This window comes from Streptomyces sp. NPDC002776 (genome assembly GCF_053592195.1).
On sequence record NZ_JBSFVG010000020.1, the window covers coordinates 57,672 to 114,534 of the forward strand.

52 protein-coding genes (2 of these 52 only partly in view) are annotated in these 56,863 nt (G+C 71.9%); 32 read left to right on the forward strand and 20 right to left on the reverse strand.

The window, feature by feature from the left end; translation table 11 throughout:
* The 4 genes in view from hutU to hutI are tightly spaced (at most 41 nt apart) and all read left to right on the forward strand, a layout consistent with a single transcriptional unit that may run on beyond the window.
* On the forward strand, positions 1-582 hold the 3' portion of the coding sequence (hutU, locus tag ACWD11_RS30295) for a urocanate hydratase (protein WP_451286797.1). Its footprint begins 1,083 nt before the window's first position; only the last 582 of its 1,665 coding nucleotides appear in the window; its start codon lies beyond the left edge, outside the window; its stop codon occupies positions 580-582.
* Between the two features lie 38 nt (positions 583-620).
* Entirely contained in the window at positions 621-1,823 is a 1,203-nt protein-coding gene (locus ACWD11_RS30300) for an allantoate amidohydrolase (protein ID WP_451286853.1), read from the forward strand.
* Positions 1,820-3,154, forward strand: coding sequence for a formimidoylglutamate deiminase (locus ACWD11_RS30305; protein WP_451286798.1), 1,335 nt, complete (start codon positions 1,820-1,822; stop codon positions 3,152-3,154). Before ACWD11_RS30300 ends, ACWD11_RS30305 begins: the two co-directional genes overlap by 4 nt.
* Positions 3,155-3,195: 41 nt before the next feature.
* Complete coding sequence (gene hutI / locus ACWD11_RS30310; protein WP_389418373.1) at positions 3,196-4,404, forward strand: imidazolonepropionase; 1,209 nt, start codon at positions 3,196-3,198, stop codon at positions 4,402-4,404.
* A 106-nt stretch (positions 4,405-4,510) separates the two neighbouring features.
* Here the strand turns inward: hutI and ACWD11_RS30315 are convergent, their stop codons facing one another.
* Positions 4,511-5,416, reverse strand: coding sequence for an RNA polymerase sigma factor SigF (locus ACWD11_RS30315; RefSeq protein ID WP_389418374.1), 906 nt, complete (start codon positions 5,414-5,416; stop codon positions 4,511-4,513).
* A 240-nt stretch (positions 5,417-5,656) separates the two neighbouring features.
* On the opposite strand from ACWD11_RS30315, the gene ACWD11_RS30320 reads away from it, so the two are divergent.
* From ACWD11_RS30320 to ACWD11_RS30340, 5 genes are all read left to right on the forward strand, one after another.
* Complete coding sequence (locus ACWD11_RS30320) at positions 5,657-6,034, forward strand: STAS domain-containing protein (RefSeq protein ID WP_389418375.1); 378 nt, start codon at positions 5,657-5,659, stop codon at positions 6,032-6,034.
* A gap of 224 nt (positions 6,035-6,258) precedes the next feature.
* Positions 6,259-6,774 carry an ATP-binding protein gene (locus ACWD11_RS30325; RefSeq protein ID WP_389418376.1) on the forward strand — a complete coding sequence of 172 codons (516 nt, stop codon included), beginning with the start codon at positions 6,259-6,261 and terminating at the stop codon, positions 6,772-6,774.
* A 168-nt stretch (positions 6,775-6,942) separates the two neighbouring features.
* Complete coding sequence (locus ACWD11_RS30330; protein WP_389418377.1) at positions 6,943-7,638, forward strand: LPXTG cell wall anchor domain-containing protein; 696 nt, start codon at positions 6,943-6,945, stop codon at positions 7,636-7,638.
* 61 nt (positions 7,639-7,699) lie between these two features.
* A complete protein-coding gene (locus ACWD11_RS30335) occupies positions 7,700-8,011 on the forward strand; it encodes a hypothetical protein (RefSeq protein WP_451286801.1) in 312 nt (103 codons plus the stop codon).
* A complete protein-coding gene (locus ACWD11_RS30340; protein WP_451286803.1) occupies positions 8,008-8,955 on the forward strand; it encodes a hypothetical protein in 948 nt (315 codons plus the stop codon). Before ACWD11_RS30335 ends, ACWD11_RS30340 begins: the two co-directional genes overlap by 4 nt.
* A gap of 68 nt (positions 8,956-9,023) precedes the next feature.
* Here the strand turns inward: ACWD11_RS30340 and ACWD11_RS30345 are convergent, their stop codons facing one another.
* Entirely contained in the window at positions 9,024-10,520 is a 1,497-nt protein-coding gene (locus ACWD11_RS30345) for an oligopeptide:H+ symporter (protein ID WP_389418379.1), read from the reverse strand.
* Between the two features lie 487 nt (positions 10,521-11,007).
* Here ACWD11_RS30345 and ACWD11_RS30350 point away from each other — a divergent pair, with 487 nt between their 5' ends.
* Both ACWD11_RS30350 and ACWD11_RS30355 read left to right on the forward strand, forming a co-directional pair.
* Entirely contained in the window at positions 11,008-11,685 is a 678-nt protein-coding gene (locus ACWD11_RS30350) for a response regulator transcription factor (RefSeq protein ID WP_389418380.1), read from the forward strand.
* A gap of 50 nt (positions 11,686-11,735) precedes the next feature.
* A complete protein-coding gene (locus ACWD11_RS30355) occupies positions 11,736-13,004 on the forward strand; it encodes an ATP-binding protein (protein ID WP_389418381.1) in 1,269 nt (422 codons plus the stop codon).
* Positions 13,005-13,008: 4 nt separating this feature from the next.
* Here the strand turns inward: ACWD11_RS30355 and ACWD11_RS30360 are convergent, their stop codons facing one another.
* Positions 13,009-13,545, reverse strand: a complete 537-nt coding sequence (locus tag ACWD11_RS30360; protein WP_389418438.1) for a GtrA family protein — start codon at positions 13,543-13,545, stop codon at positions 13,009-13,011.
* 128 nt (positions 13,546-13,673) lie between these two features.
* On the opposite strand from ACWD11_RS30360, the gene ACWD11_RS30365 reads away from it, so the two are divergent.
* The 3 genes from ACWD11_RS30365 to ACWD11_RS30375 are packed head-to-tail and all read left to right on the forward strand — an operon-like array spanning position 13,674 to position 16,515.
* Positions 13,674-14,813, forward strand: coding sequence for a 5-(carboxyamino)imidazole ribonucleotide synthase (locus tag ACWD11_RS30365; protein ID WP_389418382.1), 1,140 nt, complete (start codon positions 13,674-13,676; stop codon positions 14,811-14,813).
* A complete protein-coding gene (gene purE / locus ACWD11_RS30370) occupies positions 14,810-15,331 on the forward strand; it encodes a 5-(carboxyamino)imidazole ribonucleotide mutase (protein WP_389418383.1) in 522 nt (173 codons plus the stop codon). Before ACWD11_RS30365 ends, purE begins: the two co-directional genes overlap by 4 nt.
* A 5-nt stretch (positions 15,332-15,336) precedes the next feature.
* Complete coding sequence (locus ACWD11_RS30375) at positions 15,337-16,515, forward strand: dipeptidase (RefSeq protein ID WP_451286855.1); 1,179 nt, start codon at positions 15,337-15,339, stop codon at positions 16,513-16,515.
* Here the strand turns inward: ACWD11_RS30375 and ACWD11_RS30380 are convergent.
* Positions 16,464-17,576 (reverse strand): alkene reductase, encoded by a 1,113-nt coding sequence (locus ACWD11_RS30380; RefSeq protein ID WP_451286806.1) that lies wholly within the window; start codon positions 17,574-17,576, stop codon positions 16,464-16,466. The two genes, ACWD11_RS30375 and ACWD11_RS30380, sit on opposite strands and share 52 nt — an antisense overlap.
* A gap of 50 nt (positions 17,577-17,626) precedes the next feature.
* Here ACWD11_RS30380 and ACWD11_RS30385 point away from each other — a divergent pair, with 50 nt between their 5' ends.
* Both ACWD11_RS30385 and ACWD11_RS30390 read left to right on the forward strand, forming a co-directional pair.
* Positions 17,627-18,016: a MerR family transcriptional regulator gene (locus ACWD11_RS30385; RefSeq protein ID WP_451286808.1), complete on the forward strand. Its 390-nt coding sequence runs from the start codon at positions 17,627-17,629 to the stop codon at positions 18,014-18,016.
* A gap of 515 nt (positions 18,017-18,531) precedes the next feature.
* The gene (locus tag ACWD11_RS30390; protein WP_389418387.1) at positions 18,532-19,656 is read left to right on the forward strand and encodes a dipeptidase; all 1,125 of its coding nucleotides are present in this window, start codon (positions 18,532-18,534) and stop codon (positions 19,654-19,656) included.
* Here the strand turns inward: ACWD11_RS30390 and ACWD11_RS30395 are convergent, their stop codons facing one another.
* Positions 19,657-20,052 (reverse strand): VOC family protein, encoded by a 396-nt coding sequence (locus tag ACWD11_RS30395; RefSeq protein ID WP_451286810.1) that lies wholly within the window; start codon positions 20,050-20,052, stop codon positions 19,657-19,659. It abuts the gene before it with no gap.
* Positions 20,053-20,086: 34 nt separating this feature from the next.
* Positions 20,087-20,449, reverse strand: a complete 363-nt coding sequence (locus ACWD11_RS30400) for a VOC family protein (RefSeq protein WP_451286812.1) — start codon at positions 20,447-20,449, stop codon at positions 20,087-20,089.
* Positions 20,450-20,541: 92 nt separating this feature from the next.
* Here ACWD11_RS30400 and ACWD11_RS30405 point away from each other — a divergent pair, with 92 nt between their 5' ends.
* Positions 20,542-21,042 carry a CGNR zinc finger domain-containing protein gene (locus ACWD11_RS30405; protein ID WP_389418390.1) on the forward strand — a complete coding sequence of 167 codons (501 nt, stop codon included), beginning with the start codon at positions 20,542-20,544 and terminating at the stop codon, positions 21,040-21,042.
* Between the two features lie 123 nt (positions 21,043-21,165).
* On the opposite strand, the gene ACWD11_RS30410 is transcribed toward ACWD11_RS30405, so the two are convergent.
* A complete protein-coding gene (locus tag ACWD11_RS30410) occupies positions 21,166-21,798 on the reverse strand; it encodes an NADPH-dependent F420 reductase (RefSeq protein ID WP_451286814.1) in 633 nt (210 codons plus the stop codon).
* Between the two features lie 63 nt (positions 21,799-21,861).
* On the opposite strand from ACWD11_RS30410, the gene ACWD11_RS30415 reads away from it, so the two are divergent.
* Positions 21,862-22,218, forward strand: coding sequence for a winged helix-turn-helix transcriptional regulator (locus ACWD11_RS30415; protein ID WP_451286816.1), 357 nt, complete (start codon positions 21,862-21,864; stop codon positions 22,216-22,218).
* On the opposite strand, the gene ACWD11_RS30420 is transcribed toward ACWD11_RS30415, so the two are convergent.
* Positions 22,215-23,558, reverse strand: coding sequence for a UDP-glucose dehydrogenase family protein (locus tag ACWD11_RS30420; protein ID WP_451286818.1), 1,344 nt, complete (start codon positions 23,556-23,558; stop codon positions 22,215-22,217). The genes ACWD11_RS30415 and ACWD11_RS30420 overlap by 4 nt on opposite strands.
* 190 nt (positions 23,559-23,748) lie before the next feature.
* On the opposite strand from ACWD11_RS30420, the gene ACWD11_RS30425 reads away from it, so the two are divergent.
* Entirely contained in the window at positions 23,749-24,906 is a 1,158-nt protein-coding gene (locus ACWD11_RS30425) for an acyl-CoA dehydrogenase family protein (RefSeq protein WP_389418394.1), read from the forward strand.
* Between the two features lie 64 nt (positions 24,907-24,970).
* Here the strand turns inward: ACWD11_RS30425 and ACWD11_RS30430 are convergent, their stop codons facing one another.
* Entirely contained in the window at positions 24,971-26,245 is a 1,275-nt protein-coding gene (locus tag ACWD11_RS30430; RefSeq protein WP_389418395.1) for an LCP family protein, read from the reverse strand.
* 118 nt (positions 26,246-26,363) lie between these two features.
* Here ACWD11_RS30430 and ACWD11_RS30435 point away from each other — a divergent pair, with 118 nt between their 5' ends.
* Positions 26,364-26,921: an acyl-CoA thioesterase gene (locus ACWD11_RS30435; protein WP_389418396.1), complete on the forward strand. Its 558-nt coding sequence runs from the start codon at positions 26,364-26,366 to the stop codon at positions 26,919-26,921.
* Between the two features lie 469 nt (positions 26,922-27,390).
* Here ACWD11_RS30435 and ACWD11_RS30440 read toward each other — a convergent pair whose 3' ends face one another.
* The gene (locus ACWD11_RS30440; protein WP_451286821.1) at positions 27,391-28,893 is read right to left on the reverse strand and encodes an LCP family protein; all 1,503 of its coding nucleotides are present in this window, start codon (positions 28,891-28,893) and stop codon (positions 27,391-27,393) included.
* 85 nt (positions 28,894-28,978) lie between these two features.
* Here ACWD11_RS30440 and ACWD11_RS30445 point away from each other — a divergent pair, with 85 nt between their 5' ends.
* Positions 28,979-30,010 (forward strand): glycosyltransferase family 2 protein, encoded by a 1,032-nt coding sequence (locus ACWD11_RS30445; protein WP_451286823.1) that lies wholly within the window; start codon positions 28,979-28,981, stop codon positions 30,008-30,010.
* A gap of 24 nt (positions 30,011-30,034) precedes the next feature.
* Here the strand turns inward: ACWD11_RS30445 and ACWD11_RS30450 are convergent, their stop codons facing one another.
* From ACWD11_RS30450 to ACWD11_RS30470, 5 genes are all read right to left on the reverse strand, one after another.
* Entirely contained in the window at positions 30,035-31,669 is a 1,635-nt protein-coding gene (locus ACWD11_RS30450) for an LCP family protein (protein ID WP_389418399.1), read from the reverse strand.
* A gap of 62 nt (positions 31,670-31,731) precedes the next feature.
* The gene (locus ACWD11_RS30455) at positions 31,732-33,447 is read right to left on the reverse strand and encodes an LCP family protein (protein ID WP_451286825.1); all 1,716 of its coding nucleotides are present in this window, start codon (positions 33,445-33,447) and stop codon (positions 31,732-31,734) included.
* A gap of 208 nt (positions 33,448-33,655) precedes the next feature.
* Positions 33,656-35,368, reverse strand: coding sequence for an LCP family protein (locus ACWD11_RS30460; protein WP_451286827.1), 1,713 nt, complete (start codon positions 35,366-35,368; stop codon positions 33,656-33,658).
* 244 nt (positions 35,369-35,612) lie between these two features.
* Positions 35,613-36,803 (reverse strand): LCP family protein, encoded by a 1,191-nt coding sequence (locus ACWD11_RS30465; RefSeq protein WP_451286829.1) that lies wholly within the window; start codon positions 36,801-36,803, stop codon positions 35,613-35,615.
* 130 nt (positions 36,804-36,933) lie between these two features.
* Positions 36,934-37,692, reverse strand: coding sequence for a TIGR03089 family protein (locus tag ACWD11_RS30470; RefSeq protein WP_451286831.1), 759 nt, complete (start codon positions 37,690-37,692; stop codon positions 36,934-36,936).
* 129 nt (positions 37,693-37,821) lie between these two features.
* On the opposite strand from ACWD11_RS30470, the gene ACWD11_RS30475 reads away from it, so the two are divergent.
* Entirely contained in the window at positions 37,822-39,189 is a 1,368-nt protein-coding gene (locus tag ACWD11_RS30475) for a peptidoglycan recognition protein family protein (protein ID WP_451286857.1), read from the forward strand.
* A 172-nt stretch (positions 39,190-39,361) separates the two neighbouring features.
* The gene (locus ACWD11_RS30480) at positions 39,362-40,444 is read left to right on the forward strand and encodes a mannose-1-phosphate guanylyltransferase (RefSeq protein ID WP_389418405.1); all 1,083 of its coding nucleotides are present in this window, start codon (positions 39,362-39,364) and stop codon (positions 40,442-40,444) included.
* 221 nt (positions 40,445-40,665) lie between these two features.
* Here ACWD11_RS30480 and ACWD11_RS30485 read toward each other — a convergent pair whose 3' ends face one another.
* From ACWD11_RS30485 to ACWD11_RS30500, 4 genes are all read right to left on the reverse strand, one after another.
* Complete coding sequence (locus ACWD11_RS30485) at positions 40,666-41,667, reverse strand: DNA-3-methyladenine glycosylase family protein (protein ID WP_451286833.1); 1,002 nt, start codon at positions 41,665-41,667, stop codon at positions 40,666-40,668.
* Positions 41,668-41,755: 88 nt separating this feature from the next.
* Positions 41,756-43,057 carry a coenzyme F420-0:L-glutamate ligase gene (locus ACWD11_RS30490; protein ID WP_389418407.1) on the reverse strand — a complete coding sequence of 434 codons (1,302 nt, stop codon included), beginning with the start codon at positions 43,055-43,057 and terminating at the stop codon, positions 41,756-41,758.
* Positions 43,054-44,013 carry a 2-phospho-L-lactate transferase gene (gene cofD / locus ACWD11_RS30495; RefSeq protein WP_451286835.1) on the reverse strand — a complete coding sequence of 320 codons (960 nt, stop codon included), beginning with the start codon at positions 44,011-44,013 and terminating at the stop codon, positions 43,054-43,056. Before cofD ends, ACWD11_RS30490 begins: the two co-directional genes overlap by 4 nt.
* Before the next feature lie 33 nt (positions 44,014-44,046).
* Entirely contained in the window at positions 44,047-44,535 is a 489-nt protein-coding gene (locus tag ACWD11_RS30500; protein WP_389418409.1) for a cysteine dioxygenase, read from the reverse strand.
* 657 nt (positions 44,536-45,192) lie between these two features.
* Between ACWD11_RS30500 and ACWD11_RS30505 the strand changes: the two genes are divergently transcribed.
* The 3 genes from ACWD11_RS30505 (at position 45,193) to ACWD11_RS30515 (ending at position 50,758) form a co-directional block, all read left to right on the forward strand.
* Positions 45,193-45,456 carry a WhiB family transcriptional regulator gene (locus tag ACWD11_RS30505; RefSeq protein WP_010034659.1) on the forward strand — a complete coding sequence of 88 codons (264 nt, stop codon included), beginning with the start codon at positions 45,193-45,195 and terminating at the stop codon, positions 45,454-45,456.
* A gap of 170 nt (positions 45,457-45,626) precedes the next feature.
* The gene (locus ACWD11_RS30510) at positions 45,627-49,268 is read left to right on the forward strand and encodes a glycosyltransferase (RefSeq protein ID WP_451286837.1); all 3,642 of its coding nucleotides are present in this window, start codon (positions 45,627-45,629) and stop codon (positions 49,266-49,268) included.
* Positions 49,265-50,758 (forward strand): DUF5719 family protein, encoded by a 1,494-nt coding sequence (locus ACWD11_RS30515; protein WP_451286839.1) that lies wholly within the window; start codon positions 49,265-49,267, stop codon positions 50,756-50,758. Before ACWD11_RS30510 ends, ACWD11_RS30515 begins: the two co-directional genes overlap by 4 nt.
* Positions 50,759-50,775: 17 nt before the next feature.
* Here ACWD11_RS30515 and ACWD11_RS30520 read toward each other — a convergent pair whose 3' ends face one another.
* On the reverse strand, positions 50,776-51,225 hold the full coding sequence (locus tag ACWD11_RS30520) for a metallopeptidase family protein (RefSeq protein ID WP_389418412.1): 450 nt from the start codon (positions 51,223-51,225) through the stop codon (positions 50,776-50,778).
* A 253-nt stretch (positions 51,226-51,478) separates the two neighbouring features.
* On the opposite strand from ACWD11_RS30520, the gene ACWD11_RS30525 reads away from it, so the two are divergent.
* The 6 genes from ACWD11_RS30525 to ACWD11_RS30550 form a co-directional block, all read left to right on the forward strand.
* Positions 51,479-51,946, forward strand: a complete 468-nt coding sequence (locus ACWD11_RS30525) for a DUF3499 domain-containing protein (protein WP_389418413.1) — start codon at positions 51,479-51,481, stop codon at positions 51,944-51,946.
* 110 nt (positions 51,947-52,056) lie between these two features.
* Entirely contained in the window at positions 52,057-53,421 is a 1,365-nt protein-coding gene (locus tag ACWD11_RS30530; protein ID WP_451286841.1) for a phosphomannomutase/phosphoglucomutase, read from the forward strand.
* A 124-nt stretch (positions 53,422-53,545) separates the two neighbouring features.
* The gene (locus tag ACWD11_RS30535; protein WP_086725970.1) at positions 53,546-53,716 is read left to right on the forward strand and encodes a Trm112 family protein; all 171 of its coding nucleotides are present in this window, start codon (positions 53,546-53,548) and stop codon (positions 53,714-53,716) included.
* Between the two features lie 23 nt (positions 53,717-53,739).
* On the forward strand, positions 53,740-54,873 hold the full coding sequence (locus tag ACWD11_RS30540) for an SIS domain-containing protein (RefSeq protein ID WP_451286843.1): 1,134 nt from the start codon (positions 53,740-53,742) through the stop codon (positions 54,871-54,873).
* A gap of 64 nt (positions 54,874-54,937) precedes the next feature.
* Positions 54,938-56,089 carry a mannose-6-phosphate isomerase, class I gene (gene manA, locus ACWD11_RS30545; protein ID WP_389418416.1) on the forward strand — a complete coding sequence of 384 codons (1,152 nt, stop codon included), beginning with the start codon at positions 54,938-54,940 and terminating at the stop codon, positions 56,087-56,089.
* A gap of 125 nt (positions 56,090-56,214) precedes the next feature.
* Positions 56,215-56,863, forward strand: partial view of a cation diffusion facilitator family transporter gene (locus tag ACWD11_RS30550; protein ID WP_389418417.1) — the 5' portion only. 332 nt of this gene lie beyond the right edge of the window; only the first 649 of its 981 coding nucleotides appear in the window; it begins with the start codon at positions 56,215-56,217; its stop codon lies off the right edge, out of view.

A 56,863-nucleotide genomic window follows, 5' to 3' on the forward strand; every position in this document is an offset into this window, starting at 1 on the left:
GGTGACCCGGCCGACATCGCCAAGACCGACAAGGCGATCCTGGACCTCTTCCCCGAGAACGAGTCCCTCGCCCGCTGGATCAAGATGGCCGGTGAGCGCGTCCACTTCCAGGGCCTGCCCGCGCGCATCTGCTGGCTCGGCTACGGCGAGCGGGACAAGGCCGGTGAGCGGTTCAACGACATGGTCGCGAGCGGCGAGCTGGCGGCGCCGCTCGCCATCGGCCGGGACCACCTCGACTGCGGTTCCGTCGCCTCCCCGTACCGCGAGACCGAGGCCATGCTCGACGGCTCCGACGCGATCGCCGACTGGCCCCTGCTCAACGCGATGGTCAACGTGGCCTCGGGCGCGTCCTGGGTCTCCCTCCACCACGGCGGCGGCGTCGGCATGGGCCGCTCCATCCACGCAGGCCAGGTGACGGTCGCCGACGGCACGAAGCTGGGCGGGGAGAAGATCCGGCGGGTACTGACCAACGACCCCGGCATGGGCGTCATCCGGCACGTGGACGCGGGCTACGACATCGCCGAGTCCGTGGCGGACGAGCGGGGCGTGCGGGTCCCGATGCGCGAAGGTGACCCGGCGTGAGCGGACAGACCGTACCGGGCGGCAGCTCCTTCCACTCCATGTGGCGCGAGCTGCTCCCCATCGGCCGGCACCCCGACTCCCGCGGCTATCGCCGCTACGCCTGGACCGGGGCCGACACCGAATGCCGGGCCTGGTTCCGGGCCCAGGCCGAAGCCCGGCACCTGACCTACGAGGTCGACCGGAACGGCAACCAGTGGGCCTGGCTCGGGGATCCCGCCGCCGGGGACGCCGTGGTCACCGGCTCGCACCTCGACTCCGTGCCCGACGGCGGGGCCTTCGACGGCCCCCTCGGCGTGGTCTCCGCCTTCGCCGCCCTGGACGAACTCCGCCGCCGCGACGCGCACCTGGGCAAGCCGCTCGCCGTCGTCAACTTCGGGGACGAGGAGGGCGCCCGCTTCGGGCTGGCCTGTGTCGGATCCAGGCTGGCCTCCGGACAGCTCACCGCCGCCCAGGCCCACCGGCTCACCGACGGCGACGGCGTCACCCTCCCGCGGGCCATGGAGGCCGCCGGGTACGACCCCGACGCCATCGGGCCCGACCCCGAGCGGCTGGCCCGGATCGGGGCCTTCGTCGAGCTCCATGTCGAGCAGGGCCGGGCGCTCGACCTGACCGGGGACCCGGTCGGCGTCGCCAGCGCCATCTGGCCGCACGGGCGGTGGCGGTTCGACTTCCGGGGCGAGGCCAACCACGCCGGCACCACCCGGCTGGCGGACCGGCGCGACCCCATGCTGTCGTACGCCGAGACCGTGCTCGCCGCCCGCCGGGAGGCCGAACTCGCCGGCGCCGTCGCCACCTTCGGCAAGATCTCGGTCGAGCCGAACGGCGTCAACGCCATCCCCTCCCTCGTGCGCGGCTGGCTGGACTCCCGCGCCGAGGACCAGACCACCCTCGACACCGTCGTGGGCGGCATCGAGAAGGCCGCCCGTGAGTACGCCGACGCCCACGGCATCGCCCTCGACGTCGTGCGGGAGTCCTTCACGCCCGTCGTCGAGTTCGACCACGCCCTGCGCGACGAACTCGCCCGCATCCTGGGCACGGACACCGGCCTCACCGTGCCCGTCCTCGGCACCGGCGCCGGACACGACGCCGGAATCCTGTCCGGGACCGTCCCGACCGCCATGCTGTTCGTGCGCAACCCCACCGGCGTCTCGCACTCCCCGGCCGAGTTCGCGGCCGAGGACGACTGCGTGACCGGGGTGCACGCCCTCGCCGACGTACTGGAAGGACTGGCCCGCACGTGACACGGACGTACTGGCTGGAGCACGCCTGGCTCGGCACCCATGTCGAGCCCGGCGTCGCGATCGACATCAGCGACGGGCGGATCACCGCCGTCCGCCAGGGAACCGAAACCCCGCCGCCCGGCGCCGAGATCCTCCGCGGTCTCACCCTCCCCGGTCTGGCGAACGCCCACTCGCACGCCTTCCACCGAGCCCTGCGCGGCACCGTCCAGGTCGGCTCCGGCACCTTCTGGACCTGGCGCGAGGTCATGTACGCGACGGCCGACCGGCTCACCCCCGACAGCTACCACGCCCTCGCCCGGGCCGTGTACGCCGAGATGGCGCTGGCCGGGGTGACCTCCGTCGGCGAGTTCCACTACCTCCACCACGCCCCCGGCGGCACCCCGTACGCCGACCCCAACGCCATGGGCGAGGCCCTCATCGCGGCCGCCGCCGACGCCGGTATCCGGATCACCCTCCTCGACACCGCCTACCTCTCCTCCGGCTTCGGGCAGCCGCCCGACGCCCACCAGCTCCGCTTCTGCGACGGCAGCGCGGACGCCTGGGCCGAACGCTGTTCAGTTCTCAAGGAACGGGACCACGCGCGGATCGGGGCGGCCGTCCACTCCGTACGGGCCGTCCCCGCCGACCAGTTGGCGACCGTGGCCCGGTGGGCCGAGGAGCGGCGGGCCCCGCTGCATGTGCACCTGTCCGAGCAGACCGCCGAGAACGACGCCTGCCGCGCCGCCCACGGCTGCACCCCCACCCAGCTCCTCGCCGAGCACGGCGTCCTCGGGCCCCGCACCACCGCAGTCCACAACACGCACCTGACGGACGAGGACATCGCCCTCATCGGCGGCAGCGGCACCGGCACCTGCATGTGCCCGACGACCGAGCGGGACCTCGCCGACGGCATCGGGCCGGCGGCCGCCCTGCAGCGCCAGGGCTCCCCGCTCAGCCTCGGCTCCGACAGCCACGCCGTCATCGACCTGCTCGAAGAGGCACGCGCGATGGAGCTCAACGAGCGCCTGCGCACCCGCACCCGCGGCCACTGGACCGCCGCCGCCCTGCTCCGGGCCGCCTCCGCGGACGGCCACGCGGCGCTCGGCTGGGACGAGGCCGGCGCGATCGGGACCGGCTCCCTCGCCGACCTGACGACGGTCGCGCTGGACTCGGTCAGGACAGCGGGGCCGCCGCCCGCGCTGGGAGCCGAGACAGCCGTATTCGCCGCGACGGCAGCGGACGTACGGCACACGATCGTGGGCGGGCGGCACGTCGTACGAGACGGCGCCCACGCCCTCGTACCGGATGTGCCGCAAGCCCTCGCGCGGGCCGTCGAAGCCCTCCGCGCCTGACGACCACCCACCAGGACGCCATGTCCACCCACGAGGACGCCATGAGCAGCACTGTCATCACCAACATCGCCACGCTGGTCACCAACGACCCCTCCCTCGGATGGGGGTCCCCCCGCTCGAGCAAATTCGAGAGTGGGGGAAGGTCCCCCCTCGGCCTGATCCAGGACGCGGCTGTCGTCATCGACGGCGACCGCATCGCGTGGACCGGTGAATCAAGCAAAGCACCCGCCACTGACAACCGGGTCGACGCCGGGGGCCGGGCCGTCCTCCCGGGCTTCGTGGACTCCCACTCTCACCTGGTCTTCGCGGGCGACCGCACGCAGGAGTTCAACGCGCGCATGTCAGGCCGCGGTTACACGGCCGGCGGCATCCGCACCACCGTCGCCGCCACCCGCGCCGCCTCGGACGAGGAGCTGGAGCACAACCTCACCCGCTATCTCGCCGAGGCCCTCCGCCAGGGCACGACCACGTTCGAGACCAAGTCGGGGTACGGCCTGACCACCGAGGACGAGTCCCGCGCCCTGCGCATCGCCGCCGCCCACACCGAGGAGGTCACCTACCTCGGCGCCCACATCGTCTCCCCCGACTACGCCGACGACCCGGCCGGCTATGTCGCCCTCGTCACCGGCGAGATGCTCGACGCCTGTGCGCCGTACGCCCGTTGGATCGACGTCTTCTGCGAGAAGGGCGCCTTCGACGGGGACCAGGCCCGCGCGATCCTCACCGCCGGCAAGGCCAGGGGCCTGCACCCCCGCATCCACGCCAACCAGCTCTCCTACGGCCCCGGCGTCCAGCTCGCCGTGGAGCTCGACGCGGCCAGCGCCGACCACTGCACCCATCTCACCGACGCCGACGTGGAGGCGCTGGCCGGCGGGAACACCGTCGCCACCCTGCTCCCCGGCGCCGAGTTCTCCACCCGCGCCGAGTGGCCGGACGCCCGCCGCCTCCTCGACGCGGGCGTCACCGTCGCCCTGTCCACCGACTGCAACCCTGGCTCGTCCTTCACCTCGTCGGTGCCCTTCTGCATCGCGCTGGCGGTACGGGACATGGGGATGACGCCGGACGAGGCGGTCTGGTCGGCCACGGCGGGCGGTGCCGCGGCCCTGCGCCGCACGGACGTCGGCCGCATCACGCCGGGCGCCCGCGCCGACCTCGTCCTCCTCGACGCCCCGAGCCATGTGCACCTGGCCTACCGGCCGGGCGTGCCCCTGGTCACCGGCGTGTGGCACAAGGGCGTACGCGCCCTCTGAACCACCCGCAGGCGTACCTCGGAACAGCGGGCAGGCAGCAGAAAAGCCGAGGGGCCCCGTTCCCATGGGAACCGGGCCCTCGGCAGGTACGGCACGAGGACGGCCGTCACTCCTCGACCGTCAGCCCCTTGCGCAGTTTCACCAGCGTCCGGGCCAGCAGCCGGGAGACGTGCATCTGCGAGATGCCGAGCTCCTCACCGATCTCCGACTGGGTCATGCCCGCGACGAACCGCAGGGACAGGATCGTGCGGTCCCGGGACGGGAGTCCGGCGATCAGCGGCTTCAGCGACTCGATGTACTCGATGCCTTCGAGCCCGTGGTCCTCGTAGCCGATGCGGTCGGCGAGCGCGCCCTCGGAGTCGTCCTCCTCCGGCTGGGCGTCCAGCGAGGAGGCGGTGTACGCGTTCGACGCCGCCATGCCCTCGACGACCTCTTCCTTGGTCAGACCCAGGCGCTCGGCGAGCTCGGCCACCGTCGGGGCGCGGTCGAGCTTCTGGGCGAGTTCGTCGCCCGCCTTGGCCAGGTCGAGCCGGAGTTCCTGGAGTCTGCGCGGCACCCGCACGGACCAGGAGGTGTCCCGGAAGAAGCGCTTGATCTCACCCACGATGGTAGGCATCGCGAAAGTGGGGAACTCGACTCCACGGCTGAGCTCGAAACGGTCGATCGCCTTGATCAGGCCGATGGTGCCGACCTGGATGATGTCCTCCATGGGCTCGCTGCGGGAGCGGAAGCGGGAGGCGGCGAACTTGACCAGCGCGAGGTTGAGTTCGACGAGCGTGTTGCGGACGTACGCGTACTCGTGGGTCCCTTCCTCCAGCGACTCCAGGCGCTGGAAGAGGGTCTTGGACAGGGCCCGTGCGTCCACCGGCCCCACCTCGTCGTACGGGGGTATCTCCGGCAGACCGGCGAGTAGGTCGTCCTGCTCGATGGGTTTCAGATGTTCCGTGGGGGAAGCCGACGTCGCTGCGGGGGTATGCGATGCGTCGAGCCGGGGTGACATGATGTCCTCCATCGTTCTCGGCATATGGCTGCCGATGCCAATGCGTGCACTGCGGTGTGCGGCGCCTCCAAAGCCGGCCGTGTCGGTTTTCGTGTCTCTACTAGCCCTACCCGGTTTCCTGAGGACATCGCAAGTGCGTTCTGTTGTGAAATGTCCGTTTACGGGTGGATGTTCGGGTGTCGGAGGGCGCGCGGAAGGCGTAATGTTCGAGGGCGTCAGTCAGCAGCCAGGACGTCGGGAGTGAGACACGGCATGGACCGCGGGACAGTCGGCAGCGCACAGTCTGGCCGACTTCTGGTGGAGGTGCGGGAAGAGGGCTCCAGTGCCGTCGTGACCCCCGTAGGTGAGTTGGATCACCACACCGCCGATTTGTTGCGTGAGCCACTCGAGGAGTGCCTCGCGAAGGGTTTCAGCAGGCTGGTCGTCGACTGTGCGCGGCTGGACTTCTGTGACTCGACAGGACTCAATGTGCTGCTCGGTGCCCGTCTCAAGGCGGAGGCCGCCGGGGGCGGCGTCCATCTCGCGGCGATGCAGCCGGTGGTCGCCAGAGTGTTCGAGATCACCGGGGCGGAGGCGGTTTTCACCCTCCACGACAGCCTCGAAGCCGCGCTGACCGACGAGGCCGGCTGACGGTGATGGCGCCCCCTCGCGCCGCACCCGCCGCCTCTTGTGGAACGCCACTCTCCGGACGTCACGTGATTCGTACCGAATACAGGGGTGTTTCGCCGGTCTGCTCGGGCAGGAGACACCCTGGACATGTCGCCGTCATGGCGGCGCGGGTAGTCGTCGAGCGGACCTCTGCAGTGAGTGACTCCTTCCAACGTGAACTGGTGAATCGGTGAGGTGAAGCGCTGATGAGCACCACCCGGCCCTACTCGCCGGGCGACCGCGGCCCCGAGCCCAGCGGCGCTTCCGGGGCGTCCGACGGGGGCGCGCCCGTGCCGTCCGAACCGGTGACGGGCCCGCAGGTCCGCAGCCTCGACCTCGTCGGGCAGAGCGGAGTCGTGCCGCTCGCCCGTGACTTCACCCGGCAGGCGCTGTACGCGTGGGGCTGGCTGCCGGCCGACGGGGCCGACCAGCGGGCCGCGGCGGAGGATGTGCTGCTGGTCGTCTCCGAGCTGGTCACCAACGCCTGCCTGCATGCCGAGGGGCCGGAACAGCTCCGGATCAGCTGCGACAACAAGGTCATCCGGCTGGAGGTCTCCGACGGGGGCGCGGGCCAGCCGGCGCCCCGCACCCCGCACCGCGCCAGCCGTCCCGGCGGCCACGGCATGTTCATCGTGCAGCGGCTCTGCCTGGACTGGGGGGTCGTACGGGCCCCGGGAGCCACCGGCAAGACGGTCTGGGCGGAGCTGGGAGCTCCCGCCTAGGCGTTACCCCGGGTTATCCGCTGGCCATCGCCTCCACCGCATCCTTCTTCCGTGCGCGCCGGATCGTCACAACTCCGGCGCGCATCGTGTCTTCCCTCCTCTCGGCCCCGGGCGTACCTTGACGGCCGATCTGATGTGCCGTCAGGAATCGAGAGGGAGCGGGATACCGTGTCGTACCGGAAACGAAGCGCCGCACTCGCGTCCGCCGCGGCCCTGGCCGGCTCGGCGGTGCTGATGGCCGCCCCCGCCGCCCGGGCCGAGGTCGTCGACGTCAACTACCAGTGCAAGACGCCGATCGGTGACAAGAGCGCCGTCTCGCCCATCGACATCAAGAGCGCCGAGAGCGGCGACGGCTACAAGATCACCATGTCCTGGCGGAAGGGAGTCTCCTCCAGCCCGGTCGAGCTGGGCAAGGGGGCGATGAACCCCAGCGCCACCATCGAGCTGGGCGGCGCCGAGAGCGGCACCGTGAGGGTGACGGGACCGGCGAACCAGGAGGCCGTTCCGGCCAACACCCCCATCAAGATCAGCGACCTGACCGGCACCTACACGCCGAAGAAGTCCGGCGAGGTCACCTTCACCCCGGGGGTGCTCACCATCGAGGCGCTCGGCACGACGACCACGTGCACCCCGTCGAACGGCCCCGGCCCCGCGCTGACGCTCGACGTGACGGCGGCGGGCGGCGGTGCCGACACCGGCTCCCCGGAGAACGGCTCCCCGGAGAACGGCTCCGGCTCCGAACTCCCGCAGACCGGCCCCGAGGACTCGGCCGTCGCCCTCGGCACCCTCGGCGGCACCGTGCTCCTCACGGGCGCGGCGGGCGCCCTGTGGCTGACCCGGCGCCACCGGACGGTACGGCGCTGAAGTCCACGTACGACGGTGTGACGGTGCGGCGCTGAACCCCTCGTATCGCCTGGAGCCGCCCATGTCGCCGACCGCCCGGGTCCTGACCCCCGCCCCGCTGCTCCCGCCGGTGTCCGCCCCGCCCACGGCCGCCGCCGGGGGGCACGCCCGGGGTGGTCCCGCGGGGCACGGTGGCAGTCCTGCGGCGGAGCGGTCGCCGGTGGCGGACGGCCGGAGTTACGCACGCGGCCCCGACGGCCGGACCCGCTCGGTCGCCCTGGCGCGCGCGGTGGCGACCGCAGCCCTCTTCCTCGTACGACGTCACCGGCGCCGTAGCGAGGGTGTGGCCGAACCGCCCTGCGCGGACACCGAGTTGACGGGAGAGGTGCGGTGAACGGCAAGGTGCGGATCCCGGCGCTGCTCGTCCTGCTGCTGGTGCTGTCGGCGGTGCCCGTCTCGGCCGCTGATCCACCCACCGTGAGACTCTCCGACTCCCAGGCGGGCGCCGGGGGTTCGGTCACCGTCACCGGGGAGGGCTGGCGGCCCCGGGCGCTGCTGATGATCCTGATCTGCGGGCAGTCGGCGCCCTCGACGGGGGTGACCGGGGGCACCGATTCCTGTGCCAACGCGGATGGCCGGGCCGTGACGACCGACGCCGAGGGCCGGTTCAGCCGGAAGGTGCCGGTGGCCGAGCCGCCGGTGCCGTGTCCGTGCGTGGTGCACGTCGCCACGGTCGAGGGCGCGCGGGCCGAGGCCGACGCCGCCTTCCAAGTGGCCGGGCACGCGGTCGAACCACTGCCCGCGGACGCGTCCGGCGGACGCCTCGCCGTCCTCACCGACACCCGCCTCGACGGCTCCGGCTCCCTGCTGACCTGGTTCGGCGCCGCGCCCTCCCGCACGCTCGTGTTCACGGTCGGCAATGTCGGCACCTCGGCCGTGCGGGACCCGGTCTTCCAAGTCGGCACCTCCCACGGAGTGTTCGCCCCGGAGTGGCAGGAGCAGCGGTGGCGCGGCACGATCCGCCCCGGCGGCAAGGCGCGCGTCGAGCTGCCCGTGGAACTGGCCGCCGGGGCGCACGGCGGCTACACCGTCTCGCTGAAGTACGGCGGCAAGGTCATGGCCGAACAGCCCTGGGACGTGGGCCGCCCCTGGGGTGTGACCCTGTTCTGGGTCCTGGTCTGCCTGGTCGTGCCGGCCGCGCTGTTCCGCGCCGGCATGGCCGCCGTGGACCGGCTACGGCCCCGCCCGCACCGCCGCCGCCACGGGCTGCGCCTGCCGGGGCTGAAACCGCGCCGGCAGGCCAGGCACGCGATGTCCCCCACCGGTCCCCGTACCTGAAGGGGGCAAAGCAAAGGGGCCGCCGCGACCCAGCTGGGTCGCGGCGGCCCCGAGCGCCGCGGGCACCGTCAGTGCACGCCGCCCATGAGCTCCTTGACCCTCTTGCGGTACATCCACACCGCCACACCGGCGGCGACCGCGAGGGTCGCCTCCAGAGCGACGACGCCCGTCTTGTTCAGGTCGACCCCTGCGATGGACAGCAGCCCCGTCGTGGCGTCACCGGCGGTGACCGCGAGGAACCACACGCCCATCATCTGCGAGGCGTACTTCGCCGGCGCCATCTTCGTCGTCACCGACAGACCCACCGGGGACACCAGCAGCTCACCGACGGTCTGCACGAAGTAGATCGCCACCAGCCACATCGCGGCCGCCTTGTGACCGCCCCCGGCGATCGACAGCGGGGCGAGGAACAGGAAGAAGGACGCGCCGACCAGGACCAGACCCGAGGCGAACTTCACGACCGTGCTCGGCTCCTTGCCGCGCCGGTTCAGCGCGAGCCAGAACCAGGCGAAGACCGGCGCCAGCGCCATGATCAGGACCGGGTTGACCGACTGGTACCAGGAGACCGGGAACTCCCAGCCGAGCACGCTGTTCTCGGCAGAATTCTTGGCGAAGATCGACAGGGTCGAGCCGCCCTGGTCGTAGATCATCCAGAAGACGGCCGCGGCGACGAAGAACCAGATGTACGCGGACATCGACTTCTGCTCGGTGCGGTCCAGGTCCTTGTCGCGCTTTATGCGGACCAGGACCATCGTCGGGATGATCACGCCGAGGAGGGTCAGCGGGACCAGGATCCAGTTCAGCGTGTAGCTGCCGGAGAAGCCGACGACGGCGTAGAAGACCACGGCGATACCGGCCCAGATCGCGGCCTTGCGCAGCGTGGAGGACTTCTCCGCGGCGGACAGCGGCGTCGGGACGACGCTGGAGCGCTCCGCGAGGTGGCGGCTGCCGATCAGGAACTGGGCGAGGCCGAGCGCCATGCCGAGCGCGGCGAGCGCGAAGCCCAGGTGCCAGTTCACGCTCTCGCCGATGGTGCCGATGATCAGCGGCGCGGCGAAGGCACCCAGGTTGATGCCCATGTAGAACACGGTGAAGCCACCGTCGCGGCGCGGGTCGTCCGGGCCGTCGTAGAGGTGGCCGACCATCGTGGAGATGTTGGCCTTGAGCAGACCGGAGCCGATGGCGACCAGGCCCAGACCGGCGAAGAAGGTGCCCGAGGAGGGCAGGGCCAGCGTGAGGTGGCCCAGCATGATCACCGCACCGGCGACCGCGACGGTCTTGCGCGGACCCCAGACCCGGTCGCCGAACCAGCCGCCGGGCATGGCCAGCAGGTACACGAGCGACACGTACACGGAGTAGATCGCGGTGGCGGTGGCCGCGTCGAGGTGGAGACCACCCGGCGCCACGAGGTACAGCGGGAGCAGAGCCCTCATGCCGTAGTAGGAGAACCGCTCCCACATCTCGGTCATGAAGAGAGTGGCCAGTCCGCGGGGGTGGCCGAAGAAGGTCTTCTCGGAACCGGGGGTGCCCGGGGTGACCGAGTCCTTCGTCAGGCTGGACGCCATGGTCGTTCCTTGCTGGTCGGGACGCGCGGGGAGAGCGTTGCGCGCCCGGTGGGGGGGCGGCCGGCACCGGCGAGGCGGGCCGTCCACCCCCACGCCCAGGGGAGTCCGCTCCGGGTCACGGAGCGACGGACGCCGACCACCGGGATCCACGCCCCGTCCTTGGGGCCCGGCCACAGGTCATTCCTTCGGGCTGGTGGAAACCAGCCCGCACACAGAAGAGACCCTCAGCGACGAATGCTCGCCCAAGGGCCCCGCGATGCTACAGGCGTTCAATCACCATACGTCAGGACAGTGCCGGAAATGGAAGGACTTGAGACGCGGATCACAGGTGTCGACGGAACCGTGCACACCCTTTCGAAGGTCATTACCAGGATCGCACCTCGGACGTACTGGTCCAGACCAAGGTAAGAGCCGGGTAGGCGCGAGGTGAGAATCACTCCTGACCATCACGCCCCGGCTCTTGTCATGGGCGGACTACCATCTGCTCATGACCCGTGTACTGCTCGCCGAGGACGACGCGTCCATCTCGGAGCCGCTGGCCCGCGCACTGCGCCGGGAAGGGTACGAGGTCGAGGTGCGTGAGGACGGACCCTCGGCGCTCGACGCCGGGATGCAGGGCGGTGTCGACCTGGTCGTGCTGGACCTCGGGCTGCCCGGCATGGACGGCCTGGAGGTGGCGCGCCGGCTGCGGGCCGAGGGCCACAGCGTCCCGATTCTCATCCTGACCGCGCGCGCCGACGAGGTGGACACGGTCGTCGGGCTCGACGCGGGCGCCGACGACTACGTCACCAAGCCCTTCCGCCTCGCCGAGCTGCTCGCCCGGGTCCGGGCGCTGCTGCGGCGCGGCGCCGCGGAGCCCCAGCAGCCGCCGGCGACCCACGGCGTGCGGATCGACGTCGAGTCGCACCGCGCCTGGATGGGCGAGGAGGAGCTGCAGCTCACGGCCAAGGAGTTCGACCTGCTGCGGGTCCTGGTCCGGGACGCGGGCCGGGTGGTCACGCGCGACCAGCTGATGCGCGAGGTCTGGGACACCACGTGGTGGTCGTCCACCAAGACGCTCGACATGCACATCTCCTGGCTGCGCAAGAAGCTCGGCGACGACGCGGCGAACCCCCGCTACATCGCGACCGTGCGGGGTGTGGGTTTCCGCTTCGAGAAGAGCTGAGCGCCGAGTGGAGAACCGAGCGGAGAACAGTGAGTAGGTAGTACGGGTCCATGCGCCGCCGTCTGATCCAGTCCACCCTCGCCGTGGTGCTCGTGGTGATCGCCGTGTTCGGGGTCTCCCTCGTCATCGTGGAGACCCGCACCATCAGCAGCACCGCCCAGGAGCGGGTGGACTCCGAGGCGGTGCGGCTCGCGTCCATCGTGGACAGCAGACTCCTCGCGACCGGGGCGGTCACCGCGGACATGCTGCGCGACCAGGTCCCGAAGGACCGGTACGCCGTCATCCGGGTGCCCGGCGAGCGGCCCATCACGATCGGCACCAAGCCGGCCGGCGACCTCATCAGCGCCACCCGCCTCGGCGAGGAGGGCGAGACGGTCACCGTCGGGGAGCCCCGCTCGGCCGTCACCAAGGAGGTCGGGCGGACGCTGCTGATCATCGGCGCGGTGGCGCTGCTGGCGGTCATCGCGGCGGTGCTGCTCGCGCTGCGCCAGGCCAACCGCCTCGCGTCCCCGCTCACCGACCTCGCCGAGACCGCCGAACGCCTCGGCTCCGGCGACCCGCGGCCCCGGCACAAGCGCTACGGCGTCCAGGAGCTGGACCGGGTCGCGGACGTGCTGGACGCGAGCGCCGAGCGGATCGCGCGCATGCTGACGGCGGAACGCCGGCTCGCCGCGGACGCCTCGCACCAGCTGCGCACGCCCCTGACGGCCCTGTCGATGCGGCTGGAGGAGATCACCCTCACCGACGACCCGGAGACGGTGAAGGAGGAGGCCATGATCGCGCTGACCCAGGTGGAACGCCTGACGGACGTGGTCGAACGGCTCCTGACGAACTCCCGCGATCCGCGCACCGGCTCCGCCGTCACCTTCGACCTCGACGAGGTCATCCAGCAGCAGCTGGCGGAGTGGCGCCCGGCGTACCGCAGCGCGGGCCGGGCGATCGTGAGCTCGGGCAAGCAGCACCTGCACGCGGTCGGCACCCCGGGGGCGGTGGCCCAGGTGCTGGCGGCCCTGATCGAGAACTCCCTGATGCACGGGGGCGGCACGGTGGCCCTGCGCACCCGCGTCACCGGCAACCAGGCGGTCATCGAGGTGACGGACGAGGGCCCCGGCGTCCCCGCGGACCTCGGCGCCCGCATCTTCGAGCGCGCGATCAGCGGCCGTAACTCCACGGGCATCGGCCTGGCGGTCGCCAGGGACCTGGCGGAAGCGGACGGCGGCCGGCTGGAGATGCTGCAGGCGTCCCCGCCGGTCTTCGGCCTGTTCCTGTCGCGGAACCCGTCCCAGCCGACGGGGGACGCGACACCCACGGTCCGCTAAGGCGTCACGGTCGCCGGCCCGCCGCCTGGGGGGCCCGGCCCTGGCGCGGGCCCGGCGGCGGGGTCGGCGCCGCCGCCTCCAGGAACGATTCCGCGCTCGCCACCGCATCCCGGGCCGGCAGCGCGCGGAACACCCAGGTGCGGTACGACCAGAAGCGGAAGAGCGTCGCGATGCCGATGCCGACGAACTTGAAGATGTTGCTCTGCAGCGGGCTGTCCCAGTGGAAGCCGTAGGTGGCGACGAACAGGATGCCGTTCTCGATGACCAGGCCCACCCCGCTGAACAGCAGGAACAGGGTCATTTCCTTGGTGCGGCCGGTCTTGTCGCGGTCCCGGTAGGTGAAGTAGCGGAAGCCCACGTAGTTGAAGGCGATGGCCACCACCGTCGCGATGACACTGGCCCGCACGACCGGCAGGTCCGTCACGTGCCGCACCAGGTTGAAGACACCGAGGTTGACGAGCAGCCCCGCGCCGCCCACGGCGCCGAACTTCACGGCCTCGTGCACATAGCGTCGTACCAGCTCGGAGGAACCACGTCCCATGGAGTGAAAGCCCCCGTCGGTCGGTTTCGTCAACCAAGCCATGCTAACCACCCCTCCGCGCGATTGCCTGCGGGCCGGAACACAGGTGCGGAATCCGGCCGCCCCGGAGTGGCCGATACCCTAGGGGTGTGACGTTCCCGGTAGTCGGCATGGTCGGCGGTGGCCAGCTCGCTCGTATGACACACGAGGCAGGCATCCCGCTGGGCATCAGGTTCAAGCTCCTCAGTGACACCCCGCAGGATTCCGCGGCCCAGGTGGTGAGTGAAGTCGTCCTCGGCGACTATCGCGACCTGGACACGCTGCGTGACTTCGCGCGCGGGTGCGATGTGATCACCTTCGATCACGAACATGTACCCACCGAGCACCTCAGGGCTCTGGAGGCGGACGGCATCCCCGTGCGCCCGGGCCCCGACGCGCTGGTGCACGCCCAGGACAAGGGGGTGATGCGCGCGAAGCTGGACGCGATCGGCGTGCCGTGCCCACGGCACCGCATCGTCGCCGATCCGCAGGACGTGGCGGCCTTCGCGGCGGAGGGCGACGGGTTCCCGGTCGTCCTGAAGACCGTCCGTGGTGGCTACGACGGCAAGGGTGTGTGGGTGGTCGACAGCGTGGCGGAGGCCGAGGCCCCCTTCAAGGCCGGCGTCCCCGTCCTCGCCGAGGAGAAGGTCGACTTCGTCCGCGAGCTCGCCGCCAACGTCGTACGGTCGCCGCACGGCCAGGCCGTCGCCTACCCGGTGGTGGAGTCGCGGCAGGTGGACGGCGTCTGCGACACCGTCATCGCGCCCGCTCCCGACCTCGACGAGAACCTCGCGCTCAAGGCCGAGGAGATGGCGCTGAGCATCGCCAAGGAGCTGGGCGTCGTCGGCCACCTCGCGGTCGAGCTGTTCCAGACCCGCGACGGCCGCATCCTCGTCAACGAACTCGCGATGCGCCCGCACAACTCCGGCCACTGGTCGATGGACGGCGCGATCACGTCCCAGTTCGCCAACCACGTCCGCGCGGTCCTCGACCTTCCTCTCGGCGACCCGCGTCCGCGTGCCCGCTGGACGGTGATGGTCAACGTCCTCGGCGGCGACTACCCGGACATGTACTCCGCGTATCTGCACTGCATGGCCCGCGACCCCCAGCTCAAGATCCACATGTACGGCAAGGACGTGAAGCCCGGCCGCAAGGTCGGCCACGTCAACACCTACGGCGACGACCTGGACGACGTGCTGGAGCGCGCCCGTCACGCTGCCGGCTATCTGAGAGGCACGATCACCGAATGAGCCCGGTTGTAGGCATCGTCATGGGGTCGGACAGCGACTGGCCGGTCATGGAGGCCGCCGCGCAGGCGCTCGCCGAGTTCGAGATCGAGTACGAGGTCGATGTCGTCTCCGCCCACCGCATGCCGCGCGAGATGGTCGCGTACGGCGAGCAGGCCGCCGACCGCGGCCTGAAGGTGATCATCGCCGGGGCGGGCGGCGCGGCCCATCTGCCCGGCATGCTCGCCTCCGTGACCCCGCTGCCGGTGATCGGCGTGCCGGTGCCGCTGAAGTACCTGGACGGCATGGACAGCCTGCTGTCCATCGTGCAGATGCCGGCCGGGGTCCCCGTCGCCACCGTCTCGGTCGCCGGTGCCCGCAACGCCGGTCTGCTCGCCGCCCGGATCCTCGCCGCCCACGACGAGGAACTGCTCGGCCGGATGCGGGAGTTCCAGCAGGAGCTGAACGACCAGGCCACCGAGAAGGGCAAGCGCCTGCGCACCAAGGTCGAGGGGTCCAACGGCTTCGGTTTCGGGAAGTGACGGCGGTGGGCTCCCTGGCGGCGGCCCGGGAACTGCTGCGGGAGTTCCCCGTGGTGGACGGGCACAACGACCTGCCCTGGGCGCTGCGCGAGCAGGTCCGTTACGACCTCGACGCCCGTGACATCGCCGCCGACCAGAGCGGCCGGCTCCACACCGACCTCGGCCGCCTGCGCGCGGGCGGGGTCGGGGCGCAGTACTGGTCGGTGTACGTCCGCTCGGACCTGCCGGATCCGGTCACCGCGACGCTGGAGCAGATCGACTGCGTACGGCGGCTGATCGACCGGTACCCGTCCGACCTGCGGGCCGCGCTGACCGCCGCCGACCTGGAGGCGGCGCGGCGGGAGGGCCGTATCGCCTCGCTGATGGGCGCGGAGGGCGGGCACTCCATCGCCAACTCCCTCGGCACCCTGCGCGGCCTGTACGCCCTCGGCGTGCGCTATCTGACGCTCACCCACAACGACAACGTGGACTGGGCGGACTCCGCGACCGACGAGCCAGGCGTCGGCGGCCTGTCGGCCTTCGGCCGCGAGGTCGTACGGGAGATGAACCGCGAGGGCATGCTCGTCGACCTCTCCCACGTGGCCGCCACGACGATGCGGGACGCGCTGGACGCCACCTCGGCGCCGGTGATCTTCTCGCACTCCTCGGCGCGGGCGGTGTGCGACCACCCCCGCAACATCCCGGACGACGTCCTGGAGCGGCTGTCCGCCAACGGCGGGGTGGCCATGGTCACGTTCGTGCCGAAGTTCGTGCTGCAGGCGGCGGTCGACTGGACGGCCGCGGCGGACGAGAACCTGCGCGAGCACGGCTTCCACCACCTCTCCGGCACCGCCGAGGCGATGCAGGTGCACCGCGCCTTCGAGGAGCGCCATCCGCGTCCCGTCGCCACGGTCGCGACGGTGGCGGACCACCTCGACCACATGCGCGAGGTCGCGGGCATCGATCACCTCGGCATCGGCGGCGACTACGACGGCACGCCCTTCACCCCGGACGGCCTGAGCGATGTCTCCGGCTACCCGAACCTGCTCGCGGAGCTGATCGACCGCGGCTGGTCCACCGCCGACCTGGCCAAGCTGACCTGGCGCAATTCCGTACGGGTGCTGGGCGCGGCCGAGGACGTGGCGCGGGAGCTTCAGGCGACGCGCGCGCCCTCCCACGCCACCATCGAGGCGCTGGACGCCTGAGCGTCGAGGGCGGGGTAGTCGGTGTAGCCGGTCGCCCCGCCCACGTACATGAGGTACCGGTCGCGGATCTCGTTCAGCGGCGCCCCGAGCCGCAGCCGGGTCACCAGGTCCGGGTTGGCGAGGAAGGGGCGCCCGAGCGCGACCAGGTCGGCCCCGGCGTCCAGCAGCCGCCGGGCGGCGGTGTCCACGGCCCGCGTGGTGAGGTCCGGCAGCACCGGGTTGGCGATGAGGGTGCCCGGCCAGGAGGCGCGGGTCCGCCGGAACAGGGGCGCCTCGGGGTCGGCGTGGACGAGGTGCAGATAGGCCAGGCCGAGGGGGCGCAGGGCCGCGACGAGCGCCGGGTAGAGCCGCTCGGTGTCGCCCTCCTCGATGCCGTTGACGGTGAGGCCGAGGGAGAGGCGTACGCCCACCCGCTCCGGGCCGATCGCGGCCGCCACCGCCGCCACGACCTCCACCGTGAACCGGGTGCGGTCCTCGCCGTAGGCGTCCGTGCGGCGGTTGGTGTTGGCGGCGAGGAACTGGTGCAGCAGATAGCCGTTCGCGGAGTGCACCTCGACGCCCTCGAAGCCCGCCTCGACCGCCCGGCGGGCGGCGGTGGCGAAGTCGGCGACCGTGGCGCGGATGTCGTCGGCCGTCATCTCCCTCGGGACGACGGTCGGCCGGTGCCCGTCCGGGGTGAAGATCGTGTCCGGGAGCGGGACGGGGGAGGGCGCGAGCGGGGTGTGGCCGCTGGTCGCCGGGTGGCCGATCCGGCCGCCGTGCTGGATCTGCAGGAACATCCGCCCGCCGGCCTCCCGCACGGCGTCGGTGACGCGCCGCCAGCCCGCCACGTGCCCGGGGGTGTGGATCGCGGTGATGTTCGGGTACGTCCGGCCGACCGCGTTCGGGGTGGCGGCCTCGGCGATGATCAGGCCGGCGGTGGCGCGCTGGGCGTAGTACTCGGCCATCAGGTCGGTCGGGGTGCCGTCGTCGGCGGCCCGGTTGCGGGTCATGGGCGCCATCACCAGACGGTTGGCGAGGGGGAGTCGGCCAAGAGCTGCGGGTTCCAGGAAGTTCGTCATGCCCGTACCGTAGAACCTGACATCCGTGTCAGGTTCAAGGTGAGGTGAGCATGCGGATCGGTGCACTGGCCCGGCGCACCGGGGTGAGCGAGCGGTCGTTGCGCTACTACGAGACCCAGGGGCTGCTGAGGGCCGACCGCACGCCGGGCGGGCACCGCGACTATCCGGAGGCGGCCGTCGACCGGGTCATCCGGATCCAGGAGCTGTTCGCGGCCGGACTGCACAGCAGCCGGATCGCCCAGCTGCTGCCCTGCATGCGCGACACCGACGGCGGCCCCTCGGCCGTGGCCACGCCCAAGCTGGTGCACGACCTGACGGAGGAGCGGGAGCGGATCGACCGGATGATCGCGGATCTGGTGCGCTCCCGGGAGACCCTGGACGAGGTGATCGCGGCTGCGCAGGGGGTTGCAGCGGGGGACTCCGAGGTCCGGGTGGGGTGAGCGGCGCGTCGGGGCGGCGCTGACTGGCGGATCCCCGAGTGTCCGGGTCCGGCGGGTGGGGGATCTGGGCGGGGAGCGGGGGCGGATCGGCCGGTGATCGCTGGTCTGGTGCGGTCCCGGGGGTGCTGGACGGGGTGATCGCGGCTGCGCGGGGTTGGAGTGGGGGACTGCAGGGTCCGGGTGGGGTGAGCGGCGGGTCGGGGGGGTGCTGACTGGCGGATCCCCGAGTGTCCGGGTCCGGCGGGTGGGGGATCTGGGCGGGGTGCGGGGGCGGATCGGCCGGTGATTGCTGGTCTGGTGCGGTCCCGGGGGGCGCTGGACGAGGTGATCGTGGCTGCCCAGGGGGGAAGGGGGGATCCGAAGCCCGGGCCAGGGTGGTTGAACCGGTGGATGGGAAGACCCGGGCCCGGGTCGCTGGACCGGCGGACCCCCGAACGCCCCGTTCACCAGGAAGGGGCCCGTGCCGCGTGCGACGGTGGCCGTACAGCGATCGCCTCGCACGTACGGAGCCCGCCATGGCCGATCTCCAGGACGACCTGCACACCGCCGCCGAGGCAGGCGCGCTCGACGATCTGCCCCTGGCCGACCCCTTCCCGGACGAGCCGCCCCTCCCGCTCGACGACGATCCGGACGCCGGGCCCCTGGAGCGCGCCCACGCCCTGCTCGCCGCGCACCCCGTCGCCGACGGCTACAGCGGGCTGCCCTGGGCGCTGCGCCATCTGCCCTGGTACGACCTGGAGGACGGCGAGAGCGCCGTCGACACCGATGTGCCGCGGCTGCGGCAGGGCCATGTCGCGGCGCTGTTCTGCTCGCTGCACCTCCCGGAGGGGCTGGCCGCGGACCGGGCCGTCGCCGCGACCCTGGAGCAGCTGGACCTGGTGCGCACGGTGATCGCCGCCCACCCCGAAGGACTACGGCTCGCCCGCACCGCCGGCCAGGTCATCGACGCCCACAACTGCGGGCGCGCGGCGGTGCTGCTCGGCCCCGCCACGGCCGCCGCGCTCGACGACTCCCTGGCCATCCTGCGGGTGCTGCACAGCCTGGGGCTGCGCGTGCTCACGCTGACCGGCACCTCCTGGGCCAGCGACGCCGGGCTGACGCGCTTCGGCGAGGAGGTGATCCGCGAGATGAACCGGCTCGGCGTCCTCGCCGACCTCTCCGGCGCCTCCGAGGAGACCCTCCACCGCGTGCTGGCCTCCTCCAAGGCACCGGTGCTGTGCACCCGCTCCGCGGCCCGCGCACTGCGTCCGCACCCGGCCAACCTCCCCGACGACCTGCTCACGGAACTGGGCGCCGCGAAAGGGCTGTGCATGGTGCCGCTGACCGCCGAGCAGACCGGCCCCTCGGTCCGGGACGTCGCCGACCACCTCGACCATGTCCGCGCGGTCGCGGGCCCGGAGTGCGTGGGCCTGTCCGGCACGTACGACGCCGGCACCGCCCATCCGCAGGACCTCGCCGACGCCTCCTGCTACCCGCACCTCGTCGCCGAGCTGCTCCGCAGGGGCTGGACGCAAACCGACCTGGCCCTGCTCACCTGGGCCAACGTCCAGCGCGTCCTGCGCACCGCCGAATCCGCCGCCCGATCGGCCCAGCAGCGCCGCGACCCGTCGACGGCACAGATCGCGGAACTGGACGCCTAGCTACTGCCCCGCCGGGATCCGGCACAGGCAGAACGGATGCCCGGCCGGGTCGGCGTACACCCGGAAGTCCTTCTTCTCGAAGTCCTCCCGGTCCAGCACCCGCGCGCCCAGCGCCAGCACCGTCTCCTCGGCCGCGTCCACCTCTTCCCAGGTGCTCCCGGCGTCGAAGTCGACGTGGAACTGCTGGGAGTTGCCGTCGGCCCGCGGCCACTCCGGCGGGGTGTGGCCGAGCGCCCGCTGGAAGGCGAGCCGGGGCCCGCCCGGGACCTGGAGGACGACCCAGTCGTCGTCCTCCGCCCGGGGCGTGCCGCCGCCGATCCGGGCATAGAAGTCCGCGAGCGCGTGCGGGTCGGGACAGTCGATGACGACGGAACGGAAACGTGCCACGGGTGTCACGGGAGGCCCTCCTGTCTCAGCGGACGCGCAGATGTCATCCGGCGCAGAGGCAGAACGGGTGCCCCGCCGGATCCGCGTAAACCCGGAAGGTCCGGCTGCGGTCCTCCGCGTCCAGCGGCTTGGCGCCGAGCTCCAGGACGTCCTTCTCGGCGGTGTCCAGGTCCTCCACCTTGAGGTCGAGATGGAGCTGCTGGGAGTTCAGGTCGGCGCGCGGCCACTGCGGCGGTACGAAGCCGGGGGCGGCCTGGAAGGCGAGCTGCTGCCCGCCGGGCAGCTTGAGGTCCACCCACTCGCCCTGCTCCTCGATGGTGCCGCCGAGGACACCGGCGTAGAACTCGGCGAGGGCGTGCGGGTCGGGACAGTCCAGGACGACGACGTCCAGGGTGGCGAGAGCCATGACTTCCTCCGCGATCTCGTGGTTACTGGCAAAGGCGCGTATGCGGTAACGCCGTTACTGCATGCTGCCCCATTGGAGGTAACGTCGCAACCATGAATACGCGCTCGCCCGCCCCCGGAGGTCTGGAACTGGTCCAGGCCCTGGTCAACACGCTGGACCTGGAGTCGGGGGCCGACGCGCTGGACACGCCGGACGGCCGGGCGGGCCTGGGGCTGCGGGAGGACGAGGTGCCGGCCGCCCGGGAGCTGCGCGAGTCGCTGCGGGCGACCCTCCTGGCCCACGCCGGGCACCCCCCGCACCGCGCGGTGACCCCTCTGACGGACCTGCTCTCCCGGGCCCCGCTCCGGCTGACGGTGGACACCGGCGACGGCTCGGCCACCCTCACGCCCCCGGACGCCCACTCCCTGGTCTCCCGGGTCGCCGCGGCCGTAGCGGAGTCCCTGGTGGCGGGCACCTGGACCCGCCTGAAGGCCTGCGAGGCCGCCGACTGCCACTGGGCGTACTACGACCGCAGCCCCGCCGGACGCGGCCGCTGGTGCTCGATGCAGGTGTGCGGGGCACGGGCGAAGATGCGCCGGTACCGCGCCAAGTAGCGTGACAGGAGGGCCCGTTGAGTACTCCTGGGCCTCTGGGCCCTCAGGTGCGGCAGAATGCGGACAGACGCCGTTTCGGCCGACTGAGCCTCGGCCGAAGCGGCGTCGCCCGACCTCCGGCGGTTAGATTCCGGCGTACCGCAGGGGCGGTGCGATGGCCTGGGCGTCCGCTCCCTCGCCGACCCACAGCCCGATCAGGAAGGCCGCCGTCGCCTCCAGCAGGGCCGCCCGGTCCAGGCCGCCGCCGTGCACGGGCTCACAGCCGAGGTCGCGGACCAGGCGCCGTACGGACTCCAGGGCCGCCCCCTCGTCGCCGCAGAGCGGGACGGCGAGGGGGCGGCCGTCGAAGACGGGCGGGGTCAGCCGCCAGACGCTCTCGTGGCAGAGGTTGAACGCCTTGACGACGTGCGCTCCGGGCGCCGCGGCGGCGATCCGCTCGGCGGCCGAGGGCCCGCCCGCGGTCAGCAGCCGGAAGCCGGGACCCACCGGGTTGGTGCAGTCGACCAGCGTCCGGCCCGCGAGGTCGCCGGCCAGCGCCGACACCACGGGGACCGCCGCCGCGTACGGCACCGCCGCCAGCACCACGTCCCGGCGGGCGGCCTCACCCGGACGTCCCGCGCGGGCGCCGATCCGGGCCGCGAGCGCCGCCGTACGGCCCTCGTCCCGTCCGCCCACCAGGACGTCGTGCCCGGCCCGCGCCCACTGCCCCCCGAGTCCTTCGGCCATGGCGCCCGCGCCGATGATCCCGATCCTCATATGTCCTCCCGAGTCGTCGCCCGGGCAAGGACATTAGGCAGCCGCTCAGGCACCATTCGGTAAGTGACCGCCGACCAGAGCTTTCTCGCCGACTGCCGGGCCCGCCTCGCCTTCGACCTGCTCGCCCACACCTGGAACGCCGTGGTGATCTGGGCGCTCCGTCAGGGCCCCGAGCGGCCGGGCGCGCTGCGCGAGCGCATTGGGGGCATCAGCCCCAAGGTGCTCACCGAGACCCTGCGCCGACTGGAGTTCAACGGCCTGGTCCACCGCCGGGCCCGTCCCGGCTCCCCGCCGCACGTCGAGTACGGCCTCACCGACCTCGGCCACACCCTGCTCCCCGCCATCGAGGCGTTCGGTGCCTGGGCCTTCGCCCACGGCGACGAGGTGATGGCCGCCCAGGAACGGGCGGAGAGCGCCTAGGCGGTCGGGCGGCCCATCGCCCGGTAGGTCCAGCCGGCCGCCCGCCACACCGTCGGGTCCAGGGCGTTGCGGCCGTCCAGGATGACCCGGGCCGCCGCCACCTCGCCCAGCGCCGCCGGATCCAGCTCGCGGAACTCGCGCCACTCCGTCAGATGCAGCACGACATCGGCGCCGCGCACCGCCTCCACCGCGGAGTCGGCGTAGCCGAGGGTCGGGAAGAGGCTGCGGGCGTTGGTCATGCCCTTGGGGTCGTAGACCGTGACCTGGCCGCCCTGGAGGTGGATCTGCCCCGCCACGTTCAGCGCGGGCGAGTCCCGTACGTCGTCGGAGTCCGGCTTGAAGGTCGCGCCGAGCACCGCGACCCGCTTGCCGAGGAAGGACCCGCCGCCCAGCACCTGCCGGGTCAGGTCCACCATCTGGCCGCGCTGGCGCATGTTGATCGAGTCGATCTCGCGCAGGAAGGTCAGCGCCTGGTCGGCGCCCAGCTCACCGGCGCGCGCCATGAACGCCCGGATGTCCTTCGGCAGACAGCCGCCGCCGAAGCCGATCCCGGCCCGCAGGAACTTCCTGCCGATCCGGTCGTCGTGCCCGATGGCCTCGGCGAGCTTGGCGACATCGCCGCCGGACGCCTCGCACATCTCCGCCATCGCGTTGATGAAGGAGATCTTCGTGGCCAGGAAGGAGTTCGCCGAGGTCTTCACCAGCTCGGCGGTCGGGAAGTCGGTGACGACGAAGGGGGAGCCGTCGGCGACCGGCGTCGCATACACCTCGCGCAGCAGCTTCTCGGCCCGCTCGCTGCGCACGCCGACCACGATCCGGTCCGGGTGCAGGGTGTCGCTGACGGCGAAGCCCTCGCGCAGGAACTCCGGGTTCCAGGCCAGCTCCGCGTCCGGACCGGCCGGCGCGTGCTCGGCGAGGTAGGCGGCGAGCCGGTCCGCGGAACCCACCGGCACCGTCGACTTGCCGACGACCAGCGCCGAGCCCTTGAGGTGCGGGGCGAGCGAGGCGAAGGCGGCGTCGACGTAACTCATGTCGCACGCGTACTCGCCGTGCCGCTGCGGAGTGTTCACACACACGAAGTGCACATCGCCGAACGCGCCGATCTCCGCCCAGTCCATGGTGAACCGCAGCCGCCCGCTGGAGCCCTCGATCCCGGCCACGTGCTTGCGCAGCAGCTCCTCGAGGCCCGGCTCGAACATCGGGACCTCGCCGCGCTGGAGCTTCTCGATCTTCTCGGGCGCGACATCGAGACCCAGGACCTCGAAACCGAGCTCGGCCATGGCTGCGGCGTGGGTGGCGCCCAGGTAGCCGGTGCCGATCACGGTGATCTTGAGGGCCATGGGGACTCCCTTGACTGGTACGGCGGCGGTGCGCGCCCGAGCATAGTCGGGGCGTGGGACCTCTCCCCACCGGGCACTTTTCCCCCTGTCGCCAAGCTCACGTAACACCCGCGGGGGCGGACCCCTAAAATTGGGGTTACTTAACGGTAATTAGCGCCAGCATCACAGCGTCTTTGGAGCGTGAGAGACCTTGGCCGGATCGGCTGACTTCGACCTGTACCGCCCGTCCGAGGAGCACGACATGCTCCGCGACGCCATCCGCTCCCTGGCCGAGGCGAAGATCTCGCCGTACGCCGCCGCGGTGGACGAGGAAGCCCGCTTCCCGCAGGAGGCCCACGACGCGCTCGTCGCGAACGACCTGCACGCCGTGCACGTGCCCGAGGAGTACGGCGGTGCCGGCGCCGACGCGCTCGCCACGGTCATCGTGATCGAGGAGGTGGCCCGCGTCTGCGCGTCCTCCTCGCTGATCCCGGCGGTGAACAAGCTGGGCTCGCTCCCGGTGATCCTCTCCGGCTCCGAGGACCTGAAGAAGAAGTACATGGCGCCGCTCGCCAAGGGCGAGGGCATGTTCTCGTACTGCCTCTCCGAGCCGGACGCCGGATCCGACGCGGCCGGCATGAAGACCAAGGCGGTCCGCGACGGCGACAGCTACGTCCTCAACGGCGTGAAGCGCTGGATCACCAACGCCGGCGTCTCCGAGTTCTACACGGTGATGGCGGTGACCGACCCGTCGAAGCGCTCCAAGGGCATCAGCGCCTTCGTCGTCGAGAAGTCGGACGAGGGCGTCTCCTTCGGCGCCCCGGAGAAGAAGCTCGGCATCAAGGGCTCCCCGACCCGCGAGGTCTACCTCGACAACGTCCGCATCCCCGCCGACCGCATGATCGGCGAGGAGGGCACGGGCTTCGCGACCGCGATGAAGACCCTGGACCACACCCGCATCACGATCGCCGCGCAGGCCCTCGGCATCGCCCAGGGCGCCCTCGACTACGCCAAGGGCTACGTCCAGGAGCGCAAGCAGTTCGGCAAGCCGATCGCCGACTTCCAGGGCATCCAGTTCATGCTCGCCGACATGGCCATGAAGATCTCGGCCGCCCGCGCCCTGACCTACCAGGCCGCCGCCGCCTCCGAGCGCGGCGACGCCGACCTCACCTACCTGGGCGCGGCCGCCAAGTGCTTCGCCTCGGACGTGGCGATGGAGGTCAGCACGGACGCCGTCCAGCTCCTCGGCGGCTACGGCTACACCCGGGACTACCCGGTCGAGCGCATGATGCGCGACGCCAAGATCACCCAGATTTACGAGGGCACGAACCAGGTCCAGCGCATCGTCATGGCGCGCAACCTGCCGTAAGTACAAGGCGGTCGGCCCCCGGTGCGCGTGAGCCGCCGGGGGCCTCGCTGTGTGAGCGGTGGTCTCAGTTCCCGGAGACGGTGACCTTCTCGTCGTTGTTCAACTGCTCCACCAGGGTCTTCACCTTCGCCTTGTCCCAGACGAGGCTGCCGCCCGAGGAGCCGGAGATCGGCATGTTCATCGACGTGCCCTCGCCGCCGGTGACGCCCTTCATCGCCCAGAACATCGACGCCAGGTCGAACAGGCCCATGTCCTTGTCGACGATCAGGGTGTCCAGACCGGCACTCATCGTCGGGTACAGCTTGAAGGGGTTCAGCACGGTGCCCGGGGTCGCGGCCTGGTTGGCGAGGGCCGCGAGGAACTTCTGCTGGTTCTTGGTGCGGTCCAGGTCGGAGCCGGCCAGCGCGTACCGGGTGCGGACGAAGGCGAGCGCCTCCTCGCCGTTCAGGGTCTGCTTGCCCTCCTCCAGGTCGGCCCCGGACTTGGAGTCCTTGATGCCGCCCTTGGGGATGTCCATCTCCACGCCGCCGACCGCGTCCACGATGTTGGCGAAGCCCGCGAAGCCGATCTCGACGTAGTGGTCGATGTGCAGGCCGGTGTTGAACTCCACCGTCCGCACCAGCAGCTCGGGGCCGTCCTCCGCGTAGGCGGCGTTCAGCTTCACGTGCCGGCCCGTGCCGGGGTAGGTCTTGCCGGACTCCGAGCCCACGAAGGTGGGGATCTCCACGGCCGAGTCACGCGGCAGCGAGATCAGCGTCGCGCCGTTGCTGCCGGTGTGCAGGATCATCATCGAGTCCGTGCGCTTGCCCTCGGCGGACCCGGTGTGCAGCTTCTTCTTCTCCTCGGCGGACATGCCCGCGCGGCTGTCGGAGCCGACGATCAGGTAGTTCGTGCCCTCGCCCGCCTCCGGCCGGTCGATGACCTTGGACAGGTCGACCTCGCGGTTGAGCTTGGAGTCGGCCCAGAAGTAGGTGCCGACGGTGGTGACCACGAGCACGGTGACGACGGTGATCGCGGTCCACTTGAACCGGCGCCGCCAGTCCGGCGCGGGCCGGGGCTCGCGCATGCCGCCACCGCCCCCGCCGCCGGGGGGCGAGCCGTAGACCTGTCCGGTGTTGTAGCCGCTGTCGTAGCCGTCATGGCCCTGGCCGTCGACGTACGACGGCTGGGACGGCACGCCGTACGGCGGTGCCGCCTGGCCCCCGCCGGACGGTGCCGCCGAGCCGCGGCGGACCTGCCGCATGACGCGCGCGCCATCCGGCCGTGCGCTTGCACTGCCGTGTCCGTAGCCGCCGCTGCCGCGGTTCTCGTCGGACCATCCCTCGGGCCAGTTGTTCATGCGCCCCAGTGTGCAGGGAACGGCTGTGTGACTGACAGGGTCGGTGGAAAATAGGGGCCCGGCTGTTGCGAACCCAACACAAAGTCCGCGTTCTGCCGCTCGGCATAAGGTGGAGGCCATGACAGACCAGGTCTCCACCGCGGAATCGGACGCTCCGGATATCCCGGGCAAGCCGACGTCCGCGTCGCGCACCACGCTGAGCCACATCATGACCCACAGCGACACCAACCTCCTGGGCACCGTGCACGGCGGGGTGATCATGAAGCTGGTCGACGACGCCGCGGGCGCCGTCGCCGGCCGGCACAGCGGAGGGCCCGCGGTGACGGCGTCCATGGACGAGATGGCGTTCCTGGAGCCGGTCCGGGTGGGCGACCTGGTCCATGTGAAGGCGCAGGTCAACTGGACGGGCAAGACGTCGATGGAAGTGGGCGTACGGGTCCTCGCGGAGCGCTGGAACGAATCCGCCCCGCCCACCCAGGTCGGCTCGGCGTACCTGGTCTTCGCGGCGGTGGACGCCGACGGCAAGCCGCGCCGGGTTCCCCCGGTGGTCCCGGAATCGGAGCGGGACAAGCGCCGCTACCAGGAGGCCCAGATCCGCCGCACCCACCGCCTGGCCCGGCGCAGGGCCATCATGGACCTCCGCGAGAAGAGGGCGGCGGAGGGCATCGAGGACTGACGTCTCCGCCCCCGCGGCGGCGGACATCGAGAAGTGACGGCCTCGCCCCGCGGCGGCGGACATGGGGACTGACGTCTCCGCCCCCGCGGCGGCGGACATCGGGACTGACGTCTCCGCCCCGCGGCGGCGGACATCGAGAAGTGACGGCTTCGCCCCGCGGTGGCGGTCATCGGGACCGATTTCCTCGACCCCGGTGGCGGTCATCGGGACCGACTTCCTCGCCCCCGGTGGCGGTCATCGAGACTGACCTCCTCGCCCCGCGGCGGCCGGGAGTCACTTGCGGAGCCCGCCGGCCGGGAGTCACTTGCGGAGCCCGTCGGCCGGGAGTCACTTGCGGAGCCCGCCGGCCGGGAGTCACTTGCGGAGCCCGCCGGCCGGGAGGCCACTTGCGGAGCCCCCCGGCCGGGAGGCCACTTGCGGAGACTTGCCGGCCGGGGAGTCGCCTGTGGACCACCCCCCGACCGGCAGGTCACTTGCAGACCACCTCGTCGCCCCGCACCACCCCGGACTCGCCCTGCGCCGGGTCCACCGCCCGCACCTTCCGTACCCGCTCGAAGTCCGTCCCGGCGATCACCTTCAGCGTCGGTCCGAGCCCCTTCACCGCCCGCAGTTCACTGCCGGGCAGGGCCGCCGCCAGCGACTTCGCCGAGCGGTCCCAGCCCGGGTCGTAGGCCACCACCGTCCGCTTCACCGTCCGCTGCGCCGCGTTCACCGGCGCCCGGCTCGTCCGGAACCCCGTGGCCGCCAGCGCCGAGTCCACCCGCTTGCCCAGCCCCTCCGTCGCCGTCCCGTTCTCCACCTGCACCTGGATCTGCTGCGGGGCCACGTCCACCATCAGCGCCTCGCTCCGCTGCCGGTGCTCGGTGAGCGGCTTGTCCTCGCGCAGGGCCGCGAACAGCCGGGACGACTTCGCGGGGTCCCACTTCAGCGTCGATCCGACGCCCTTCACCTCGTACCCCATCTGCCCGATCGGCACGGTGGTGAACTCCGACGACGAGGGCGAGAAGTTCCGCATCGCCCGCCCCAGGGCCAGCAGCTCATTCGTCCCGAAGCCCTTGTCGGCGCGCACCGACCCGAGCACGGCCCGCGTCACATCCCGGAACTTCATCGGGTTCAGCAAGATCCCCGACGACGTCGCCCGTTCCACCAGCGCCGCCAGGAAGCGCTGCTGCCGCTGCATCCGCCCGAGGTCCGACGCCCCGTCGACATGCCGGGCGCGGACGTACTGCAGCGCCTCCCCGCCGGTCAGCGCATGAGTGCCGGCCGGCAGGTCCAGTCCGGTGTAGGAGTCCTTCAGCGGCTCGGCCGTGCACACCTTCACCCCGCCGAGCACATCGACCGTCTTCATGAAGCTGGTGAAGTCGACCTCCAGATAGTGGTCGATCTTCACCCGGGTCATCGCCTCGACCGTGCGCACCGTCAGCTGCGGCCCGCCCTCCGCGTACGCGGCGTTCAGCTTCAGCGGATGCCCGTGATGACGCTCCCCGGTCGTCGCGTCGACATGCGCCGGCGTCATCGCGTACGAGTCCCGCGGCAGGCTCACCACACTCGCCCGCTCCCGGTCCGCCGAGATGTGCACGATCATGATCGTGTCGGTGCAGTGGCAGGGCGCCCCGCCGAGCCGGTACTTGCGCCGCTGCGCCTCGGAGATCCGGTCCCGTCCGTCGGTGCCGACCAGCAGCACGTTCATCCCGTGCCCGGCCTGCGGCCGGTTCTTCATGTCCTTGAAGGGGTCCACCCGCGCGATGTCCGCGTCCAGGCTGGTCATCACCGCGTGCCCGATCCCGGCGGACGCCAGCACCACCACGGACAGCGTGGTCACCGCCCGCATGGCCCAGCGCGGTTTCCCGCGCCGGGCGGGCGGCTGCGGCGGCCGGCGCCGGGGAGGACGGGGAGAACGGGTTGCGGGGGATGCGGGCACGGCGACACCTCCGCGAAGGCCGTACAGCGGGGACGTGGGATCCGTGAGCACCGTAGGCCCATACGATCTGCGGCCCGGTGCACCGCCCCGGGCGGGGCGCACCGGTGTCCCCCGTTCGCGGTAACGTGAGGCCCCTATGAACGCCATGCCCGACGTGCAGCTCCCCGCCGTGTCCGTGATCATGCCCGTCCTCAACGAGGAGCGGCATCTGCGCGGAGCCGTCCAAGCGATCCTCGCGCAGGAGTACGCCGGCGAGATGGAGGTCGTGATCGCCCTCGGTCCGTCCACGGACCGCACGGACGAGATCGCCGCCCAGCTCGTCCGGGAGGACCCTCGCGTCCACACCGTCCCGAACCCGACCGGCCGTACGCCCGCCGCCCTCAACGCCGCGATCAAGGCCTCCCGCCATCCGATCGTCGTCCGCGTCGACGGCCACGGCATGCTCTCGCCGGGCTACATCGAGACCGCCGTCCGGCTCCTGGCGGAGACCGGCGCGCAGAACGTCGGCGGCATCATGCACGCCGAGGGCGAGAACGACTGGGAGCACGCGGTCGCCGCCGCGATGACCTCGCGGATCGGGGTCGGCAACGCCGCCTTCCACACCGGCGGCGAGGCCCAGGCGGCCGAGACCGTCTACCTCGGCGTCTTCCGCCGCGAGGCCCTGGAGCAGCAGGGCGGGTACAACGAGGAGTTCATCCGCGCCCAGGACTGGGAGCTGAACTTCCGGATCCGCGAGGCCGGCGGGCTGATCTGGTTCTCGCCCGAGCTGAAGGTCTCGTACCGCCCGAGGCCGAGCGTGAAGGCACTCGCCAAGCAGTACAAGGACTACGGCCGCTGGCGGCACGTCGTCGCCCGCTACCACGAGGGCTCCATCAACCTGCGCTACCTCGCCCCGCCGGCCGCGGTGTGCGCCATCGTGGCCGGGCTGGTCGTGGGCGCCGCGCTGCACCCGCTCGGCTTCGTGATCCCCGGCGGCTATCTCGCGGCGATCGTCCTCGGGTCCATTCCCGCGGGCAAGGGGCTGCCGCTGAAGGCGCGGCTGCAGATCCCGGTGGCCCTCGCCACCATGCACATGTCCTGGGGCTGGGGCTTCCTGACCAGCCCGCGCTCCCTGGCCCGCAAGGTCATCGCCTCCCGGCGCCCCGCCGTGCTCAGCACCAGCAACTGAGCACGGCAGCCAGCTGAACCCGGCCTAGAACGTGAAGGCCGGGTTCACGTGCATACAAGCCCCTTCGTCGGCGCCGTTGAGGGCCTTGTCGGCGTCGGGCATCTTGTCGTCCCTCTCGGGCGCCTTGTACGCCGTACCCTCGCGCCAGTCGCCGCCCACGACGAGCGTCACCCCCGTGACCTCCGTGGAGCGCTTCACCGAACTCAGCGGAATTCCCAGGGACTTGGCGACCCGCTGGGCGTCGCCCTCCAGCTCCGCGCTCGGGTAGCGGACGAGCGTACGGTCCTCGCTCAGGAGCTTCGACTGATCGGCGACCGCCTGCGTGAAGCCCTCCTCCTGGAGCAGCCCGGTCACCGTGTTCGCACGCCCGCCGACCGCGCCCAGGGTGTCGCTGCCGGTGCCGTTCTGGACCTGCACGGCGATCTCGCCGTCGGGCGCGGCCGGGTCGTCCGAGAGCTTCTCCTCGGTCTTCGCCTTCTTCTTGCCCTTGCCGTCCAGTGCGATGTCCTCGCGCACCAGCCGGAACAGCTGCTCGGCGTCCTCGGTGGGCTCCACCTGCGCGCCCACGTACCGGTTCGGCATCGTGGCCATGGTGATGCGCTCCGGCTTCACCTTCCGCAGCTCGTTGCTGAGCTCGAAGAGCTTCTTCACGTCGTCGAGACCGGGGTCGACCGTGAGCGCGTCGGTGGCCTCCTCGGCCAGCCTGCGCAGCTTCAGCGGGCTGCTGAGGGTGGCGTTCTCGCGCAGCTGCCGGACCATCGAGCTCATGTACATGTGCTGGGCCTTGGCCCGGGCGAGGTCGCTGCCGTCCTCGAAGCCGTAACGGGTGCGCAGCCACTGCAGGGCCTGCTCGCCCTTGATCGGGTGGGTGCCCTCCTCCAGCTTCAGCCCGGACCCGTGGCCCTCGCTGTCGCGCGAGTGGATGTTGGCGTCCACGCACACCGGGACGCCGCCGACGGCGTCCGCCATCGACACCACGCCCGCGAAGTCGACCATGATGAAGTGGTCGATGTGGATGCCGGTGAGCTCCTGCCAGGTGGCCACCGTGCAGCCCGGGCCGCCGTTGCGCAGGCTCAGGTTCGTCGTCACCCGGCCGTTGCTCGCCGGGTACTCCTCGTCGTCGTCCGGGTCGGTGCACTTCGGTATCCGGACGAGGGTGTCGCGCGGCATGCTGATGACCGACATGTTGGTGCGGTCGGCCGACAGGTGCAGCAGCATCTGCACGTCCGCGCGCGGCGGCGTGCCGAAGGTCTCCCGCGCGCCGCCGAGCTTCTGGTTCTCCTTGGTGTCCCGCGCGTCCGAGCCGATGAGCAGGATGTTCAGCGGGGTCTGCCCGGCGGCGTTCGGCGTCGGCTCGGCGACCTTGTTGTCCCCCAGGTTCAGGTCGTCGTGCTTGATGTTGCCGTTCAGGTGCCGGTAGTAGAGATACCCGGCCCCGGCGGTACCGACGATGAGCGCCGCGAGCACGGTCGCGGACCACTTCACGGCCCGCCGCCCACGCGCCTCCCGCGCTCTGCGGCGGCCGCCCCGGCCCTCCCCGCCGTCGGCCACCCGGGCGCCGCCCCCCGCGGCACCCGGAGCGGCCTCGCGCACACTGCTCTGCGTCACTTCCCCGTCCTCCCCACCCATACCGATCGAACCGCCCCACCCCTGCGCCATGGAACGGGCCCGCCGTACGTCCTGTCAGACGTTCGGCAGGCCCGTCAGGTCGCCTCAGTGGCTCAACCGGAGCACTGGACCTTGTCCGCCGTCGACTTCTCCACGTCCGGCGTCTTCACCGAGGAGGAGTCGAGCGGCACGCCCGCTCCCTTGAAGTCCTTGCCCAGGATCAAGGTCATCGTCGGCAAGCCCTGGGCGTTGAGCTCGCTCTCGCCGGGCTTCAGCGCGGACCCGGACAGACCCATGATGTCCGCCAGCCGGCGAGCCTGATCTGCCTGGTCAGGAGCGTACTCGAGAGTCGTCTTCGGCTGTTCTACGCCCGCGTTGCCCGCGTTCTCGGACTTGTCGACGCCCGCCTGCGTCTGGAGCCAGGCGAGCTGCGCCTGCGCGCTGCCGGAGGCCGCGCCGCCGTTGAGGATGCGCACCCGCACCTCGGAGGCGTCGGCCTTGGGGCCCTTCAGGCGGGCGGCCACAGCGGCGGCTTCCTTCTTCTTCTCTGCCTTGACCTCGGTGAACGACACGTCGTTCTTGATCATGTCGAAGACCTGGGGCGCCGTCGCCTCGTTGAGGACGACCGTCGCCTTCACCGCCTCGGCCGGGTTGTCCTTGACCGGGACGGTGGCGAAGGTGATGTTCTTCGGCGGTACCTTCTTCAGCTCCAGGGCGATGTCCTTGAGCGTGCCCACGCTGCCTATGGCCTCGTCGACCGTCAGCGCCTCGGTGGCGGCCTCGGCCAGCTTCAGCAGCTTGGTCGGGCTGGTGAGGGTGTCGCCGGAGGACATCTTGCGCATCAGGGAGCCGAGGAACTGCTGCTGCGCCTTGATCCGGTCCAGGTCACCGCTGTTGCCGAAGCTCTTGCGGGTCCGCAGGAAGGCGAGCGCCTCCTCGCCCTCCACCGTCGATTCACCCGCGGGCAGATTGAGCTTGGAGTCCTCGTCGTCGACGGCGCGCTCCAGACAGATGTCGACCCCGTCCACGGCCGTCGTCAGCGTCTTCACGGCGTTGAAGTCGGCCATCATGAAGTGGTCGACCTCGATGCCGCTGAACTCCTCGACCGTGCGCATGCTGCAGCCGGGGTCCCGGCCGCTCTCGCCGAGCGAGCGGTTGAAGCGGACGCCCTGGAGCCCGGGGATCGTCTCCTCGGACCCGTCCTCCAGCGTCGTCTCGCAGTCGGGGATGTCGACGATCAGATCGCGGGGGATGCTGAGCGCGGTGGCGTTCGACCGGTCCTTGGAGACATGCAGCAGGATCGTGGTGTCGGCGTGTCCGGTACTGCCCTTGTCGCCGTAGCCCTCGTTGCCCGCACCGGTGCGCTTGTCCGTACCGAGGATCAGGATGTCGAAGGCCTCGTCCTTCCTGAAGTTGCTCGCGCCCGCGTCACCGATGTCGATCGTGTCGACGTTGCCCTCGAGGTGCTTGAGGTAGAGATAGCCGCCGGTGGCGACCGCCACCAGCACGAACGCCATCGAGCCGCCGGTCCACAGCATCGCCCGCTTCGTCTTCGACCTGCCGGGCCTGCGCCCGCGCCGCCCCGGCGGCTCCTCGGGCTCGGTCCCGCGTCTGCGCGGCGGCGGCACCCTGCGGCCAGGCGCCTGTGTCGGCCGCGCGGTGGTGCCGTCCGGCCGGGGCGCGGAGCGGCCGCGTGGGCCGGGGACGGGGGAGCGGGGTGACTGCGGTGCGGAAGTGCTCAGTCGCAGTTCGTATTCGCCGGTGTTCGGATTGAGTACCCATTGGTCTGCGGGGTCGATGTTCTCCGACCGCCCACGGGCTGCGTCCACGGTTGTCCGAATCCTCCGTCGGGAAGGCGCCGCGCGGAACGTCGCCGCGGGGCCCGATGCACCGGATCGCTCACACTATCCGCACACTTCGGCGTCGAGCGACGTCGGTGAGAAATTCCACGTGCGTACAACCGAATGAGGCATCCCTACAAGCGGTCAATTCGTTCCATTTCCCTGACCGATCGGTGAACTGACCGGTCACCCGGGGTCACTTGGCGCACTGGACCTGATCCGCGGTGGACTTGTCCACGCCTTCGGGGGTCTTTCCCGACGGCGATCCGGTGAGCGGAACGCCCGCGCCCTTGAAGTCCTTGCCCAGGGTGAGCGTCATGGTGGGGAGCCCCTGGGCGTTGGTGACGCTCTCGCCGGGCTTCATCGCGGAGCCGGCGAGTCCCATCAGGTCCGCCAACCGCCGTGCCTGATCGGCCTGTTCGGGCGCGTACTCCAGCGTCGTCCTCGCCTGTGCCGCACCGGCGTTGCCCGCGTTCTCGGACTTGGTGACGCCCTCCTCGGTCTGCAGCCAGGTCAGCACCTCCTGGGCGCTGCCGGTCTCCGCGCCGCCGTTCAGGATCTGCACGCGCACCTCGGAGGGGTCCGCCTTGGTGCCCTTCAGGCGGGCGGCGACGGCGGCCGCCTCCTTCTTCTTCTCCGCCTTGACCTCGGTGAACGACACATCGTTCCGGATCATGTCGAAGACCTCGGGAGCCGTCGTCTCGTTGACGACGACGGTCGACTTCACCGCCTCGTTCGGGTTGTCGACCACCGGGACCGTGGTGAACGTCAGGTTCTTGGTGTTGAGCTTGCCCAGCTCCAGGCCGAGGTCCTTCAGCTTGCCGATGCTGTCCAGCTGGGAGTCGACGGTGAGCGCCTCGGTGCCCGCCTCCGCCAGCTTCACCATCTTCGTCGGGCTGGTGAGCGTGTCGTTGGACTTCAGCTTGCGCATCAGCGAGCTCAGGAACTGCTGTTGCAGTCCGATCCGGCTCAGGTCGCCGCCGAAGCCCACGGAGTGCCGGGTGCGCAGGAAGGCCAGCGCCTGCTCGCCCTCGATGGTGTGCGTGCCCTGGGACAGCTTCAGATGCGAGTCCGGGTCGTCGATGTCCTTCGCCAGGCACACCTCGACCCCGCCGACCGCGCTGGTGAGCGTCTTGACCGCGTTGAAGTCGGCCACCATGAAGTTGTCCGGGGTGATCCCGGTCAGCTCGGTGACGGTCCGCATGGTGCAACTGGGCGTACGTCCGCCCTGCCCGAGGCTGGTGTTGAAGCGCACGCCGCTCGACCCGGGGATGACCTTGGTGGACCCGTCCTCCTGCGTGGTCGGGCAGTCCGGGATGTCGACGACCAGATCCCGGGGGATGCTCAGCGCGGTGGCGTTCGACCGGTCCTTGGAGACATGCAGCAGGATCGTGGTGTCGGCGTGCCCGACGCTGCCGGAGTCGCCGTAGCCCTCGTTGCCGGACCCGGTGCGCTTGTCGGTGCCGATCAGCAGGATGTTGATGGCCTCGTCCTTCTTGAAGCCACCGGTGCCGGCGCCGTCGTCCGAGACGGAGTCGATGTTGCCGTTGAGGTGCTCCAGGTAGAGGTACCCGGCCCCGGCGGTGGCGATCAGCAGGAACGCCATGCTGCCGCCGGTCCACAGCACGAACTTCTTCGCCTTGGACGGCTTCTTCCCGGGGCGCCGTCCGCGGCGCCCGGGCAGGGGCTCCTCGGGCGCTCCGCGCCGCCGCGGCGGCGGGACCGCACGCCCCGGACGCGGTGCGCGCACGGGCGCCGCGGTCCGGGTGGCGGATCTGCGGGGAGCGGCGACGGCCGACTGCGCTGCGGATGAGCCCAGTCGCAATTCGTATTCGCCGGTGTTCGGATTGAGCACCCACTGGTCGGCGGGATCGATGTTCTCCGCCCGCCCACGGCCTTGCGCGTCCACGGTTTTCCGAATCCTCCGTCGGGGCCACGCGGCGCCTTTCCCCCTCCAAGGCGCTCGGGTCTCGGTCAGACAGTGCGCGACCCCATGACGTACCAGGGTGGAACGGCGTGGCCAGGTGCACCGGGTCGCTCACACTATCCGCCCAGTTCAACGTGGAGCGACGACGGTGACAAATTCCACGCCCCTACAACCGGTCAATACGGAGCATTTCCGTGAACCGGTGTTCGTCGCCTTGGCGTGCCCTTTACCCGCAACCGTCCTGGGCGGCGGTGTTTCCCCGGAAGGTGGGGGCGGGGGAGGAGGCGCGAGAGGGAGCGCGCCGGTCGCGGGCGTCCGCTTCGCTCGCTCCCGGACGACCCTTTTGGCTGACTTCGACGGGCGTGTCGTTCCGTAGCCGCTCGAACAGTCTTTCCGCTTCGGGCTCCACGAGCTGGTCGCGATTGACGTTGTAGACGTACGACTCCCGGGGAACGGTCAGAAATTGCACACGTTCGGTGGGGATGTCGCGCGCACCCCGGACGAGTTGGTACAAACCCCGCAAGCTGGCCAGCGCCGGATCGGTGGTCAGCGAGGACGTGGCGGCATCGAGAACGGGATACAGCCGAGCCGGGTTCAGCAGTACGTCATTGCTCTGCACCTTGTTGACGAGGGCCCCGAGAAAGCGCTGCTGACGCTCCATGCGGTCGGTGTCACTGCCGTTCCCCAGGGATTTGCGGGCCCGTACGTACCCGAGAGCCTGCTCCCCGTCGAGGTCCACCCGCCCGGCGGGAAGCCGCAGCTTGGCCGCCTTGTCGTTGATGGGGTGCTTCAGGCAGACCTCGACGCCGCCCACCGCGTCGACCATCTTCTTGAACCCCCGGAAGTCCACGACCATGTGGTGGTCGATCCGCACGCCGGTGAGTTTCTCGACCGTACGGATGCTGCACGCCGAGCCGCCCATCTCATAGGCGTAGTTGAACATGGCGAACACGGGCTCGGTGCGCTCGCCGCCCGGCCGCAGACAGGACGGCACGTCGACCATCAGGTCCCGGGGCAGTGACACGGCGGTGGCGCTGCGCCGGCCGGCGGACAGATGCAGCAGGATGGTGGTGTCGGACCGCTCGGTGCCCGAGTCCCGCCCGTACCGCCGGTTATCGCCACCGGAGCGGGTGTCGGACCCGATCACCAGGATGTTCCGCGCGCCCTTGACCAGGGAACTGGGCCGCTCGTTCTCGTAGCGGGCGAGCTCGGCGGCGGCGGCCTCGTCCGGGGTGATGTTCCCGTCGAGCTTCGCGTAGACCGCCCATCCGGCGCCCAGCGCCGCCAGCGCCACGACACCCACGCCGAGCGACGTCCTGCGGACCCACCGCCGACGCCGGCGTATGAGCCCCGTCCCGCTGGCCCGGGCTCCCCACCCCGAGGCCCCGCCTCCGTTTTCGGTCACGTCTACGTCCATCCCTCATGGCGTGCGGCCCGAAATCTCCTTGGTGTCCCTTACGACCATGACGGGGACGGCGGGAGGGGGGTGAGCGGTGATGGGCCGAACGGGGGAGGGGCCCGACTCCGGGGGACTCACTGCGCGGAGGTCACCGGGCCACGGTGGTGACCCGTTCGCTCTCGATCCGCTGGGCCAGGGCCTCCTCGTTCAGCTCCGCCAGGTTCCGGCACAGCACCACCGACCCGCCGGTGGCCAGCGCGCCGTACAGCCCGGCGTTCAGCCCCTCCCACGTGTCGTACCCCAGCCCCGACAGGATCCGGGACCCCGGCCCGGTCAGCCCCAGCCCCGTCGCCTCGTCCCGCGCCCGCTCCACGACCTCCGCCCCGCTGAACTCCCGTCCGGCGACGATCAGCGCCGCCCCCTCGGGGTCCACCGCGGAGAACGGCACGAACCGGTCCCCCTGCCCCGGCACCTCCACCGCGTAATCCGCGAACCCGGCCGGCGCCTGCGGGAAACGCCCGCCCAGCGGCCGTAGCGCCAGGGCGATCCGCTCCCCGCCGCAGCTCCGCGCCGCGTCCAGCGTGTCCGGACCGCTCACCACGACGTCGGCCGCGGCCACATCCGCGCCGCCCACATCCGCGACGGCCCCCACGGACGAACAGGCCAGCAGCCACACCGCCGTCTGCCAGTGCGCGGGCAGCAGCAGCGCCACCCGGTCCCCGGGCCCGGCCCCCAGATCCCCCTGGAGGAGATTCGCGGTCTTGGCCACCCAATTGGCGAAGGTGGCCACGGACAATTCGACGCGTTCCCCGGTGGCATCGTCGTAGAAGGTCACCAGGGGACGCCCGGGGTCCGCGGCAAGCGCGGAACGCAGCAGGTCGGCAGGGGTGCGATCGGTGGCATTCACCCGCGTTAGCGTACGCGCGCGGCACCCCCCGCACCCCCCGTGCCCACCACCGATTCGGCCGAGCATCGCGCGACGCCCCGTCAAGTCCCCGATGGACAGATATGTATGACTATGTCCAACATCAGGGGCATGCGTGGATTCCTTGCTTCCTCGATCGGTGTAACTTGCGCGGCCGCTCTCGTTCTTCCGCTGGCCCCATCCGTCGCCGCGGCGCCCATGAGCCCAGCGCCGACGGCGGAAGCGGTCACCGCACCCGGCGAGAGACCGACCCCCGGCCACACCGAGTCCCTCCCCCTGACGACGCTCCCCAGCACGAGAGCGACCCCCACCACCCCCGAACAGGGCCTGCCCCCCCGGGACGTACGCCGCTTCTCCCTCGTCGGCGTCATCTGGGACGACCCCGACACCGAACTGCACGGCCGTGTCGAGGTCCGCACCCGGGCCACGGCCACCGGCACCTGGTCCGGCTGGCAGGACCTGGAGACCCACAACGCCGAACACGCCGCCGACCCGGACACCGCCGAACGCACCTCGGGCCGGGTACGCGGCTCCACCGCCCCCCTGTGGGTCGGCGACTCGGACGGCGTGGAGGTACGCGTCAGAGCGGACCAGGCCGAAGACCCGTACGCCAACCCCCTCCCGGCAGGACTGCGCCTGGAACTGGTCGACCCGGGCCGGCAGGAGCCCCTGCGCCCGGCCACCCGAGCCGCCGCCCCCCAGGACACCCCCGCCACCACCCTGACCGCGGAGACGGCGGCGGCCTCCACCGCCAACGCCGAACTGGCCCCGCTGGGCGCCCTGGAGATCCCGGAGCTCACCCCCGACCGGACCCGCGAGGAACTCGTCACCCTGCGCGGCGCCGACCTGACGGAGGAGCAGAGGGCGAAGCCGTACATCGGCCCCCGCCCCCGCATCGTCACCCGCCGCGGCTGGGGCGCGAACGAGAGCTGGCGGGAGAAGAAGTTCGTCTACACGAAGAAGGTGAAGGCGGCCTTCGTGCACCACACGGCGTCCGGCAACGGGTACAAGTGCTCGCAGGCGCCCTCGGTCATCCGCGGTATCTACCGCTACCACGTCAAGAGCATGGGCTGGCGGGACATCGGCTACAACTTCGTCGTCGACAAGTGCGGAAACATCTACGAGGGCCGGGCCGGTGGCGTGGCCAAGCCGGTCCTCGGCGCCCACACCCTCGGTTTCAACACGCACAGCATGGGGATCGCCCTCCTCGGCAGCCACGGCAGCAGCAAGCCGTCCGGCGCCGCCGTGAAGGCCGTGGCACGGCTCACCGCCTGGAAACTCGGTCTCTACGGCGCCAATCCGCGCGGAAAGACATACCTGAAGTCCGGAGGTGGCAATCTCTACGCAAAAGGTAGGAACGTACGACTGAACGTGATCTCCGGCCACCGTGACGGCTTCGCCACGGAGTGCCCGGGCTGGCAGATGTACCGCAAGCTCGGCACGGCCCGCACGACGGCGGCCAAGCTCCAGGGCCGCTGACCGGGCGCCGCCGCCGGAAGCACCCATTCACCGCCATCGGGGGGAAGGCGGATCCATGACGAACGCCGCACTGCCGTCGAGGGCACCGCACACGGTCCGCACACCGCGGGCTGCATACACTGACCGGCCGAAAGACAGTTCGGCCGGTCCCGGCAGGAAGCGGAGACAACAGGTGACAGAAGCGATCCTCCTGGTCGGCGGCAAGGGCACACGGCTGCGTCCGCTCACCGTGCACACGCCCAAGCCGATGGTCCGGGCGGCCGGGGTCCCCTTCCTCACCCACCAGCTCGCGAGAGCGAGAGCGGCGGGCGTCGACCACATCGTCCTGGCCACGTCCTATCTGGCCGAGGTCTTCGAGCCGTACTTCGGCGACGGCGCCTCGCTGGGCCTGCACATCGAGTACGTCACCGAGGAGGAGCCGCTCGGCACGGGCGGCGCCATCCGCAACGTCGCCTCCCGGCTGCACTCCGCTCCCGACGACCCGGTCCTGATCTTCAACGGCGACATCCTGACGGGCCTGGACATCAGGGCGCTGGTGAACACCCACCGGCGCACGGAGGCGGACGTCTCCCTGCACCTGACGCAGGTGACCGACCCGCGGGCGTACGGCCTGGTCCCCACGGACGAGACGGGCCGGGTGACGGCGTTCCTGGAGAAGCCGCAGACCCCCGAGGAGATCGTCACCGACCAGATCAACGCGGGTGCCTACGTCTTCCGCCGCTCGGTCATCGACACGATCCCCACGGGCCGGCCGGTCTCCGTGGAACGCGAGACCTTCCCCGACCTGCTCTCCGCGGGAGCACACCTCCAGGGCATGGTCGACTCGACGTACTGGCTGGACCTGGGCACCCCGGCGGCCTTCGTACGGGGCTCCGCGGACCTGGTGCTGGGCCGGGCCCCGTCCCCCGCGGTCCCCGGCCGCTGCGGCGACCGTCTCGTCCTGCCCACGGCCCGGGTCGCCCCGGACGCCAAACTGGCGGGCGGCACGGTGGTGGGCGAGGGAGCCTTCGTGGCGGAGGGCGCCCGCGTCTTCGGCAGCACGATCCTGCCCGGCGCGGTCATCGAACCCGGCGCGGTCATCACGGACTCCCTGATCGGCACCCGGGCCCGAGTGGGCGAACGCTCCATCCTCACCGGCACGGTCATCGGCGACGGCGCGGTCATCGGCCCCGACAACGAACTGACCGACGGCGCCCGAGTCTGGTGCGACGCCCAAATCCCCCCAAGATCCCTCCGCTTCTCCCCGGACCAGTGACCACGCCCCCCACGGACGCCGAGCCAGCCGGGCATGTACAGCGTTCCGATGTCTTGAGACAGGCCACGCCCACCGGGCGACGCAGGTCAGCCGATTTCAGCCCGCCCGGCGTTTGAGGACGAGGCCCCTTCAGGGCCGACAGCGGGGGTCTGGGGGCGCAGCCCCCAGGGAGGGACGGGTAGGGGCGGCGGGGGCGAGAAAACCCCCGCCCCGCACCCACGTCACAACCGCCCGATATCCCCCACAGGCATCTTCGGCGCCCGCCGCCCCGGCACCCGCCCACTCAGCAGAATCAACCGCGCCGCCCGATGCCGCTGCCCCGCATACGGCTCCAGCAGCGACAACATCACCGCGTCATCCGCATCCCGATCCCCCGCGAGCGCAAACCCCACGATCCCCGGCAGATGCACATCCCCCACGGTCACCGCATCCGCCGCCCCATGACTGCGCTGCACCACTTCCGCAGAGGTCCAGGGCCCCACCCCCGGCACCACCTCCAGCCGCGCCCGCGCATCCTCCGGCGCCATCCCCACCGCCTGCTCCATCCGCGCAGCCACCCGAACGCACCGCAGAATCGTCGACGCCCGCTTGTTGTCCACCCCCGCCCGATGCCACTCCCAGGACGGAATCAACGCCCACGTCCGCGCATCCGGCATCACACACATCCGCCCGGGCACGGGCCCGGGCGCCGGCTCCCCGAACTTCCGCACCAGCAACCGCCACGCCCGATACGCCTCATCGGTCGTGACCTTCTGCTCGAGAATCGACGGAATCAACGACTCCAGCACCAGCCCGGTCCGCGTCAGCCGCAGCCCCGGCCGCCGATGCCGGGCCAACGCCACCACCCGGTGCCGGGGCACGAACGCCTCGGGATCATCCGCTGCACCCAGCAATTCCGGCACCCGCTCCAGCAGCCACTCGGCCCCGGGCCCCCACGCCTCCGCCCGGACCGCCGCCCCCTGCGCGGCCACCCGCAAGGTCCCGGGCCCGAGGGGCGTACGACTGGCCCGCCACACGGCCCCGTCCGGCATCGCCCGAAACGTGGGATCCCCGGGCCCCCGCCGCAACGGCCCGAGCACCAGCCGCAGATCGAGCGGCCCCTGAGGCACATACGTCCGCACCCGCCCCACCACCGAGGCCTGCCGCGGCACCCCGGCGGGCACACCGACCTGCCCCCCGCGCACGGTCGTACGCGTGGGCCGAGGAGCGAAACGTCCAGCCACGATCGATGTCCTAGGGATGAGGAGGGAAGCCCCACGTGGAGAGCCCCACGAGGGAAGCCCTACGAGGGTAGGCCGAAGCCGCCGTACGTCAGCGCACCTCGATGAAAGTCCCCGCGTCCCGCCCGGCACGCGGCCGAGGCTCCTCCGCGGGATGCCCCACGGCCACGGCCCCCATGGGATCCCACTCCTCCGGCAGCCCCAGCACGTCCCGCACGACCTCGCGGCAGAACATCGTCGACGACACCCACGCCGACCCGAGCCGCTCCCCGGCCAGCGCCACGAGGAAGTTCTGCACCCCGGCCCCGGCGGCCACCACGAACATCTCCCGCTCGGCGGCGTCCCGCCGCGGATCGCCGTAGGTGTGTGATCCGTCCATGACGAGGCACGGCACCACCAGGTAGGGCGCGTTGCGCAGCACGTCCCCTCGCCGCACCCGCTTGGCGATGGACTCCTCGCTCTTGCCGTCCCGCCGCAGATCCGCGATCCAGGCGTCCCGCATCGCGTCGAGCAGTCGCACCCTGGACTCCGCCGACTCCAGCAGCACGAACCGCCACGGCGTCGTGTGATGCGGCGCCGGCGCCGTCACGGCCGCGGCGACCGCCCGCCGCACCGCCCCGGGGTCGACGGGTTCACCGGTGAAGGCCCGGACCGTACGGCGCTGGGTGACCGCGAGCCGTACCGCCTCCGAGGTCCCCAGCCGGAACATGTCGTCGCGTCCGCCGCGCACCATGGCCCGCGCCCCCTCGCCGTCGTCCCCCGACAGCACGTGCGGCAGCCCGCGCACCACGGCCACGGGCAGTCCGGCGGCCTTGCCCTTCACCAGGTCACCGGCGGCGGCCAGTTCGTCCGCGGTCGCGACGACGGTCGCGGCGAGCGGATTGCCGTACGCGTCCGTGCCGCCGCGCAGGTCGTCGAGCACCCGCACCCCGGCGGCGCCGATCGCCACGTCCGTGAGCCCCGAGCGCCAGGGGCGCCCGAAGGTGTCGGTGACGACCACCCCGACCTCGACGCCGAGGGCGTCCCGCAGCCCGTCCCGGATCGCGCGCGCGGACGCGTCCGGGTCCTCGGGCAGCAACAGCACGGTCCCGGCCGGGGTGTTGGAGGCGTCGACCCCGGCCGCGGCCATGACCAGGCCCTGCCGGTTCTCCACGATCCGCAGCGTGCCGCGGCGCGCCACGACCCGTACGGTCTCGGCGTCGATCGCGGCCTCCCGGTCGGCCGCGCGCACGACCCGGCCCTCCGCCTTGGACACGATCTTGGAGGTGACGAGCAGCACGTCGCCGTCGGCCAGCGCGGGCTCCGCCGCCGCGATCAGCTTGGCGAGATCGTCGCCCGCCGTGACCTCGGGAAGTCCGGGCACGGCCCAGACCCGGTAGGAGACCTCGCTCACACCCCCCGCACCTCCTCGGCCAGCGCCAGCGCCGCACGCGCCATCCGCGCGGTCGCGTCGAGGTCGGTCATCATCAGCGGTACGGCCCGGCAGCGGATGCCGGCCGACTCGATCCGCTCCACGGAGGCGGCGTCCACGGTGTCGACGAGCCAGCCGTCGAGCAGCCCGGAGCCGTAGTGCTCGGCGACCGCCGCGGCCGTCGACTCCACGCCGACCGCCGCGAGCACCTTGTCCGCCATCCCGCGCACGGGCGCGTCCCCGACGATGGGGGACAGGCCCACCACCGGCACCCCGGCGTCGGCGATGGCCTCCCGGATGCCGGGCACGGCGAGGATGGTGCCGATGGAGACGACCGGGTTCGACGGCGGGAACAGGACGACGTCCGCCTCGGCGATGGCCTCCAGGACGCCCGGGGCGGGCTTCGCCTGCTCGGCGCCGACCGGCACGACGGCCTCGGCGGGGACGGAGGCCCGCAGCCGTACCCAGTACTCCTGGAAGTGGACCACCTTGCGCGCGCCGTCCAGCTCGACGGCGACGTGGGTCTCCACGCGGTCGTCGGTCATCGGGACGAGCCGGACGCCGGGCTGCCACCGGTCGCACAGCGCCTCGGTGACCGCGCTCAGCGGATACCCGGCGCTGATCATCTGGGTCCGCACGATGTGCGTGGCGAAGTCCCGGTCACCGAGCCCGAACCACTCGGGACCCACACCGTAGGCCGCGAGCTCCTCCTTGAGATGGAAGGTCTCGTCGGCCCGCCCCCAGCCCTGCTCCTCGTTGATGCCGCCGCCGAGGGTGTACATCACCGTGTCGAGGTCCGGGCAGACCTTCAGCCCGAAGAGGTGGATGTCGTCGCCGGTGTTGCCGATCACGGTGATGTCCGCGTCCGGCGCGGCCTGCTTCAGACCGCGTAGGAACCGGGCACCGCCGATGCCGCCTGCCAGAACCACAATGCGCATGGAGCAAGCATGGCAGGCGGGTCCGACAATGCGTCAGGCGGTCACGACCTCGCAGGCCGGGGCGGGGTGCATCGGCATCTCCGTCAGTCCCGGGTAGTAGACGTGCAGGCTGACCGCCGGCTCCAGCGCGTCGTTGACCACCTCGTGCGCGTAGCCCGGCGCGAACACCCGCTGCGCACCGGGCGCCAACGCGCGCGTGCCGCGCTCGGTGCGCTCGGTCAGCGTGCCCGCCAGGACGGTCAGGACGCCGGAGGAGGGGCCGTGGTCGTGCAGTCCGCTGCCCTGTCCGGGCACCCAGGACAGCAGCCAGACCTCGTAGCCGGGGCCGGTGCGCAGCCGGTGGTACCAGCGGGAGGTGGCGTCGTAGCGGACGAGGTGCTCCCACTGGGAGCGGTCGGCGGCGATGGAGCGGGCCAGGCCGACGAACTCGGAGACGGTGGCCGGGTGCTCGCGCGGAGCCTGGAGGAGGTGCGGGACTTCGAGGATGTCGCCGGCGATCTGGAGGTCGCTGTCGCTGTTCATGGGTGGGGTGGTTCCTCAGTGAAAGAAGGTCAGAGGGGAACAAGGAACCGAGTCGCTGGGGACGGGACCCGGCCTGCAGCTGGAGCGGGAACGGCTCAACAGCTGGGACAGCAACAACAGCCGCGACGAGCGTGGACAGCACCGAGGGACCCGGCGGTGCGGGTCGAGGTGAGTGCCAAGTTCGCGAGCATGCCCACAAGGACAGCGGTTCACACCTTCGCTGTCAACTCGCCCCCCGGTATGTGGGACGTGGTTCACCTCATCCGGTTCATCTGGCTGACGAAAGGTTTGTGCACGCGGCACCCGGGACACATGGCGCTCTACCGGGCGCACCAGCCTCGTTGCCGTCCCGTGATCCGTCTGTGATCCGGTTCGCTTCGGCGCGCGCGTCGGAACGAGATCGAACTCCTGGGCGTCCTTGTCCGTACTAGCCCTGTACGGGCCGGAGGCCCTCGTGGGTCCTCTCCGCGTGTCAAGGTTTATGCCGATTTGAACACTTTCCGCTAGGCCTTGGTTCCGCAGAGTGAATAAGGGGCCCAATAGCAGATCTCGGCTTGACTCGCCCGGAGCAGCACACTTGTAATTTCACTCGTGTCGTTCAGCCGGAATCGGTAACGGCTACATCACGGGGACGCGAAAGACGGACGAGGGGCGCACATGACCGAGACGGTGCAGCAACTGCTGGTCGACGACGCGGACGAGGAACTCGGCTGGCAGGAGCGCGCACTGTGCGCCCAGACCGACCCCGAGTCCTTCTTTCCCGAGAAGGGCGGCTCCACCCGCGAGGCCAAGAAGGTCTGCCTGGCCTGTGAGGTCCGCTCCGAGTGCCTCGAGTACGCCCTCGCCAACGACGAACGCTTCGGCATCTGGGGCGGTCTGTCCGAGCGTGAACGCCGCCGCCTGAAGAAGGCCGCCGTCTGACCGGACGGCACCGCCGCACGCGATCAGCGGCCCGTCGCACGTGGGTTGTCCACAGGCGGCGGGCCGTCCGCATGCCCAGCCGATAGTGTGGGCGCTCGTCCGAGACGCCCCGCTGTCCCCCAGGGGCACAGGCGTCCACCGCAGTCCACCGAACCGGGGCCCGTACCTCGATGTCCGTGCACAGCCACTCGGCAGCCCAGCAAGACCCGGCTGCCTCGCCAGAGTTCCCGCGTCACGTGGTGACCGCGGTCCTCGTCTCCCACGACGGTGCCCGCTGGCTGCCCGACGCGCTCGCCGGGCTGCTCGGCCAGGAGCGCCCGGTGCAGTCCGTCGTGGCCGCCGACACCGGCAGCGCCGACGACTCCGCCCAGCTGGTCACCGAGGCCCTCGGCGCCGACCGCGTCCTGCATCTCGCCCGGCGCACCGGCTTCGGCCAGGCCGTCGAGGAGGCCGCCCGCACCGCGCCGGTCCTCACCCCCGACGAGCTGCCGTACCTGAAGCGGCCGAGCGGCTGGGACCCGGTCACGCGCACCTGGCGCGACGACGCCTACGACCTGCCGGAGCTCCCGCACGGCGAGCCCGTCCAGTGGCTGTGGCTGCTGCACGACGACTGCGCCCCCGAACCCGACGCCCTGGCCCAGCTGCTGCGGGTGGTCGACAACGAGCTGGAGCTCGGCCGCGACGACGTCGCCGTCGTCGGCCCCAAGCTGCGCGGCTGGTACGACAGACGGCAGCTGCTGGAGGTCGGCGTCTCCATCGCCCACTCCGGCCGCCGCTGGACCGGCCTGGACCGCCGTGAGCAGGACCAGGGCCAGCACGACCACGTCCGGTCCGTGCTCTCCGTGTCCACCGCCGGCATGCTGATCCGCCGCGATGTCTTCGAACAGCTCGGCGGCTTCGACCGGCGCCTGCCCCTGATGCGGGACGACGTCGACCTGTGCTGGCGCGCCCAGTCGGCCGGCCACCGCGTCCTCATCGCCCCCGAGGCCGTCGTACGCCATGCCGAGGCCGCCTCCCGCGAGCGCCGCACCGTCGACTGCGCGGGCCGCACCACGGCCTCCCCGCACAAGGTCGACAAGGCCGGCGCCGTCTACACCCTGCTCGTCAACAGCCGCTCGGCCGTGCTGCCCTGGGTGCTGCTGCGGGTGATCCTCGGCACCCTGCTGCGGACCGTCGCCTATCTCGTCGGCAAGGTGCCCGGACAGGCCCTGGACGAGATCCGCGGGCTGCTGGGCGTGCTGCTGCGACCCGAGCGGATCATCGCCGGACGGCGCGTCCGGGGCCGCCCGGTCGTCGACAAGGACGAGCTGCGGCCGCTGTTCCCGCCGCCCGGCGCGACCGTGCGGGCCACCGTGGAGCAGGCCGCGGGCAGTCTCCTCGGCAGCTCCGACGCCGAGGCCACCTCCGGTGCCGGACGGCACGGCGGCGGCATCGAGTCCGGACCCGGCGGCGACGACGCGGAGTTCCTGGAGATCGAGCAGTTCGCCCGCCTCAAGCGCATCGCCCGCAAGCCCGGCCCGGTGCTCTTCCTGGTGCTGCTGCTCGTCTCGCTCGCCGCCTGCCGCGAGCTGCTCGGCGCCGGCGCCCTCGCGGGCGGCGCCCTGCTGCCCGCCCCGGCCGACTCCGCGGAGCTGTGGGCGCACTACCTGGACTCCTGGCACCCGGTCGGGACCGGCGGCACCGCGTCCGCGCCCCCGTACCTGGCGCTCGTGGCGATGCTCGCCTCGGTGCTGTTCGGCTCGGCCGAACTCGCGGTGACCGTCCTGCTCGTCTGCTCGGTGCCGCTGGCCGGGCTCACCGCCTACTTCGCCTCCCGCCCGCTCGTACCCTCGCGCCTGCTGCGCGCGTGGGCGGCCGTCGCCTACGCCTTCCTGCCCGCCGCGACCGGCGCCCTCGCCGGTGGCCGCATCGGCACCGCCGTCCTGGCCGTCCTGCTGCCGCTCGCCGCACGCGCGGGCGTCGCCGCCGCCGGCCTCGCGAACAGCTCCGGCGCGCGCGGCAGTTGGCGCGCCACCTGGGCGTACGCCCTGCTGCTGACCGTCACCACGGCCTTCACGCCGATCGTGTGGCCGATCGCGCTGCTGCTGGGCGTGGCCCTGCTCGCCGTGCGCCGCACCCACATCACCGCCTACGGCCTGCGCTTTTTGGCCCAGCTCGGCACCCCGCTGCTGGTCCTCGCCCCCTGGTCGCTGACCCTGCTCCCGTTCGGCTTCTTCGACGAGGCCGGCCTGGAGTACGGCTCCTCGGCCGCCGGCGCCCTGGACCTGCTCGGCGCCAGCCCTGGCGGCCCCGGCACGGTCAGCGGGCTGCTGCTGATCGGCGTCGTGCTGGCCGCGCTGGCCGCCCTGCTGCGCTCGGAACGCCAGTCCGGCATCCGGACGGCGTGGGCGGTCGCCCTGACGGGCCTCGTCTTCGCCGTCCTGTCCAACGGCTCCACCTGGGCCGGCCCCGCCACCCTCGTCTACGGCATCGCGCTGCTGGCCGCCGCCCTGCTCGGCGCCGACGGGGCACGCGCACGCGTGGCCGAGCAGAGCTTCGGCTGGCGCCAGCCCGTCGCCGCGCTGATCGCCCTCGCGGCCGCCGCGGGCCCGCTGCTGGTCGCCGCCGGCTGGATGATCGACGGCGCCGACGGGCCAGTCGAGCGGCGCGACCCGGTGCAGGTGCCCGCGTTCGTCGCCGAGGAGAGCGGCAACCGCGACCAGACCCGCACCCTCGTCCTCGACAGCGACTCCGCGGCCCACGTGAGCTACACCCTGGTCCGCGGCTCCGGCGCCCGCCTCGGCGACGGCGAACTCGCCGCGGCCGACGGCGAGAACGAGGGCCTCGACAAGATCGTCGCCAACCTCGTCGCCGGGTCCGGCGCCGACCAGTCCGACCAGCTCGGCAAGTTCGCCGTGGCCTACGTCCTCGTCCACAAGGGCGCGCCCCGCGACGTCACGCGCGTGCTGGACGCGACGCCCGGTCTGAGCCGGCTCAGCCAGCAGCACGGCAGCGCGCTGTGGCGCGTCGACCAGGAGGTCGCCCGCGCGACGATCGTCACCGGGACCGGCGAGCCGCAGCCCGTGGCCGCGGGCCCCGTCGAGATCCACACCACCGTGCCCGAGGGCGCCGACGGCCGCACCCTGCGGCTGGCCGACACCGCCGACGAGGGCTGGACGGCCACCCTGGACGGCAAGCCACTGACGCCCACCACGGTCGACGGCTGGGCGCAGGGCTTCGAACTCCCCGCCTCCGGCGGCAGGCTGGACGTCACCTTCGAGGACCCGGTCGGCCACACCGCCTGGCTGTGGGTCCAGGGCTCCCTCGCCGTCGTCCTCGTCGTCCTCGCCCTGCCCGGCCGCCGCCGCGATGTCGACGACGACCTCCCCGAGGAGCCGGTGATCCCCGCCCAGGCCGTGTCCGGCGAGGGCCGCCGCGCCCGCCGCCTGCGCGCCCAGGCGGAGGCCGAGGAGCAGGGCCGCCCCGACGACTTCCCGTCTCCCCCGCAGGAGGCGCCCCCCGTCCCGGTCCCGCAGCAGCAGCCCTACGGTGCGTACGACACCCCGCACTACGCGGGCGCCCCCGAGTACGGCGGCTACGGCGAGCAGTACCAGAACGGCCAGGCGTACCCGGCGAACGGCTACGACCAGGGCTACCAGGCGGATCCGTACCAGACCGGCCAGTACGGCCCGTACGCCTACGGCGGACAGCACCAGCAGGGCACGTACGACCAGGGCCAGTACGACCAGACGTACCAGCAGGGTTACGACACCGGCTACGACCCGCAGCAGCCGCAGCACGGCGCCGAGCGTCCCGACGGGAGCCAGCAGTGAACCGCACCACCCTCTCCCTGCTCGCCGGTGTGACCGCGCTCGCCGCCGTCACCGGATACGCCACCCTGAGCGCCCCCGAGGCGTCCGGCAAGGACAGCGCCGAGGCGGCGGCCGTGCTGCCCGTGGAGCGCACGAGCCTGCTCTGCCCGTCGCCGAGCACCTCCGACCTCGCGGAGACGGCGTACACCTCCTTCACGCCCGTCACGAAGGGCACCGGCAGCGGCGGCAAGGCCGAACTCGTCGCCGCGGCCGGGCAGTCGGCGGAGGATACGGAGAAGAGCGACAAGAAGGCGGACGACGAACCGGTCCTCAAGGCCGAGGAGCCGGGCAAGCCGGTCGCCGGGGACGCCTCCGGCGCCGACTCGCCCGCGCTGATCGGCACCGCCGACGGGAAGTTCGCCCCCGGCTGGACGGTCCAGCAGACCACGGAGGTCACCGCCGGCACCGGACGCGGCCTGCAGGGTGTCAACTGCACCGCCCCGGACACGGAGTTCTGGTTCCCGGGCGCCAGCACGGCGACGGACCGCACGGACTATGTGCACCTGACCAACCCGGACGACTCCGCGGCCGTCGTCGACATCGAGCTGTACGGCAAGGACGGCCCCCTGGAGACCACCGTCCCGGACGGCATCACGGTCCCGCCGCACTCCACCGAGCCGGTCCTGCTGTCCACGCTCGTCGACGAGAAGCAGACCAACCTCACCGCCCACGTCAGCGTCCGCAGCGGCCGCGTCGGCGCCGCGGTGCAGGCCCTGGACGACAAGCTCGGCGGCGACTGGCTGGCCGCCTCCGCGGACCCCTCGGGCAGCCTGGTGCTGCCCGGCATCCCCAAGGACGCCACCGCCGTACGCCTGGTCGCCTTCACCCCCGGCGGCTCCGACGCCGACCTGAAGGTCCAGCTCGCCTCCCCGTCCGGCCTGATCACCCCGGCCGGGAACGAGACGCTGCACGTGAAGTCGCGCATGACGTCCGCGATCGACCTCGGCGACATCACGCGCGGCGAGGCGGGCTCGGTGGTCCTGACCCCCACGGACCGCTCGGTGCCGGTGGTGGCCGCGCTCCGGGTGGTCCGGGGCAAGGGCGCCGACCAGGAGACGGCGTTCATCCCGGCGACCAGGCCGGTGGGCACGCGCGCGACGGCCGCGGAGAACACCGCGAAGGGCACGACCCTCTCCCTGACCGCCCCGACCGCCACGGCGAAGGTCAAGGTCACGGCATCGGCGGGCACCGAGGGCGGCACGGAGGCCTCCCGGACGTACACGATCAAGAAGGGCACGACCCAGGACGTCGACCTCCCGGCGCCGGACGGCCTGAAGGGCACGTACGCGCTCACGGTCGAGACGGTCTCGGGCGGCCCGGTCCACGGCTCCCGGACGCTGTCCTCGCCCCAGGGGAGCGTCCCGGCCTTCACGGTCCAGACCCTGCCGGACGACCGCGGGACGGTGAAGGTCCCGGAGGCGGAGCAGGACCTGTCGGTGCTCCAGGAATAGTCCAGGAGCAGGCGGGCTCAGTCCTCCCCGTACCGCGGGTCCACCGTCTCGGGAGTGAGCCCCAGCAGGTCCGCCACCTGCTCGACGACGACCTCGTGCACCAGCGCGGCCCGCTCGTCGCGCCCCTTGGTGCGGATCTCCACGGGCCGCCGGTAGATGACCACCCGCGCCGGCCGCCCCTCCCGCGCCGCGATGGACCCGCCCAGCGGCACGGCCTCGTCGTTCCAGCCCTGACCCGCGCCGTTCACCGGCGGCACCTCGAGGACCAGGAAGTCGATGTCGGCCAGCTGCGGCCACCGCCGCTCCAGGCGCTCCACGGAGTCCTGCACCAGGTCGGCGAACGCCTCGGCACGGCTCGCCGCCAGCGGCACCTGCGGTGGCGCGATCGGCCCTCGCATGCCCCGGCCGTGGCGATCACGACGGCGGGGCCCGGGGCCGGCGGCACGGGGTGGTACGGGGTTGTCCATCACTGGTGAAGCGTAGTCCTCGCGGCGGCCGGGCGCCCTGCTCCACACGGCATCGGAACCGCCGTCCACCGGCCCCGCAGCCCCTGTCGCCGGATGACCGTTCCGGCCAAGGTTGGGCTCGATTCCGTATCTCTCGAAGACCGGCACTGTCGAGGCAATTGACGGGGTTTGTACCGGGTGTTGACCGGATCCCCTCCTGCCGCATCGGCCGGAAAACGGCGTCGTCGCAGGTCAGCGAGGTGGGTCAGAAGGGATGTGTGGGGCGTTTCACACCACGACACGGTGGAGTGACCTGAGGGAGAGTCGTCGCGGCCCGCTCAAGAGTGCGGTACCGTCCAACGTCGTGAGCCCTGTACGTCGCTGTTCGCGCACCGCTTGCGGCCGTCCCGCCGTCGCGACGCTGACGTACGTCTACGCCGACTCGACCGCGGTCCTCGGCCCGCTCGCGACCTACGCCGAACCCCACTGCTACGACCTGTGCGCCGAGCACTCCGAGCGCCTGACCGCCCCGCGCGGGTGGGAGGTCGTACGGCTCCTCGACGCCTCCGCCCCGGCCCGCCCCAGCGGCGACGACCTGGAAGCGCTCGCCAACGCCGTGCGCGAGGCGGCCCGCCCGCAGCAGCGCACCGCGCAGGCCGGGGGCGGCGGGGCCCGCTCCGCGGACCCGATGGAGGTCGCGCGCCGCGGCCACCTCAGGGTGCTGCGCTCCCCGGACAACTGACGCCACGTCACCCGGATCACGGCTGAGGGCCCGCTCAGGGATCGCACAGCGCGGTGTCAGTCCGTACGGGTAGTTTGTGCAGACCGACGGGACTTTCAGGAAGGTTGGCCGTGGCTGCTGATCTGTCACAGCTGGTGAAGGCGTACGACGTGCGCGGAGTCGTACCCGACCAGTGGGACGAGCCGCTCGCCGAGCTGTTCGGCGCGGCCTTCGCCCGGGTGACCGGCGCGAGCGCGATCGTGACCGGGCACGACATGCGCCCCTCGTCGCCCGGCCTCGCGGCGGCCTTCGCGCGCGGGGCGGCCGCACAGGGCGTCGACGTCACCGAGATCGGCCTGTGCTCGACGGACCAGCTGTACTACGCCTCCGGAGCGCTGGACCTCCCGGGCGCGATGTTCACGGCCTCGCACAACCCGGCCCAGTACAACGGCATCAAGATGTGCCGGGCCGGCGCGGCCCCCGTGGGCCAGGACACCGGCCTGACCGAGATCCGCGAACTGGTCGAGAAGTGGAGCGACTCGGGCGCCCCGAAGCCGGCGCGGACGACGGGAACGGTCACCCGCCGGGAGACGTTGGAGGATTACGCGGCCCACCTCCGCTCGCTCGTCGACCTGACCTCCATCCGCCCCCTGAAGGTCGTGGTCGACGCGGGCAACGGCATGGGCGGCCACACCGTGCCGACCGTCTTCGCGGGCCTGCCGCTGGACCTCGTCCCGATGTACTTCGAACTGGACGGCACCTTCCCCCACCACGAGGCCAACCCCCTCGACCCGGCGAACCTCGTCGACCTCCAGCGGCGCGTCCGCGAGGAGTCCGCCGACCTGGGCATCGCCTTCGACGGCGACGCCGACCGCTGCTTCGTCGTCGACGCCCAGGGCGACCCGGTCTCCCCCTCCGCCATCACGGCCCTGGTCGCCTCGCGCGAACTGGCCCGCCACGGCGGCAAGGGCACGATCATCCACAACCTGATCACCTCCTGGTCGGTCCCCGAGGTGGTGCGGGAGAACGGCGGCACCCCGGTCCGCACGCGCGTGGGCCACTCCTTCATCAAGGCCGAGATGGCAAAGTCCGGCGCGATCTTCGGCGGCGAGCACTCCGCGCACTACTATTTCGCCGACTTCTGGAACGCGGACACGGGCATGCTGGCCGCGCTCCACGTCCTGGCGGCCCTGGGCGGGCAGGACGGCCCGCTGTCGGCACTGGTCGCCCAGTACGACCGCTATGCGGGCTCGGGCGAGATCAACTCCACGGTCGCCGACCAGGGCGACCGCCTCCGGGCGATCCGCGAGGCGTACGGCAGCCGCGAGGACGTCACCATGGACGACCTCGACGGCCTCACGGTCTCCGCCGCCGACTGGTGGTTCAACGTCCGTCCCTCCAACACCGAACCGCTGCTGCGCCTGAACGCCGAGGCACGGGACGCGGAGACGATGGCGAAGGTGCGGGACGAGGTCCTGGGGATCATCCGGGGCTGACGCAGGGCTCCCCGCGGGGGCGGTCCGACGCAACGCCAACCCCCTCCGCCCCCCAAGCCACCCGCCCCGGCGGTAACCTGACCAGGCACATCCGCGATACCCACCCGCCCCCGAAGGGACCCCCATGCCGCTCGAAGCCGGTCTCCTGGAGATCCTCGCCTGCCCGGCCTGCCACGCCCCCCTCAAGGAGCAGGACGCGGAGCTGATCTGCACAGGTCAGGGCTGCGGCCTGGCGTACCCCGTCCGCGACGGCATCCCGGTCCTCCTTGTCGACGAGGCCCGCCGTCCCGCGTAACCCCGCCACGGAGGCTGCCGACCGTGCTCGACGAATCACTGCTCGACACCCCTGAGGCCCTCTCGGAGGCCGACCGCCGCGGCCTGCTGCGCGGAGCCGCCGAAGCCGGCGCCCGCGTCCGCACCGCCGCCCGGCACGCCGCCGAGGCCGGCGTGGCGGACCTCAAACCCGACGGCCGCCCCCGCGCGGTCCTCATCGCGGGCCCCGGCGCCGCCGCCGTCTGCGTCGCCGACCTGCTCGGCACGCTCGCCGGCGCGGTCAGCCCCGTCATCCGGCTGGCCCCCACAGGCGTGGCCCCGGCCGCCGGAGCGCTGCGCTGGGAGCTGCCCGGCTGGACCGGCTCCGTGGACCTGCTCCTGATCGCCACCCCGGACGGCACCGAGCCGGGCCTGTCCCTGCTGGCGGAGCAGGCCTACCGCCGGGGCAGCACCGTCGTGGCCGTGGCCCCGGCCGACACCCCCCTCGCCGAGGCCCTCGAGGCCTCCCACGGCCTGTTCGTGCCGATGGCGACCGCCCCCTACGAAAAGGGCGACACCCCCCTCTCCGCCGCATCCGCCCCCGGCGTGCTCTGGGCGCTGCTCACCCCGCTGCTCGTCCTCCTGGACCGCATCGGCCTGCTGGCCGCCCCGGCCGACGCCCTGGAGAAGGTCGCCGACCGCCTCGACCAGATCGCCGAGCGCTGCGGACCCGCCGTCGCCACGTACAGCAACCCCGCGAAGACCCTGGCCACGGAGCTCGCCGACGCGCTCCCGGTGATCTGGACCGAGGGCACCTCGGCCGGACCGGCGGGCCGCCGCTTCGCCGCCGCCCTCGCCGAACTCGCGGGCCGCCCCGGCGTCGTCGCCGAACTCCCCGAGGCGCTCGCCGCGCACAGCGCCCTGCTAGCGGGCCGGATGGCGGCCGCCGCGGACCCGGACGACTTCTTCCGTGACCGGGTGGAGGAGGCCCCCGCGCTGCACGCGCGCGTGGTGCTGCTGCGGGACCGTCCCGGCGGCGGCCTCAGCGCCGCGTCCGCCGCCCGTGAGCTGGCCCTCAGCCACGACACACCGATCAGCGAACTGGAACCGGAGGCCGGCGGTGAGCTGGAGACCCTCGCGGAGCTGATCGCCTACACGGATTTCACCGCCGTTTACCTGTCGCTCGCTTCGGGCGTCTGATCTGGCCAGGACGCCCTGACCGTCGTACGCGGAGGAAACCCGCGTCGTACGCAGAGAGAACCGCATGGACCGCCTCGACAACACCATCCGCCCCTACGCCTGGGGTTCCACCACCGCGATCCCGCAGCTGCTCGGGGCCGAACCCACCGGGGAACCGCAGGCGGAGATGTGGATGGGCGCCCACCCGGGCGCCCCCTCGCGCACCGGCCGGGGCACGCTCGTGGACGTCATCGACGCGGACCCGGAGCGGGAGCTCGGGCACGCGTGCGTGGCCAAGTTCGGGCCCAGGCTGCCCTTCCTGCTCAAGCTCCTCGCCGCCGGCGCCCCGCTCTCCCTGCAGGTCCACCCCGACCTGACGCAGGCGAAGGAGGGATATGCCGACGAAGAGCGCCGGGGCATCCCCCTCGACGCCGGCCACCGCAACTACAAGGACGCCAACCACAAGCCCGAACTGATCTGCGCCCTCACCGAGTTCGACGGCCTGTGCGGCTTCCGTGACCCGGTCCAGGCCGCCGGTCTGCTCGACGGCCTCGGCGTCGACTCCCTCAAGCCGTACGTCGATCTGCTGCACGCCCACCCCGAGGACGCGGCCCTGCGCGAGGTGCTCACCGCGATCCTCACCGCCGACCCGGACGAGATGACCCGCACGGTCACCGACGCCACGGCCGCCTGCGTTCGCCTCGGCGGCGCCTACACGCCGTACGCCGAACTCGCCCATCACTACCCGGGCGACCCCGGCGTCATCGCCGCGATGCTCCTCAACCACGTCCGGCTGCAGCCCGGTGAGGCCCTGTTCCTCGGCGCCGGCATCCCGCACGCCTACCTCGACGGCCTCGGCGTCGAAATCATGGCCAACTCCGACAACGTCCTGCGCTGCGGACTGACCCCCAAGCACGTCGACGTCCCCGAACTCCTGCGCATCGTCCGCTTCGAGGCCGCCGACCCGGGCGTACTGCGCCCGGAGGCGTCCCCGGACGGCGAGGAGGTCTACGAGACCCCGATCGACGAGTTCCGGCTCTCCCGCTACGTCCTGCCCGAGGGCACCGCCGTCCACGACCTCACCCGCGCCACCGCGCAGATCCTGCTGTGCACGGCGGGTGCGGTCCGGGCGGGGGAGCACGAGCTGACCCCCGGTCAGTCGGTCTTCGTCCCCGCGGGCGAGAGGGCCGAGGTGAGCGGTACGGGCACGGTCTTCCGCGCCACTGTGATCGTATGACCGGCGCTGTGGAGGCATGACGCGCCGCACCCGGGCAAGGCTGCAACAATGGCGCACCGGCAAAGGACGGGCAAAGCCACAAGGGGCTCTGCCCGGGACGGCGTACGAAGGGACAACGCGAACACATGAGCGCGTCAGGCGGCACCAAGGCGATCGTGGCGGCACTTGTCGCCAACCTCGCAATCGCGGTAGCGAAGTTCGTGGCGTTCTTGTTCAGTGGCTCGTCCTCGATGCTCGCCGAGTCGGTGCACTCGCTGGCCGACTCCGGCAACCAGGGCCTGCTGCTCGTCGGCGGCAAGAAGGCCAAGCGCGAGGCGACCCCGCAACACCCCTTCGGCTACGGCCGCGAGCGGTACATCTACGCCTTCCTCGTCTCGATCATCCTCTTCTCCGTCGGTGGCATGTTCGCCCTGTACGAGGGCTACGAGAAGATCAAGCACCCGCACGAGATCACGCACTGGTACTGGCCGGTGGGCGTCCTGGTCTTCGCGATCATCGCCGAGACCTTCTCCTTCCGCACCGCCATCAAGGAGTCCAACACGCTGCGGGGCAAGAAGTCCTGGAGCGAGTTCGTCCGCCACTCCAAGGCACCCGAGCTGCCGGTCGTCCTGCTGGAGGACCTCGGCGCGCTGGTCGGCCTGATCCTGGCGCTCGCCGGTGTGAGCCTGGCCCTCGCCACCGGTGACGGCGTCTGGGACGGCATCGGCACCCTGTGCATCGGTGTGCTGCTCATCCTGATCGCGATCATCCTGGCGATCGAGACCAAGTCGCTGC

What these genes read in the sequence shown, in the direction of transcription:
- ACWD11_RS30505 (WP_010034659.1), top strand. Translation starts at nt 45,193, where the DNA reads ATGACCGAGACGGTGCAGCAACTGCTGGTCGACGACGCGGACGAGGAA.
- ACWD11_RS30405 (WP_389418390.1), top strand. Translation starts at nt 20,542, where the DNA reads ATGAATACGCGCTCGCCCGCCCCCGGAGGTCTGGAACTGGTCCAGGCC.
- ACWD11_RS30435 (WP_389418396.1), top strand. Translation starts at nt 26,364, where the DNA reads ATGACAGACCAGGTCTCCACCGCGGAATCGGACGCTCCGGATATCCCG.
- ACWD11_RS30345 (WP_389418379.1), bottom strand. Translation starts at nt 10,520, where the DNA reads ATGGCGTCCAGCCTGACGAAGGACTCGGTCACCCCGGGCACCCCCGGT.
- ACWD11_RS30520 (WP_389418412.1), bottom strand. Translation starts at nt 51,225, where the DNA reads ATGGACAACCCCGTACCACCCCGTGCCGCCGGCCCCGGGCCCCGCCGT.
- ACWD11_RS30350 (WP_389418380.1), top strand. Translation starts at nt 11,008, where the DNA reads ATGACCCGTGTACTGCTCGCCGAGGACGACGCGTCCATCTCGGAGCCG.
- ACWD11_RS30475 (WP_451286857.1), top strand. Translation starts at nt 37,822, where the DNA reads ATGCGTGGATTCCTTGCTTCCTCGATCGGTGTAACTTGCGCGGCCGCT.
- ACWD11_RS30360 (WP_389418438.1), bottom strand. Translation starts at nt 13,545, where the DNA reads ATGGGACGTGGTTCCTCCGAGCTGGTACGACGCTATGTGCACGAGGCC.
- ACWD11_RS30500 (WP_389418409.1), bottom strand. Translation starts at nt 44,535, where the DNA reads ATGAACAGCGACAGCGACCTCCAGATCGCCGGCGACATCCTCGAAGTC.
- ACWD11_RS30410 (WP_451286814.1), bottom strand. Translation starts at nt 21,798, where the DNA reads ATGAGGATCGGGATCATCGGCGCGGGCGCCATGGCCGAAGGACTCGGG.
- purE (WP_389418383.1), top strand. Translation starts at nt 14,810, where the DNA reads ATGAGCCCGGTTGTAGGCATCGTCATGGGGTCGGACAGCGACTGGCCG.
- ACWD11_RS30400 (WP_451286812.1), bottom strand. Translation starts at nt 20,449, where the DNA reads ATGGCTCTCGCCACCCTGGACGTCGTCGTCCTGGACTGTCCCGACCCG.
- manA (WP_389418416.1), top strand. Translation starts at nt 54,938, where the DNA reads ATGGACCGCCTCGACAACACCATCCGCCCCTACGCCTGGGGTTCCACC.
- ACWD11_RS30525 (WP_389418413.1), top strand. Translation starts at nt 51,479, where the DNA reads ATGTGTGGGGCGTTTCACACCACGACACGGTGGAGTGACCTGAGGGAG.
- ACWD11_RS30535 (WP_086725970.1), top strand. Translation starts at nt 53,546, where the DNA reads ATGCCGCTCGAAGCCGGTCTCCTGGAGATCCTCGCCTGCCCGGCCTGC.
- ACWD11_RS30430 (WP_389418395.1), bottom strand. Translation starts at nt 26,245, where the DNA reads ATGAACAACTGGCCCGAGGGATGGTCCGACGAGAACCGCGGCAGCGGC.
- ACWD11_RS30355 (WP_389418381.1), top strand. Translation starts at nt 11,736, where the DNA reads ATGCGCCGCCGTCTGATCCAGTCCACCCTCGCCGTGGTGCTCGTGGTG.
- hutI (WP_389418373.1), top strand. Translation starts at nt 3,196, where the DNA reads ATGAGCAGCACTGTCATCACCAACATCGCCACGCTGGTCACCAACGAC.
- ACWD11_RS30380 (WP_451286806.1), bottom strand. Translation starts at nt 17,576, where the DNA reads ATGACGAACTTCCTGGAACCCGCAGCTCTTGGCCGACTCCCCCTCGCC.
- ACWD11_RS30315 (WP_389418374.1), bottom strand. Translation starts at nt 5,416, where the DNA reads ATGGAGGACATCATGTCACCCCGGCTCGACGCATCGCATACCCCCGCA.
- ACWD11_RS30325 (WP_389418376.1), top strand. Translation starts at nt 6,259, where the DNA reads ATGAGCACCACCCGGCCCTACTCGCCGGGCGACCGCGGCCCCGAGCCC.
- ACWD11_RS30510 (WP_451286837.1), top strand. Translation starts at nt 45,627, where the DNA reads ATGTCCGTGCACAGCCACTCGGCAGCCCAGCAAGACCCGGCTGCCTCG.
- ACWD11_RS30420 (WP_451286818.1), bottom strand. Translation starts at nt 23,558, where the DNA reads ATGGCCCTCAAGATCACCGTGATCGGCACCGGCTACCTGGGCGCCACC.
- ACWD11_RS30320 (WP_389418375.1), top strand. Translation starts at nt 5,657, where the DNA reads ATGGACCGCGGGACAGTCGGCAGCGCACAGTCTGGCCGACTTCTGGTG.
- ACWD11_RS30390 (WP_389418387.1), top strand. Translation starts at nt 18,532, where the DNA reads ATGGCCGATCTCCAGGACGACCTGCACACCGCCGCCGAGGCAGGCGCG.
- ACWD11_RS30385 (WP_451286808.1), top strand. Translation starts at nt 17,627, where the DNA reads ATGCGGATCGGTGCACTGGCCCGGCGCACCGGGGTGAGCGAGCGGTCG.
- ACWD11_RS30300 (WP_451286853.1), top strand. Translation starts at nt 621, where the DNA reads ATGTGGCGCGAGCTGCTCCCCATCGGCCGGCACCCCGACTCCCGCGGC.
- ACWD11_RS30335 (WP_451286801.1), top strand. Translation starts at nt 7,700, where the DNA reads ATGTCGCCGACCGCCCGGGTCCTGACCCCCGCCCCGCTGCTCCCGCCG.
- ACWD11_RS30445 (WP_451286823.1), top strand. Translation starts at nt 28,979, where the DNA reads ATGAACGCCATGCCCGACGTGCAGCTCCCCGCCGTGTCCGTGATCATG.
- cofD (WP_451286835.1), bottom strand. Translation starts at nt 44,013, where the DNA reads ATGCGCATTGTGGTTCTGGCAGGCGGCATCGGCGGTGCCCGGTTCCTA.
- ACWD11_RS30465 (WP_451286829.1), bottom strand. Translation starts at nt 36,803, where the DNA reads ATGGACGTAGACGTGACCGAAAACGGAGGCGGGGCCTCGGGGTGGGGA.
- ACWD11_RS30450 (WP_389418399.1), bottom strand. Translation starts at nt 31,669, where the DNA reads ATGGCGCAGGGGTGGGGCGGTTCGATCGGTATGGGTGGGGAGGACGGG.